39 protein-coding genes (2 of these 39 only partly in view) are annotated in these 57,671 nt (G+C 74.9%); 15 read left to right on the top strand and 24 right to left on the bottom strand.

All coding sequences use genetic code 11. The features are described 5' to 3' along the window. The 11 genes from AC2TEW_RS06370 to eccD form a co-directional block, all read right to left on the bottom strand. On the bottom strand, positions 1-9,786 hold the 5' portion of the coding sequence (locus AC2TEW_RS06370) for a toxin glutamine deamidase domain-containing protein (protein WP_484622326.1). Its footprint begins 7,395 nt before the window's first position; 9,786 of the gene's 17,181 nt are visible here — the first part of the coding sequence; its start codon is at positions 9,784-9,786; its stop codon lies off the left edge, out of view. Between the two features lie 117 nt (positions 9,787-9,903). Then, positions 9,904-12,594, bottom strand: a complete 2,691-nt coding sequence (locus AC2TEW_RS06365) for a hypothetical protein (protein WP_484622325.1) — start codon at positions 12,592-12,594, stop codon at positions 9,904-9,906. Positions 12,595-12,677: 83 nt separating this feature from the next. Further along, positions 12,678-15,668 carry a hypothetical protein gene (locus tag AC2TEW_RS06360; protein WP_484622324.1) on the bottom strand — a complete coding sequence of 997 codons (2,991 nt, stop codon included), beginning with the start codon at positions 15,666-15,668 and terminating at the stop codon, positions 12,678-12,680. Next, positions 15,668-15,982 (bottom strand): hypothetical protein, encoded by a 315-nt coding sequence (locus AC2TEW_RS06355; protein WP_484622323.1) that lies wholly within the window; start codon positions 15,980-15,982, stop codon positions 15,668-15,670. The genes AC2TEW_RS06360 and AC2TEW_RS06355 overlap by 1 nt, the downstream gene beginning before the upstream one ends. Beyond that, complete coding sequence (locus tag AC2TEW_RS06350; RefSeq protein WP_484622322.1) at positions 15,975-16,415, bottom strand: YbaB/EbfC family nucleoid-associated protein; 441 nt, start codon at positions 16,413-16,415, stop codon at positions 15,975-15,977. The genes AC2TEW_RS06355 and AC2TEW_RS06350 overlap by 8 nt, the downstream gene beginning before the upstream one ends. A gap of 65 nt (positions 16,416-16,480) precedes the next feature. After that, entirely contained in the window at positions 16,481-18,550 is a 2,070-nt protein-coding gene (locus AC2TEW_RS06345) for a hypothetical protein (protein WP_484622321.1), read from the bottom strand. 96 nt (positions 18,551-18,646) lie between these two features. Next, a complete protein-coding gene (locus tag AC2TEW_RS06340) occupies positions 18,647-19,075 on the bottom strand; it encodes a hypothetical protein (RefSeq protein WP_484622320.1) in 429 nt (142 codons plus the stop codon). Between the two features lie 15 nt (positions 19,076-19,090). Then, a complete protein-coding gene (locus tag AC2TEW_RS06335) occupies positions 19,091-19,393 on the bottom strand; it encodes a hypothetical protein (RefSeq protein WP_484622319.1) in 303 nt (100 codons plus the stop codon). A gap of 75 nt (positions 19,394-19,468) precedes the next feature. Beyond that, the gene (locus AC2TEW_RS06330) at positions 19,469-19,807 is read right to left on the bottom strand and encodes a BAR domain-containing protein (RefSeq protein ID WP_484622318.1); all 339 of its coding nucleotides are present in this window, start codon (positions 19,805-19,807) and stop codon (positions 19,469-19,471) included. Between the two features lie 106 nt (positions 19,808-19,913). Continuing rightward, the gene (eccB, locus tag AC2TEW_RS06325) at positions 19,914-21,359 is read right to left on the bottom strand and encodes a type VII secretion protein EccB (protein WP_484622317.1); all 1,446 of its coding nucleotides are present in this window, start codon (positions 21,357-21,359) and stop codon (positions 19,914-19,916) included. A gap of 80 nt (positions 21,360-21,439) precedes the next feature. Further along, positions 21,440-22,807, bottom strand: coding sequence for a type VII secretion integral membrane protein EccD (eccD, locus tag AC2TEW_RS06320; RefSeq protein ID WP_484622316.1), 1,368 nt, complete (start codon positions 22,805-22,807; stop codon positions 21,440-21,442). Positions 22,808-22,978: 171 nt separating this feature from the next. Here eccD and eccCa point away from each other — a divergent pair, with 171 nt between their 5' ends. Together eccCa and AC2TEW_RS06310 are read left to right on the top strand one after the other, a co-directional pair. Continuing rightward, positions 22,979-26,968 (top strand): type VII secretion protein EccCa, encoded by a 3,990-nt coding sequence (gene eccCa, locus AC2TEW_RS06315; RefSeq protein WP_484622315.1) that lies wholly within the window; start codon positions 22,979-22,981, stop codon positions 26,966-26,968. Between the two features lie 151 nt (positions 26,969-27,119). Next, positions 27,120-30,074, top strand: a complete 2,955-nt coding sequence (locus AC2TEW_RS06310) for a hypothetical protein (RefSeq protein WP_484622314.1) — start codon at positions 27,120-27,122, stop codon at positions 30,072-30,074. Between the two features lie 130 nt (positions 30,075-30,204). Here the strand turns inward: AC2TEW_RS06310 and AC2TEW_RS06305 are convergent, their stop codons facing one another. Further along, on the bottom strand, positions 30,205-30,726 hold the full coding sequence (locus AC2TEW_RS06305) for a WhiB family transcriptional regulator (RefSeq protein WP_484622313.1): 522 nt from the start codon (positions 30,724-30,726) through the stop codon (positions 30,205-30,207). Between the two features lie 178 nt (positions 30,727-30,904). On the opposite strand from AC2TEW_RS06305, the gene AC2TEW_RS06300 reads away from it, so the two are divergent. The 4 genes from AC2TEW_RS06300 to AC2TEW_RS06285 all read left to right on the top strand — a co-directional run bounded on the left by AC2TEW_RS06300 (position 30,905) and on the right by AC2TEW_RS06285 (position 34,115). Then, complete coding sequence (locus tag AC2TEW_RS06300) at positions 30,905-31,624, top strand: ArsR/SmtB family transcription factor (protein WP_484622312.1); 720 nt, start codon at positions 30,905-30,907, stop codon at positions 31,622-31,624. Next, positions 31,621-32,355 (top strand): SRPBCC family protein, encoded by a 735-nt coding sequence (locus AC2TEW_RS06295; protein ID WP_484622311.1) that lies wholly within the window; start codon positions 31,621-31,623, stop codon positions 32,353-32,355. Before AC2TEW_RS06300 ends, AC2TEW_RS06295 begins: the two co-directional genes overlap by 4 nt. A 62-nt stretch (positions 32,356-32,417) precedes the next feature. Next, complete coding sequence (locus tag AC2TEW_RS06290) at positions 32,418-32,990, top strand: dihydrofolate reductase family protein (RefSeq protein ID WP_484622310.1); 573 nt, start codon at positions 32,418-32,420, stop codon at positions 32,988-32,990. 249 nt (positions 32,991-33,239) lie between these two features. After that, positions 33,240-34,115, top strand: a complete 876-nt coding sequence (locus tag AC2TEW_RS06285; RefSeq protein WP_484622309.1) for a chitosanase — start codon at positions 33,240-33,242, stop codon at positions 34,113-34,115. Between the two features lie 70 nt (positions 34,116-34,185). Here the strand turns inward: AC2TEW_RS06285 and AC2TEW_RS06280 are convergent, their stop codons facing one another. Both AC2TEW_RS06280 and AC2TEW_RS06275 read right to left on the bottom strand, forming a co-directional pair. Next, positions 34,186-34,710, bottom strand: a complete 525-nt coding sequence (locus tag AC2TEW_RS06280; RefSeq protein WP_484622308.1) for a hypothetical protein — start codon at positions 34,708-34,710, stop codon at positions 34,186-34,188. 109 nt (positions 34,711-34,819) lie between these two features. After that, positions 34,820-35,491 carry a TetR/AcrR family transcriptional regulator gene (locus AC2TEW_RS06275; protein ID WP_484622307.1) on the bottom strand — a complete coding sequence of 224 codons (672 nt, stop codon included), beginning with the start codon at positions 35,489-35,491 and terminating at the stop codon, positions 34,820-34,822. Between the two features lie 172 nt (positions 35,492-35,663). Between AC2TEW_RS06275 and AC2TEW_RS06270 the strand changes: the two genes are divergently transcribed. Further along, positions 35,664-36,698, top strand: a complete 1,035-nt coding sequence (locus AC2TEW_RS06270; RefSeq protein WP_484622306.1) for a medium chain dehydrogenase/reductase family protein — start codon at positions 35,664-35,666, stop codon at positions 36,696-36,698. Between the two features lie 75 nt (positions 36,699-36,773). Here the strand turns inward: AC2TEW_RS06270 and AC2TEW_RS06265 are convergent, their stop codons facing one another. The 4 genes from AC2TEW_RS06265 to AC2TEW_RS06250 form a co-directional block, all read right to left on the bottom strand. Then, positions 36,774-37,730 carry a hypothetical protein gene (locus AC2TEW_RS06265; RefSeq protein WP_484622305.1) on the bottom strand — a complete coding sequence of 319 codons (957 nt, stop codon included), beginning with the start codon at positions 37,728-37,730 and terminating at the stop codon, positions 36,774-36,776. Between the two features lie 132 nt (positions 37,731-37,862). Then, positions 37,863-39,353, bottom strand: a complete 1,491-nt coding sequence (locus AC2TEW_RS06260) for an APC family permease (protein ID WP_484622304.1) — start codon at positions 39,351-39,353, stop codon at positions 37,863-37,865. Positions 39,354-39,934: 581 nt separating this feature from the next. Beyond that, on the bottom strand, positions 39,935-41,695 hold the full coding sequence (locus AC2TEW_RS06255; protein ID WP_484622303.1) for a cation:proton antiporter: 1,761 nt from the start codon (positions 41,693-41,695) through the stop codon (positions 39,935-39,937). Then, positions 41,692-42,618 carry an aldose 1-epimerase family protein gene (locus tag AC2TEW_RS06250; RefSeq protein WP_484622302.1) on the bottom strand — a complete coding sequence of 309 codons (927 nt, stop codon included), beginning with the start codon at positions 42,616-42,618 and terminating at the stop codon, positions 41,692-41,694. Before AC2TEW_RS06250 ends, AC2TEW_RS06255 begins: the two co-directional genes overlap by 4 nt. Positions 42,619-42,981: 363 nt before the next feature. Between AC2TEW_RS06250 and AC2TEW_RS06245 the strand changes: the two genes are divergently transcribed. The 5 genes from AC2TEW_RS06245 to AC2TEW_RS06225 all read left to right on the top strand — a co-directional run bounded on the left by AC2TEW_RS06245 (position 42,982) and on the right by AC2TEW_RS06225 (position 48,242). Then, positions 42,982-43,419, top strand: coding sequence for a DUF6325 family protein (locus AC2TEW_RS06245; RefSeq protein ID WP_484622402.1), 438 nt, complete (start codon positions 42,982-42,984; stop codon positions 43,417-43,419). Between the two features lie 79 nt (positions 43,420-43,498). Then, a complete protein-coding gene (locus AC2TEW_RS06240) occupies positions 43,499-43,792 on the top strand; it encodes an SHOCT domain-containing protein (RefSeq protein ID WP_484622301.1) in 294 nt (97 codons plus the stop codon). Between the two features lie 112 nt (positions 43,793-43,904). After that, positions 43,905-45,722: a glycoside hydrolase family 15 protein gene (locus AC2TEW_RS06235; protein ID WP_484622300.1), complete on the top strand. Its 1,818-nt coding sequence runs from the start codon at positions 43,905-43,907 to the stop codon at positions 45,720-45,722. Then, positions 45,719-46,639, top strand: a complete 921-nt coding sequence (locus tag AC2TEW_RS06230; protein ID WP_484622401.1) for a cyclase family protein — start codon at positions 45,719-45,721, stop codon at positions 46,637-46,639. The genes AC2TEW_RS06235 and AC2TEW_RS06230 overlap by 4 nt, the downstream gene beginning before the upstream one ends. 22 nt (positions 46,640-46,661) lie before the next feature. Then, on the top strand, positions 46,662-48,242 hold the full coding sequence (locus tag AC2TEW_RS06225) for a GMC oxidoreductase (protein ID WP_484622299.1): 1,581 nt from the start codon (positions 46,662-46,664) through the stop codon (positions 48,240-48,242). A gap of 21 nt (positions 48,243-48,263) precedes the next feature. On the opposite strand, the gene AC2TEW_RS06220 is transcribed toward AC2TEW_RS06225, so the two are convergent. The 3 genes from AC2TEW_RS06220 to AC2TEW_RS06210 all read right to left on the bottom strand — a co-directional run bounded on the left by AC2TEW_RS06220 (position 48,264) and on the right by AC2TEW_RS06210 (position 51,706). After that, complete coding sequence (locus AC2TEW_RS06220; RefSeq protein WP_484622298.1) at positions 48,264-49,310, bottom strand: cytochrome d ubiquinol oxidase subunit II; 1,047 nt, start codon at positions 49,308-49,310, stop codon at positions 48,264-48,266. Beyond that, positions 49,310-50,782 (bottom strand): cytochrome ubiquinol oxidase subunit I, encoded by a 1,473-nt coding sequence (locus tag AC2TEW_RS06215; RefSeq protein WP_484622297.1) that lies wholly within the window; start codon positions 50,780-50,782, stop codon positions 49,310-49,312. The genes AC2TEW_RS06220 and AC2TEW_RS06215 overlap by 1 nt, the downstream gene beginning before the upstream one ends. 84 nt (positions 50,783-50,866) lie before the next feature. After that, entirely contained in the window at positions 50,867-51,706 is an 840-nt protein-coding gene (locus AC2TEW_RS06210; RefSeq protein WP_484622296.1) for an SDR family oxidoreductase, read from the bottom strand. 267 nt (positions 51,707-51,973) lie between these two features. On the opposite strand from AC2TEW_RS06210, the gene AC2TEW_RS06205 reads away from it, so the two are divergent. Continuing rightward, positions 51,974-52,927: a DUF389 domain-containing protein gene (locus tag AC2TEW_RS06205; RefSeq protein ID WP_484622295.1), complete on the top strand. Its 954-nt coding sequence runs from the start codon at positions 51,974-51,976 to the stop codon at positions 52,925-52,927. Positions 52,928-52,947: 20 nt separating this feature from the next. Here the strand turns inward: AC2TEW_RS06205 and AC2TEW_RS06200 are convergent, their stop codons facing one another. Then, positions 52,948-53,892 (bottom strand): 2-hydroxyacid dehydrogenase, encoded by a 945-nt coding sequence (locus AC2TEW_RS06200; protein WP_484622294.1) that lies wholly within the window; start codon positions 53,890-53,892, stop codon positions 52,948-52,950. Further along, positions 53,889-54,446 (bottom strand): gluconokinase, encoded by a 558-nt coding sequence (locus AC2TEW_RS06195; protein WP_484622293.1) that lies wholly within the window; start codon positions 54,444-54,446, stop codon positions 53,889-53,891. Before AC2TEW_RS06195 ends, AC2TEW_RS06200 begins: the two co-directional genes overlap by 4 nt. Before the next feature lie 271 nt (positions 54,447-54,717). Here AC2TEW_RS06195 and AC2TEW_RS06190 point away from each other — a divergent pair, with 271 nt between their 5' ends. After that, positions 54,718-56,061, top strand: coding sequence for a chloride channel protein (locus tag AC2TEW_RS06190; RefSeq protein ID WP_484622292.1), 1,344 nt, complete (start codon positions 54,718-54,720; stop codon positions 56,059-56,061). 253 nt (positions 56,062-56,314) lie between these two features. Further along, positions 56,315-57,181, top strand: coding sequence for a M8 family metallopeptidase (locus AC2TEW_RS06185; RefSeq protein WP_484622291.1), 867 nt, complete (start codon positions 56,315-56,317; stop codon positions 57,179-57,181). Between the two features lie 53 nt (positions 57,182-57,234). Here the strand turns inward: AC2TEW_RS06185 and AC2TEW_RS06180 are convergent, their stop codons facing one another. After that, on the bottom strand, positions 57,235-57,671 hold the 3' portion of the coding sequence (locus AC2TEW_RS06180) for an S-methyl-5'-thioadenosine phosphorylase (RefSeq protein WP_484622290.1). It continues 427 nt past the right edge of the window; the window shows 437 of its 864 coding nt (coding positions 428-864); the start codon falls outside the window, past its right edge; the stop codon is at positions 57,235-57,237.

Genomic DNA, 57,671 nt, shown 5'->3' with positions numbered 1-57,671 from the left:
TGGGGTCCGCTGCGGTCGGGGGTCGCGGGGCGGGGAGCCGGCGGCGGCGAAGAGGTCGTCGAAGTCGGTACCGTCGAAGGCCTCGCCGAGCGGGTCGGTGCGGGGGTTGCGCGCGATCGGTGTGCCGTCCGGGGCGTCGGCGCTGAAGGCGAGGTAGTGGTCGCTCATCACCGTGGCGTCGTGGGTCTCCCGCTCCGGGATGTCCACCGTGATCGGGATGATGCCCTTCTCGACCAGCCGCTCGTCGCCCTTGAACATCACCACCTCGACCTCGGCGAAGCCGTCGTACCGCGCCATCGGGGTACCGAACTTGGCGTGCGAGACGACCTGGCCGGCGTTGCCGAGCGACACTCCGTCGCGGCTGCGGTGCGCGCCGCCGGCGATGGCCTGGAAGGTGCCCTCGGCGGCACCGAGGTCCATCTTGACGCCGCCCTGGACCTGTCCCGCCCACATGCTCCAGTCCAGCCGGGTCTTGGTGGAGCTGGTCGAGGTGGCGTTGGAGGGGCTGAGCTCCACCTTGCTGTCGGTCCGGTCGTACTCCAGCTGGAGGACCTTGAGGTTGACCTCGACCCCGCCGTCGGAGACCAGCAGGCGGCGGCCCGGTGAGGGGGTGGCGATCTGCTCGCCGCGGGTGGCCGAGCCGAAGTGGCTGGCGAGCTGGGTGTGGTCGGTGGTGTTGCGGGCGACGGACTCCATCCGCTCCCAGGTGCGCCGGCCGAAGAACTCGGGGCCGTGCATCCGCAGGATGTCCTGGACCCCGGACGAGTCGCCGAGCCACCGCACCACGTCGACGTCCCGCAGTCCCTGGTCCCAGACCCGGGCGGGCGGCGCCTTGACGGTGGTCTCGGTCGGCGGGCCGGACGGCAGGTCGCGGCCGGGGGCGGTGCGGTGCTCGGGCGCCTCGAAGGGGGTGGGCTTCGGTCCGTGCGAGGCGCGGCCCTCCCCGGCTTCGACGGTGGTCTGGAAGCCGATCTTCGCGGTGCCGATCGAGTGCACGGTGGTGCCGAGCCGGCGGACCGCCCGCCAGGCGTCCCCGGTGGCGGCCTTGGCCTGGTCGAGGGTGCCGGTGGGCGGCGGCGGCCGGTGCGGCTCGGGCACGACCCGGTTGCGGTCGCCGAGGGTGATCAGCGGGCGGCGTTCCATCCGGAAGATCAGGGTGGCTTCACCGGTGTAGCCGCTGCCGGGGAGTTTCGCCTTGGTCGCGGCGCCGGTGGAGGTGCGCTGGGCCTGGACGTCGAGCCGGTCGTGGCCCCAGGAGTGGGTGACCTGGCCGCCCGCGGTGACGGCGGGGCCGAGCGGCAGCGGGTTGCTGGTGCCCTGGACGGAGACGGTGACCGCGTTGCCGCGCCCGGCGCCGAAGCTGGTGACGCCGTCCGAGCCGGCGAACGACTTCTGCACCTGGGTACCGGTGTTGAACTCGGTCTGCGCACTCTCGCCGGTGTGCTCCAGCCGCGCGACCGCCGCGGTGATCCGTACGGTGGAGCGCCCGTGCTTCACCACGATCTCGTGGCCGGACATCATCGACTTGAGCTGCGGCTGGAGCTTGTCGAGGTCGAGCGCGTCGGCGATCTTCGCCTTCATGCCGGTCCAGTCGGAGCCGAGGGCGCGGCCCGCGGTCCCGTCGATGCTGTGGACGGCGGACTCGCCGACCGAGCGGTGCGGGTCCGCGCCGGGGCCGGGCGGCGCGGCCGGTCCCGGGCCCGGGCCGCCGCCGCGCGGGGGCAGCGGGTACACGTCGGTGACCACGTCCGAGGAGCCGAGCCGCTGGGTCTGCTCGATCCGGCGCGGCGGGTCGAGCGGCTTCTTGATGGCGGCCTCGCCGGTGGTGCCGTGCAGCGGCGCGTCGCGCAGCGGGGTGGCGATGGTCGCCTCCACCGGGACCCGGACGTCGGGGGCGGTGTGCGCCGGCTCCATGGCGGTCTTGAACTCGAACGAGACGGTGAAGCCCGCGGTACCGGTGAACAGGCCGGCCGGTTCGACCGTCTTCGCCTTGGAGACGGTCGCGCCGGTGCTGTCCACGGTGGAGCCGCTCACGTGGTCGTACCGGCGGGCGTAGCCGAGGCCGAGGTCGACGTGGGGCAGCTTCAGCCGGGCGGGCACCGAGAAGATGTTGCGGATCCGCCGGTCCTTGGCGACGCCGGTGGACACCCGGGTCTGGGTGCCGAGCTCGAACTCGAACTTCTCGACCGTGTCGGTGTGCCGGAAGTCCCGGTCGAGGTGCGCCTTGACGGTGACGGTGGCGTCCCAGCCGTTGACGGTGACGGTCTCCTTGACGTGCCCGCCGCGGGTGAGCCGGGACAGCTGCGGCTTGAGGGCGAACGGGTCGAAGCGCGCCCTGAGCTTCATCAGGGCGTCGTCCGGCAGGGCGCCGAACTTCTGCCGGAGCGTGCGTTCGATGGAGTGCTGGACCAGCGCGTCCCCGTGGCCGAGGCTGTGCACCACGTCGGAGGCGCTCATCGCGCCGCGTTCGGTGATCCGGCGCGGCGGGTCGTGCAGTTCGGCGGGCGGGTCGTGCCGTACCGGGGTGCCCTGGCCCGGACCGGTGAAGACGCCGAGGCCGTCGGCGCCGACGGTGTAGGTGCCGGTCTCCTTGCGGTCGAGGCTGAGTTCGGCCCGGATCGGGACGGTGACGGTGTGCTCGGCGCCGTCGACGGTCAGCTTGACGTCGATCTCCAGGGCGGCGTCGTAGATCTCCTGCGGCCGGGCGTACTTCCCGTTGGCGTACACCTTGTTGGAGTTGCCGTCCCGCCAGCCGGAGCGGTCCCGGACCTGGCGGCCGTAGCCGGCGCTGACGTCGAAGGTGTTCTTGCCGGGCAGGGCGGCGGTGCCGCCGCCGCTGCCCTGGACGGACTTGGTGTCGGAGATCAGCCGGCGGCCCGCGCTGAACGCGGTGGTCTCGTCGACGGGGTTGAGTTCGGCCTTGGCCTCGGGGCGCTTGTACGTCATCTCGGTGACGCGGGCGGTCGCGGTGACCTTGACCCCGTGCTTGAGCAGGTTGGCGGCGGTCTGCTCGGGCGCGGCGAGCGGCAGGTCCCGGGTCATCGCGGTGAGCCGGGAGGCCACCATCGGGTGGCTGAAGAGCTGGTGGATGTCCTCCTTGACGCTGTCCCAGCTGCCCTTGAGGACCTCCTTGCCGAGCGTGGCGACCTGCTCGTGCAGCGGGGCGACGGTCGGCAGGTCGCGGACGGTGACGGTGTCGGAGAGGCCGCCGGTGCCGTCGGGCCGGTGCCAGACGCCGTCCGGGGGGCTGGGGATGACGGTCCCGGGCTCCCAGGTCTTCGGCCGGTGGGGTGGGGGTGCGTCGGTCGCGAGGAAGAGGGTCGGGTCGGTGCCGCCGGTACCGGCCGTGACCTTGACGGCCTCGCTCTGCTCGATCAGGGCCCGGAACTCGACGCCGGTGGTCGCGGTGCCGTGCTCCTCCCCCAGCAGGTTGGTCCGCTCGAAGTTCAGCCGGAGTTCGGCGCGGCCGTCGAAGATCACGCCGGGGCCCTTGGTCTTCGTGGTGACCTGGGCCTCCTGGCTGGTCCCGGTGAGGTGGACCTGGTCCCGGATGAACTGGAGCCCGCCGCCGCCGGAGCCGATCGAGGAGCCGGCGCCGCTGCCGGACACCTGGGTGGGCAGCGGGAGCTGCAGTCCGTCGCTCTCGGTCTCCTGGTGGGTGCGGACCCGCTGCACCCCGGTGCCCACGTTGAACTCGGTCTGCGGGGTGGTACCTGTCTGCCACATCGCCTTGACCGAGGCGGTCAGCTCGACCGCGGCGGTGCCCTGGCCGTGGTCGCCGGTGACCTCGATCCGGGTGCGCTCGCCGGACATCATGCTCTTCAGGTCCTGGTGCAGCCTGGCCAGGTCCAGCTCCGCGACCATCTTCTCGCGCAGCTTCGGCCACAGCCCGCCGGTCACCTCCTTGGCGGTCTCCTCGACGCCGTCGAGCACCTCCTCCATCGGGCGGTCCGCGTCGGGGCGGCCGTGCCGGTGGGTGGAGACGTCGAGCACGATGTCGGAGTTGCCGAGCCGCTGCTCCTGCTGGACCCGCAGCGGCGGCGCGAACAGCCGCTCCGGGTCGAGCGGTTCGGGCCGGCCGAGCGAGTCGAGGGTGTCGCGCCGCGGGATGCTGATGGTGGCCCCGATGTCCAGCCGCTCGACCCGGGAGCCGGGTGACAGCTCCACCGGCTGCCCGTGGTGGCTGAGTTCGGTGAAGTCGAGGGCGAGCCGCAGCTTCCCGGCGAACAGCACGCCGGGCTCCACGGTCTTGCCTCGGGCGATGGTCCGGCCGACGTCGAGCGAGGTGTCGCCGCTGAGGCTGTCGTGGTGGTAGCCGAAGGTCTCGTTGAAGTCGGTCTTCCCCGCCTTGAACCGGGCCTGGACACCGGCGTTGAAGCGGGTCAGCTCGTCGCCCTGCAGTCCGATCGAGGCATAGCGGTCGGAGCCGTTCTCGTACTCCACGGACGGGGCGATGTCCTGGTGGTGCAGGTCCTCCACGTCGACCCGGACGGAGACCTTGCCGCTCCAGCCGTTGCCCTCGAACGGGGCCTCCCAGATGTCGCCGCGGGACAGCGCGGTGAGTTTCGGGCGCAGCGTGGCCGGGTCGAAGAAGTCCTGGGCGACGGTACGGGCGGCCGGCAGGTCGTTGTCGAACCGGGCCTTGAACAGGTCGGTGATCCGGTTGGCCACCACGGTGTCGCCGTCGTGCAGGCCGACCACCAGGTCGGAGGCGGACAGCCGCTTGTGGTTGGACACCCGGGCCGGGGGGAGCCGCAGTTCGGCCGGGTCGACGGGCTTGACGGGGGTGAAGGCGGGGTCGCTGTGGTGGTCGACGCTGTCGTGCGAGAACAGCGACATCCCCATCATCGACGCCTGCGGGGACGGCGGCTCGGACGCCTTCGGCACCTGGTGGTCGGGCGGCGTGACCACGATGGAGGGCGGCCCGGGGTGGGGCTGCGGCTGGGGCTGGGGCTGCGGCTGCGGGGGCCGTCCGGGCTGGACGGGCGGCTGCTGGGCGGGGGCCTGGTGGGTGGTCGTCTGGTGGGTGGTCGTCTGGCCGCCGGTCGCGACCGTGGGGACGGCGTGCGGTACCGGCGGGGTGGGCGGGGTCGGCGGCATGGGCGGGGCGGTCGTCGGGCGGGCGCTGGCGTCGTAGTGGTTGGTCCCGTTGTAGTGGACCGTCACCTGGTGGCCGTCGAGCGGGCCGTACCGCACGTACTCGGTGGAGCCGCCGTGGCCGTCCGGGCCGAGGATCCGCAGCCGCAGCCCGAGCGCGTGGGCGAGCAGCGGCGGGAACGTCTCGCCGTACCCCTGCCACCAGGACGCCTCCCAGGTCCGCACGGCGTGCTGGAGTCCGGCGAACTCGGTGGCGGACAGCGGGGTGTCGCCGAGGACGAGGTGCCGCACGCTCAGGTCGACCAGGGCCTGGTCGGAGAGGTCGTGCAGGCCGATCTCCTGTGGCTTGCCGAGCAGGAAGTGGAACTGCTCCTGGGGACCGACCGAGCCGTCCCCCAGGTTCCAGCCGACCTCCTCCTCGACCAGGTCGCGGTCCTCGCCGCGGGCGACCCGCGCGTCGATGTACTGCCGGCGCAGGTCGTGGACGTCGGCGGCGGGCTGCTCGCCGATGCCCCGCAGGTACGCCTCGGCCCTGGCCTGTTCGGCCGGGTCCTTGAACTTCCACGGCACGGTCCGCTCGGCCTGGGCGCGGGCCACGGCCCGGTCCCCGCCCGGGCCGGCCAACTCGTCGGTGAGGGCGGCCACGTAGCGCTCGCGCAGCAGCCGGGCCGGGATCACCTCGTGCGTACCGACCCCGCCGGCGCCGCCGGGTCCGGTCAGGCCGGTGAGCAGGTCGGCCCGGCTCAGCCCGGCGTACCTGGCACGCAGCTCCGGTGCGGCGATCTGCCGGTAGCCGCGGGTGACCTGCGGGGGCAGCAGGTCCGGTGTGGTGTTGGCCAGGTGCCGGGTGACGGCGTCGCGCATCGCCTCGGGGAGGGTGCGGCCGCCGAGGTCGTGGCCGAGCTGTCCGAGCAGGTGGCGGACCAGGCCGGGGTCGGTGGTGGCGACCGAGTTGAGCAGGCACAGGCCGTTGCCGGCCACCGGGACGCGGACACCCGCCGGTGGGAACGCGGGCTCGGTCGGCGCGGCGACGTGCGGAGCAGGAACGTGCGGCGCGGGGACGTGCGGCGCGGAGGTACCGGTGCCGGTGCTGGTGCCCGCGCCGGTGCTGCTGCCCGGGGCCGGGGTGTCGTGGCCGGTGAAGGCGTCGGCGACGGTGGGCCGGGCGTGCTGCTCGGCCGGGTGTGCGGCCGCGGCGTTGAACCCGCCGGTGGTGGGGATCGGCCGGTTGTCCCGGTCCAGCATGATCGCCCAGACCCGGGTGACCGACTCGGGCAGCGGCCGGTCGCCGGGAGAGTGCAGGCCCTGCTGGGCATCGGCCCAGACCAGGCCGTGTCCGGGGACGTTCACCAGGTTCCAGGCGTGGCCCTGGCCGTTCTCCCGCCAGGCGAAGACCATGGCGCCGGAGCCCGGCCCGCCCTCGGTGATCCGGCGGGTGACCTCGGCGAGGCCCTCACCGCCGAGGCCGACGTACTCCGCCGGGTGCCCGGTCCACTCCTGGGCGTCGGTGTGGGCGCCCAGCGGACGCTTCGACGGCAGCTGGGCCACCTGCGGGTCACCGTGGAAAGTGGCGTGGAAGGCCATCGCCGCCACCCCGCAGTTGACGTCGCTGAGCGGGCTGCCGTTCCCGTCACGCGGGTTGATCTTCTCGACCCAGGCGGCCGGGTGGGCGAAGCGGTCGGGCAGGCCGGGCGTGTCCAGCGCCTGTTCCAGGGCCTGCCGGGCCTCGGTGAGCGGGCCGGTGTGCTGCTCGGGGAGGTACTCGTCGCCGGAGAAGGCGTGCAGGAAGGTGTCGAGCGGGACCAGCGGCTCGGGCGTGCCGTCGCCGTTCCCGTCGAACGCCTCGCGGGGCCCGCGCGGTCCGCCCGGGGACGGGTCGGGGCCGGGGCGGGGGCGCTTCGCCGGGGGCTCCGGCGTGTCCTGCCGGTCGGCGTGGTCGGCGCCGTCGTCCGCCGAGTCGTCGCGGCTGCGGCGGCCCAGGGTGGACGGCGGCTGCGGCGCGTCCTGCGGCGCCGGTCCGTCCGTGGTCCGGGAGTCGGGCGCCGGGGTGTCCGTCGGCCGGGACTCCGGCTGCGGGCTGCCGGCCGAATGCGGCTGCGGCTCGGGCATCGGGTGCGCGTCGGGCTTGGGAGCCGGCTCGGCCTTCGGAGCCGGCTCCGGGTGCGGGTCCTGCTCCGGGTGCGGGTCCTGCTCCGGGTGCGGGTCCGGCTTCGGGTCGGCGGAGCCGGCGTAGTGGATCTGCTGGATCCGGCCGTCCTCGACCCCGACCACCAGCTTCAGACCGCCGGCCTCGCCCTCGTGCAGCATCAGCGCCCCGCTCGGGCGCTCCGGGTCCGGGTAGCTGTGGTCCGGCCGTTGGACGATCCGGTACGCGGCGGCCGTCAGGTCCTCGTCGGTCCAGTGCGCGAGGACGTGCTCGGGGAACCCGTCCTTGACCCACCAGGGTGCGAGCGCCTGCTCGACCGCGGCGGGGTCCGGCCGGTGCGGCTCCGGCCCGCTCGCGCCGCCGGTGTCCCCGGGGCTGCCGGTGCTGACCGTGGTGGTGGTGCGGACGGGGGTGGCGGGTGCCGGGTGGTCACCGCCCGACGAGGTGCCGTTGGAGGTGGCCGAGGAGGTGGCCGTGGTGTGGGCGGGCTCCGGCGTGCCGCTGCCCGGCGCCTCACCGCCGGTCCGCACCGGCCTGGCGGCGGGGATGCCGGTGGTGCCGGGCGCGTCCTGGGAGCCGGTCCGGACGGGGGTGGGACGGTCGGGCGCTGCGCCGTGCGGCGCGTCGGACGGTGTCCCGGAGTCGGTCCGTACCGGGGTGGGCCGGCCGGCCGCCGTACCGCCGCCGCCGGTCGTGGTGACGGTGACGGCGGGCTTGGGCGTCGGCACGTCGGCGAAGACCGACTCCAGGTCGGCGTGGGCGTAGGCCTGTGCGAACAGGTTGGCGTACTCGTGGTCGGGCGGCCCGTCCAGGCCGCGCGAGTAGCCGATCACGTGGCCCGCCGTCACGTCCTCCCCGGTGGGGCCCATCCGCGGCACGGGGAACGGCGCGGGGTGCCCGGCCAGGTTGGAGGCCAGCGACAGCAGGGTGAGCGGGTGCCAGGCCGGGAAGTACGTGCCCTTGCCCTCGCCGATCTGCTCGAACTGCCAGGCCTGGATGCGCTCGGCGTAGCGCTGGCCGATGCCGGTCGCCGCGAAGCCGTGGTGCAGGCCGCGGCCGAGCAGCCCCATCGCCATGCCGGACCCGAAGGTGGCCGCGGTCGAGGAGAACTCGTGGGAGTCGGAGAAGATCAGGTTGTAGAAGCCCTCCGAGAGGTTGCCCTGCACGCCCTCCATCAGCTGCTCGCCGATCGAGAAGCCGATCTTGAACATCTTGTTGCCCTCGGGCATGTGCGCCGCCATGCCCGGCAGGTGGTCGGCCAGCGCGGACACCCCGTGTTCGGCGAGGTTGTGCTCGCCGCGCTCCAGCACCGCGCGCAGCGACGCCCCCAGCGCCTCGTGGCCGACCCCGCCCTTCGTCCAGCCGGCGACGAACGCCTGCGCGTACTCCTTGCCCAGGGTGTGCGCCGCCTGCTCCCCCAGCTCCTTGCCGAGGTGCTTCTCGAACACGCCGGCCAGGTGCTCCACGAAGGTGTCGGCGACCGTCCCGGCGCCGCCCTTGCCGAAGCCCTCGGCCAGCCAGCCCTTCGTCGAGTCCATCAGCTTCCCGATGTCCTTCGCGAAGGCCAGCGAGGCGTCCTTGGTCAGCCACTTCCCGGCCGCGGAGCCGGCCGCGTCCTTCGCTCCGCCCGCCCCCGCCTTGGCGACCGCCTGCGCACCGGCACCGGCCCCCAGTTCTTTCGCGCCCGTCTTGACGGCCGCCCCGACCCCCGCCCCGGCGGCGTCCTTGGCCGCGTTCTTGGTGGCCGCCGCCAGCGCGGCCTTGAGCGCCTCCCGCTCGCCGCCCTGCATGACGTGGGCCAGTTCGTGCGCCAGCACCGAGCCGCCCGACTTGCCCACCAGCGAGCCGAGCAGCTTGCCCAGGCCCATGCCGAGCAGGTTCAGCGGTCCGGCGATCACGCCGCCGAGCGCGCCGAACAGCACGGTCTGCTTGGTGGAGTCGGTGTCCCACTTGTGCCGGTCGCCGTGGGAGAACTGGATGCCCTGGATGATCGCGTCCATCAGCAGGCCGGTCGCGATGCCCGAGAAGGTGTGCAGCAGGATCGTCTTGATCAGGTACTTCACCAGCAGCGACAGCACCTGGCGGGTGAACCAGTACTTCAGCGCCAGCAGTTCGAGGTCGAGACCGAACGAGAACGGGGCCCACAGCATCGCCATCGTGGTCTCGAAGATCAGCTGGACCAGCTGGGCGATGGCCATCCACTTGGTGTACTCGACCGAGTTCGCGACGTCGCCCGCGCAGTCCGCCAGCGCCTGCGCGGTCTCCGCCGCGGCGCTCACGTAGTCGGAGCCGCCGCCCTTGCCGATGAAGTCGTTCATCATCGCCGAGAACGCCTGCGCGGCCTGCCCCTCGAACTGCTGCCTGGCCTTCACCGCCACCAGGGCGATCAGGTCCCGCAGTTGCGGCAGGTCCTTGGCCAGGATCTCGTACTGGTCCCGGATGTCCCGCAGTTCGCCCTCCTTCACCTCGGGCCACGGCATGCCCGAGACCACCGAGAAGAGCTTGGCCACACCGTCCGGAGGATCGATCGACGGGTACGACACGGAGCGGGACCTCCAGGGTGGGAGCCGGCCGGCGCGAGGCGCCCGGCCGGGGGTGGGGCAGGCTTTACAGGTGGGGCAGGCTTGACGGGTGGGGCAGGGCCTACGGGTGGGGCGGGCCTACGGAAGGACCGGGAACGGCCGGAAGGTGACCGTCGGGACCAGCGGCGGATCCGGCGGTCCGGGCGCGGGCCCGGACAGGTCCCCGGCGCCGACCGGCAGCACCGCCACGCCGAGCAGGTGCTCCAGGCGGCGGGCGAACGGCCGGAGTTCCGCCGCTCCGCCGGCCGGGACGGCCAGCTCCACCACCCGCCCCGCCAAGGCGAGTTGAGCGACCAGGCGGGCCACCGTCTCGGGCCGGACGCCGAGTTCACGGAAGGCGCCGGGACCGGGTGCGCCGCCCAGCCACAGCCGCAGCCGGCCCGGCGCCACCTCGGCGAAGCGGTCCTCCCGCCGCCACGGGCCGGCCGACCGCTCCGGCCTGATCCACAGCCCGAGCACCCGGCCCAGCGGGTCGAGGGCGACCTCGGTCAGCGCGGCCGCGGCCCGGACCGGCCCGGACAGCGGGTCGGACAGCAGTCCTGCCGGTGACGCGGCGGACGGGTCGCGCAGCGCGGCGGGCGCGACACACTCGTCCAGCAGCCAGACCGGCTCGCCGTGCCGGGAGCGCGGGGCGCCCAGCCAGCGGCCCGGCCGGGCCGTGCGGTCGAGCAGCGCCTCGGCCTCGGGCGGCAGGTCGACCCGTTCCAGGGCTCCGTCCCCGTCCCGGCGGCGCACCTCGGTCACCGACGTCACCGCGGCCGCCGACGTCACCGGCGGGGATCCGGCGGCCGGGGCCGCGAGGACCGTCAGCAGCGCCGGCCACCCCGCGTCGGGGTCGGGCAGCGAGCGGACCACCGGGTCCACGGCGGCGAGGTAGAGGTCCCCCTCCCGGGCGGTCAACTGCCAGCCCAGGAAGGTCGCGCAGCGGGCCAGCACCCCCGGCACCTCCGCCTCGGGGACCGGCCGCCGGGCCGTCCCGCCACCGGCGACCGGCCGGGCCCAGGCGACCTCGTGGCCGTCCGTCAGCGCGTGCTTGGTGGGCGGCAGCTGTCCGCCGGTCAGGCCGAGCAGCCGCAGCACCTCGTGGTGGATCCGGCCGGAGCGGTGCGGTGCCACGTACCGCTGGTCCTGCCGGGTGCGGCCCGCGTACGGCAGCAGCATTGCGTCGAGCCCGCCGAAGATCTCCGGCTGGGTGCGGCCGTAGTTGAGCCGGGCGCACTCGGACCAGAGCGCGACGGCGGGGTGCCGGGCCGGGGCGATCAGGACGTCGTTGCCGACGCCGAGACCGGGATTCATGGTGAAGCCGGGTTCGGAGCCGGCCACCCGGTCGAGCAGGGCGGGCAGGCTCTCGGTGGGGGCGAGGGCGCCCTCGAAGTGCATGTCCCCGTCGATGTAGGCGCCGCCGAACCGGTGGACGATGTCCACCCGCAGGTGGTCGGCGGCCGAACCGTACCCCCGGGGCAGCTGCTTGGCCGTCTCCAGGACGAACGGCAGGTGCAGCCTCATCGGCGCCCCGGCGTGGAACACCTCGGCGAGGTTCACCAGGTGGATGCCGCTGCGCCGGGCCCAGTCCAGCATCGAGCGGACCTCGGCGAGCGGGTCGTCCGCGCCCGGCGGCGGCGCCGGGGCCGCCGCGGCGGCGACCAGGCCGCGGGGCAGATCGGTCCAGAGCACGAAGTCCAGCTCGCCCCGGTGGGCCGCGGCCGCGGCCCCGAAGCCGCGGCGGAACTGGCCCGCCTCGGGCAGCGGTCCGCCGAGCCAGATGGCGTGCACCACGCGGGGGATCCGGGTGTGCTCCGGCAGCAGCGGAACGGGCCCCGGCGGGCGTCCCCAGCGGCGCAGCTCCGGGTCGCGGTGGGCGTCGCAGGTGCGGCCGGGTTCCCGGCCGAGGGCCTGCGGGGTGAGGTCGGCGGCGGTGGGGGCCGGGCGGGTCAGGCAGAGGCGGCGCAGCAGCGGCGCGACCTGCTCGGGTGCCACGGCGTCGAGGTCGACCCCGGCCAGGAAGGCGGGCGGGGGCGGCAGTTCGCGCAGCCCGTACGGGTCGGTGCCGTGCCAGGCCCGCAGCCCGGTCTCGAACTCCGCGGTGTACAGCGGTGCGCCGGTCCGCTCGCGGAGCCAGCCGAGCAGCAGCGGGTCGGTGGGCGCGGCGGTGGCCGGTTCGGGTCCGGCCGCCCGGACGGCCAGGGCGCGGACCTGCCCGGCCAGCCGCTCGGCGCGCTCGCGGCGCAGCCGGGCGGCCGCGTCCAGGCGCTGCCGGACGCCGTCCGCCGCGGCGGGGACGGCGGTCGGCCCGGCCCCGGCCAGCAGCCGGGCGGTCAGCCGTTCGGCGGCACGGGCCAGTTCCGGCTCGTGGTGGTCGAGGACGGCGGCCGCGGCGCGGGCCAGCGCCGCGGTCCGTCCGTGGCCGTCCGGACGAACGGCGGTGTCGAGGCCGTGTACCAGGGCGCGCAGGCGGGCGACGGCGCCGGCCGCGTCCTCGGCGCGGTGTGCCAGCTCGGGGCAGAGCGTTCCGGTGGGCAGCGCGGCGACGGCCTGCCGGACGCGTCGGGCCGCGTGGTCGGCGGCCTCCGCCGGGGTGACGGCGGGGGTCCCGGTGCCGGGCCGGCGGGCGGGCCCGGGAGCGGCGGGGGGCCGTTCGGCGGCCCGGCGGCTCTCCGCGCGCAGGCGGGGCAGCGCGTGGGCGAGGGCCACGGCTCGGGCCACGTCCTGGACGCCGGGCGCCTGGGTGGCTGCGGGGCCGGCCGGCACGGTGGAGGTCTCGGCGGGCACCGTCGCAGGCACCCCGGCGGGCGTCGCGTCCGCTGCCGGCGCGGCTGCCGCCGTGGAGGGCCCGGGACGGATCCCGGCGGGCGTCACCGGTGGCCGCCGGGCGGGCGGGCGGGCGTCGGGCCGGACAGCGGCCGGTGGACCAGGGCCGGGACGGCGGGCGGTTCGGCGGGCGGCCGGCCGAGGGTGCGCAGCACGTCCTCGGAGCAGTGGACCGGGACGTCCAGCAGGTTCCGCAGCCGGGCGGCGAAGGCCCGGTCGCGGGCGGGCTCCACGCCCGGGGTGATCAGTTGGACGGGCCGGCCGGTGGCGCCGAGGCCGAGGACCAGCAGGGCGATGTCCTCCGGTCGCACGGCCAGGTCGAGGATCCAGTCCTGGTGCGGGGAACTGCCGAGCGCGACGCCGAGGTGGCCGTCCGGGACCTGCCCGAACCGGCCGCCGTGGCGCCAGAAGCCGGCGTCGCGGGGCGACCTGAGCCAGAGCCCGACGGGCCGGCCGAGCAGATCGCAGGCGACCTCGGTGTACGGGGCGAGGGCGGCCGCCCGGTCGGCGCCGGGCCGGTCCGTGCGCAGGCGGGCGGGTTCCACCTGTTCGTCGAGGAGCCAGACCGGTCGGCCGGTCGGCGCCAGCGGGGCGCCGATCCAGGCGGCGGGTGGTGGGGTGCGGTCGATCAGGGCCTCGGCCTCGGGCGGGAGACAGGACCGCTCCAGGCGGCCGTCGTCGGTGCGGCGCAGGTCGGTCACCGAGGTGACGGACGCGGAGCCGGTGCCGTCGAGCAGCGGCAGTACCCGCAGCAGGGCGGTCCACGCCGCATCGGGGTCGGGCAGGGTGCGGATCACCGGGTGGGCGGCGGCGAGGTAGAGGTCACCCTGCCGGGCGATCTGCTGCCAGCGCAGGAAGGTGGCGGTCCCGGCCAGGACGGCCAGCACCTCGTCCTCGGTGCGGGCGGCCGGTTCGGCGGGCTCCCCGGCCGGTGGCGGGGTCCAGCTCAGCTCATGGCCGATCCGCAGCGCCGGGCCGGTGCCCGGGAGGTCGAGGAACGGGATCCCGAGCAGGGCCACCACCTGGTACTGGACGCAGCCGGTGCGGGCGGGGGCGATGTAGCGGGCGGTCTCGCCGGTCCAGCGGCCGGCCATGTGCTGCAGGGAGCCGAAGATCTGCGGCTGGGTACGGCAGTACGTCAGCCGGGCACGTTCGGACCACAGCCGGATCGCCGGGTGGCCGGCGGGCGCGACGATGGCGTCGTTGTCGACCCCGCCGGGGCGGGGGTTGACGGTGAATCCGTGGGTGGAGCGGGCGATCCGGTCGAAGAACGCGGGCAACTCCTCGTACCCGCCGCCGGGCCCGCCGCCGTCCGATCCGCCGCCGTCCGATCCGTCGCCGGACGGTTCACCGGTGGCGGCCGGGGTGGGGTCGGTGTCCGGCCCGGCGAAGGCGATGTCGCCGTCGACGTAGGCGCCGCCGAACCGTTCGAGCAGCTCGACCCGGAGCAGGTCGCCGAAGCTCGCGTAGCCGCGCGGGAGTTGCTTGGCCAGCTCCAGGGCCGCCTGCCGGTGCAGCCGCATCGGCGCCTGCGCGTGGAAGACCTCGTGGACGGCGGCCAGCCGGATGCCGTTCTCCTCGGCCCAGGCCAGCAGCCGGCGTTCGTAGGCGAGCGGGTCGCGGCTGCCGGGCGGCGGGGGCGGCGTGGCACGGACCTGTTCGATGCGGGCCCGGGGTACGTCGGTCCACAGCACGAAGTCGACCCGGCCGGTGTAACGGCGGGCCGCCTCCCCGTAGTTGCGCCAGAACACGCTGGTGGCGGGCAGCGGGCGGCCGACCCAGATGCCGTGCACCAGGTGCGGGATCCGGGTCACCGCGGGCAGCAGGGGGGCGCCCGGCGGCTGCCCCCAGCGGCGGAGCCCGGCCGGGCGCGGCCGGGTGCTCACCGCGCCGCGGTCGGCGTCGAGGGCCTCGCGGGTCAGGTCGGCGGGCGCCGGGGGGCGGCGGGTGAGGCTGATCCGCCGCAGGAAGGGGGCGATGTGCTCGGGCGCGAGCGTACCGGGGTCCACGCCCGCCAGGAACGGCGGCGGCGGGGGCAGGGCACGCAGGCCGAACGGGTCGGGGCCGAGCCATTCGGCGATCTCGTGCTCGGTCGCGGGCGTGTAGAGGCCCTGGGTGGTGTAGCCGCGCAGCCAGTCGAGCAGCACCGGGTCGGCCGGTGCGGGTGGCGGGCCGACGGGACCGTACGGGACGTCCTGCGGGCACCGGGCGAGGAGTTCGAGCAGCCGTTCGGTGAGGTGGTCGGCTGCCCGTTCGCGGCGGCGTCGGGCCACGGCGAGACGGCGGCGCAGCCGGGCGCGGGCGGTGGGGTCCTCACGGTGCGGGGTGCCGCCGGTGCGCAGCCGGGCGGCCAGGTCCTCGGTGGCGGCCTCCAACTCCGGCCGGTGCGCTTCGAGTTCGGCGAGGGCGGCGCGGGCGAGGGCGGCGGTCCTGGCCCGGTCGGCCGCGCCGGCGGGTGCGGCCGCCTGCTCCGGTACGGCCTGCGGGGCAGGCCCCGGTGGGCACTGCGGCGCGGGCTCGGGTACGGGCTGCGGCGCGGGCGGCCCAGCCGGTCCGGGTGACGGGGCGTCGGCGGGGGCGGCTCCGGGGAGGCCGGCGGTCAGGCAGCGCAGCCGGGCGACGGCGCCGGCGGCCGCGACGGCGTGGTCGGCGGCCTCCGCGCTGAGCATCCCGGCGGGCAGTGCCTCGACGGCCCGGCGGGCCAGCCGTTCGGCCTCGCGCTGGGCCTCGGCGGGTGCGCCGGTGCCCAGCAGCCGGGTGATCGCGCGGGCGTCCGCGAGCAGCGCGGCGTGCACGCCGGCGGGCAGCTCGGCGCCGCCGTCGGCGGCCGCGGCGAGCAGGTCGTCCACCTGCTCGGCGGCCTGCCGGCCGCGCTGCTTCAGCCGGGGCAGCAGCCGGGCCAGTGCGACGGCTCGGGCGGTGTCCCGGGCCGGGTCGGTCCCGGGCGCGGCGGCGGGCGCGGGCTCGGCGGCGGGCGCAGACGCCGGGCCGGCCGGGTCGGCCGCCGGGGTGAGGAGGTCGGTGGGGTGGTCCATCACAGGTGGTTGGCGATGTCGGTCGCCGCGTCCTTGGCGTAGTCGAACTCGGCGACCAGGTTGATGCCGTTCTCGCCGGCCTTCTCGACCACCTCGCCGATCTTCTTGATCAGCTCGGCGAGGTCCTTGGTGGCCTGGTCGACCTGCTCGTGGTACTGCTTGCCGATCTCGTCGTTGCCGCCGACCTTGAGGTTGAGGTCGTTGATCGCCCGGACGTCGTCCTCCACCTTCTGGATCTGCTTCTTCAGCTGGCCGAACTCCGCGAACCGCTTCTTGAGGTCCTCGGTGATCAGCAGGAGGTCGGTCTCAGCCACCGAACTCCTCCTGCTTCCCGGCCCGGCGGCGGGCGGCGTCCGCGTCGTGGCCCGGCATCATCGCCCGCAGCGGCTCGAGCAGTTCGTCGAGCTCGCCGCCGCCGCTGAGCGAGACGCGGAGCATGTCGCCGATGCCGTCGAAGCCCTTCATCGCCTCGACGACCTTGCCGCCCATCCGGGCCCGGGCCTCGTTGAGCAGGTCGGTGAGCAGGGTGGCGAGCTGGGCGGGTGCCATCTCCCGGTAGCCGGTGGTGTGGAAGGTCATCGACAGCACCTGCCCCTGCGGGCCGACCTTCACCGTGACCAGGCGGTCCTTGGAGGTGACCGAGACGGAGCTGTTGGCCAGCTCGTCGGCGGCCTCCTTGGCCCGGGCGTGCTCGGCCCGGACGGCCGCCATGGCCTGCTCGATCTGTTCGTTGAACGATCCGCTCATGCTGCTCCTGTCGTCGGGGCCCGGGGCCGCCTGCGTGGCCGCCGGACCGGGTGGGTGGCCGCCGGTCAGCGGCCGATGACCCCGCTGACGGCGGTGGTCTCGGTCCCCCAGACCTCCTCCTCCTCGGCCAGCCAGGTGGTGCGCTGCTTGTCCTTCTCGTTGGGATTCCCGGCGCCCGCGCCGGCTCCCATCGGCGGCATCATCGGGCTGCCGCCGGTGGTGTTGACCTTGCTGCCGGTCAGCGCCTCGCGTTCGGCGGCGGCGACCCGGGCGGCCTCCTGCTCCGCGGCGGCGCGTTCGGCCGCGGCCTTGGCCGCCGCCGAGGGCTCGCCGCCGTTGGCGAGCGCCTTGGCGCTCATGCCGTTGCCGCCGCCGGACACCCCGCTGCCGTACGGGCCGCCGCCGAACGAGGAGCCGTCCGGGCCGCCGGACAGCCCGAGGCCCCCGGTACCGGGGAACAGGCCGGCGGAGCCGTCGCCGAACAGCTTGTCGCGGGTGGCGTCGTAGGCGTGGCGCTGGTCGGCGAGCAGCTGGGTGCTCTCCGAGACGGGGTTGCCGTGCTCGTCGCGGATGGTGCCGTCGGGGCCGAGCGTGTAGCCGCTGTCGACCACGATCGGGTTGCCGTTGCGGTCCAGCACGTCCTTGCCGTCCGGACCGATCACATGGCCGTTGTCGCCGATGTGCGAGCCGGGCGGGACCTGGAGGTAGCGGCCCGGGGTGTCGGTGCTCGCGCCGTCGGGGACGGTGATCGGGTTGCCGTTGCGGTCGAGGAGCGGCTTGCCGTCGGCACCGATGACCTGGTGGGTGACCGGGTCGATGTGGCCGCCCGGCGGCACCACGACCGGGTTCCCGTCGGAGTCGAAGACCGGCTTGCCGTTCTTGTCGTACACCGAGTTGCCGAGGCCGCCGGTACCCAGGCCACCGGTACCGAGGCCGCCGGTGCCGAGGCCGCCCGGGCCGGTCAGGTTGTTGCCCAGGCCGGACAGCGAGTTGCCGATGTTCTGGAAGCCGCTGCCGAGCCCGGAGCCGAGCGAGCTGAAGTTGTTGCCCAGCGAGCTGAAGCTGTCCTTGAGCCCGTCGCCCATCCCCTTGAACGCGTCGTTCATGTTGTTGCTGAGGCTGCTGAAGCCGTCGCCGAGGCCGTTGCCGCTGGAGTTGTTGCTGAGGTCCTTGTCGGACGGCGGTCCCGGGCGCAGCGTCACCGGCGCGAGGTTCTTCAGGGTGGACAGCGCGTCGCCGTAGGCCGCGTCCAGGATCCGCAGGGCCTCGGTCGCGCCGGGGTCCAGGATCTTCTGGACGTTCTGCGTCCAGAGGTCCTTGGCGTTGATCTCGACGTGCTGCCAGAACCCGTCGGTGGCGGGGTCGCCCCACGGGGTGCTGACCTTGAAGGTCGGGATCCCGTCGGCGTCGGCGACGGCGCTGGCGGTGGCGCCCTCGAAGGAGGCGAGCATGGCGTCGTGGAGCGCGTTGATCGGCCAGATCAGCCGGGAGTTCCAGTAGTCCTGCTGGGTGTTGACCATCTTGATGACCGAGCCGCCGAGGACGGTCCTGGCGATGTCGAGGTCTTCCTTGGCCTTTCGGCCGCGCAGGTCGTCCTCGAACATCTGCAGTTCGGTGCCGAGCGAGTTCAGCAGCGACCTGAACTGGCCGGCCGCGCTGCCCTGCCAGTCGGAGTCCGGCGCATTCACGGCCTGCGCCCACTCCCTGGTCTTCGGCACCCAGAACTGCAGCAGCGCCTCGATGCCCTTCAGCATGGACACCGCGGCGTCGAAGCTCCAGATGCTGGTCCGGTCGTTCTCGTAGTGGCCCCAGGCCAGCGGGTTCATCACGGTGCTGCCCTGGCGGACGAACTTGCCGAGGTCGGTCGTCTCGGCGGTGAACTGGGGCCAGTTCAGGGTGGCGCCGTAGACCTGGGCGTAGTCACCGGCGGTGCCGCCGCCGGAGTAGTTGAACGAGAACCAGACGTCGAACTTCTTGTCCATCTCGCCGGAGTTGACCGTCGACAGGCTGTACACGGCCGAGCCGTGGCCGCCGATCCAGCTCTGCTTGTCGTAGTTGGCGACGGCGCTGCGCGGGGTGAAGCTGGTCTGCGACGAGCTGGCGAACACCGTCAGCGCGTCTTCCCAAGTCGCCAATTCCGTGTCTCCTCGGTCTCTCTCCGGTTCGGTTCGGTCCTGCGGGCCGGGCCCTGTCGCGGCGGCCCGGCCCGCGGTGCCGGACGGCGGCGGCCGTCAGTGCGAGGCCACCGGCCCGCCGCCGAGCACATCGTTGATCAGCCACATCAGCTGGGAGGCCTTGAGCGCCTCGTCCTCGCCGTTCTGGAGCAGCACCTGGGCGTGCTCCAGGTCGGCGATCAGCTTGTTCAGCTGCCCTTCGATGGTGGTGAACTGCGTCTCGATGGAGCCGCTGTAGGCGGTGAACGCCTTCTGCAGCGCGGCGACGTTGCTGAGCACCGAGCCGCTGCCGGTCAGCAGCAGCGAGTACTCGCCCGGGCCGTGCACGGCGTTCGGCGACGCCTGCTGGAACCGCTGCAGCGCCTTTCGGGCCGGGTCGCTGCGCAGCGCCTCCAGGAAGGGCTGCAGCTTGTCGTGCGCGAAGTCGCGGAGGAATCCGTCCGTCACCTTGAGGGTGCTGGAGTCATCCTGGGGGGTGTCCGACACCGACGCTCACCCCGTCTACTGGTTGGCCATCCCGCGGCCGGTGCTGACGTCGGCGTCCCGCAGGAGACCGTGCATCAGCTCCAGGGCCGCGGCGGCCCGGTCGATGTCGCCCTTCATCGCCTTGTCGGCGTTGTCCAGTTCGGTGGCGAAGGAGAGCGCGCCGTCGGCGAGCGTGCCCTTGAGCTCGTGGCCGAGCCCCTGCAGGAGGAAGGCGCTGGTCTGCTCCATCGCCTCCTCCATCCGGTGGCCCATGTCCTTCAGCATCGCCGTCGCTTCGTCGATCCGGCCGTGGTGGAGCTCAAGGCCTTCGGTAGCCATGGTTCGGTGCCTTCCTTGTGGTGAGCGGGTGTTCGGCCCCCGGGGGCCCGCCGGCGCCGTGCGCCGGGCGCGCGGTCACTGCAGACCGTGGTAGATCCGGTCGCTGTGGTCGCCGACCAGCGAGTTGGCGACGACCACCGCGTCCTCGCCGGTGCGGTCCATCGTGTTCTGGGCGTCGAGCAGCGCCTGGTGGAAGACGCCGTACCGCTCCTGGACCTGGCGGTAGCGGGACTCCCAGTCCTCCATGTTCCGCTGGAAGGCCTCGCTGGACGCCGCCCGGAAGTGGATGGAGACCTCTTCCACGATGGCGTGGACCTGGTTGCGGGTCTCCACCATGTTCTGTTCCTGCTGCTCGACGACGGTCAGTACCTGCCTGACCACCGCCGGATCGTTGAGGATCGTGTCGCCGGCCATCAGCCGTCCCTCCTGAGTGGGGCGGCGGCACCAGCCGCCGCCGCCTTCGTCCCCGGCCGGGAGCCCCCGGCCCGCCATGGGGAACGGCCGCGGCCCGGCGGGTGGTTCAGCCCGTGCAGGGGTCGGCGGCGGCCGGTTCGGTGACCACTCCGCCGGCGGCGAGCAGCGCCGGGTCCAGGCTCGGGCCGGTGGGCAGCAGCGCCAGCAGGGTCCCGGGAACCGCCTGCGGGCCGGCCTTCTCGTAGCCGAGCTGTTTGGCGGCCGCCGCGGAGGGCAGCGGGTACTTCACGCCCGCGTCGGTGACCAGGTAGAGCGTGCTGCCGAAGCCGCTGCCGGTGACGGCGCGGACCAGTGCGCCGCCGCCGGGCCGCACCGCGATCCGGTCGGCGCCGGCGCAGGGCCGGGCGATCCCGGGCTGGGCGGCCGGGGGCTGTCCGGTGACCGCGGCGGCGTCCGTCAGCACCAGCGCGACGGCGGGGGTGCCGTCCGCCGGGCGGAGTTCGGCGCAGACCGCCTGGCCCGGCGCGGCCGGTACCGGCTGCGGTGGTGACGCGGGCAGGCCGGCCGGGGACCAGGGGGCGGCGGCCGCGGCGGGGGCGGCGTGGTCGGCGAGGTCGGCGGGGCCGACCTGGCCGAGTGCGACCGCCGCGCCGCCGTAGGCGTCCTGCTGGGTCCGCGGGTCGCCCTGGACCAGCGCCAGCAGGGTGGCGCCGAGCGGCGCCAGCCCGTCCTCGGTGAGCACGTAGCGGTCCTCGCCCGATCCGGCGAACAGCTGTCCGATCCGGGTCGGTTTCCCGGCCAGCACCGGACCGGTGGCGCCGCGTCGGCGGATCTCGGGCGCCGCCAGGTCGGGCCCGGCCGGGAAGCCGTTCAGGAAGCCGGTGGTGACGGGGTACGGCGTGGCGGCCGCGTACCCGAGGGCGCGCAGCGCGCCGCTGCCGCCGTCGACCCGCAGCCGCCGGCCGCGCCACAGCAGGTACGGCGTGCCGTCGGGGGCGGCGACCAGCTGGCCCTGGGCGTCGGTGGGCCGGCGGCCCGGGGTGTGCAGGCCGATCGACAGCGACAGCTGCGGCGGCCCGCCGGGCGCGGCGGGCACCACGCAGGACAGCCAGTCCGCGGTGCGCAGGTCCTCGGCGGCGGGCAGGCCGTCGGGGGCGCCGACGATGCCGACCGCGGCGCCGCGCTGCGCGCCGTCCAGCGACTTCACGCTGACCTGCTGGAGGGTCAGCTGGTCGCCCGCCAGCAGCTTGGCGCTGGACTGGTTGAGCACCGGGTGCAGCGCGCCGCCCGCGTACAGGTAGCGGGCGCCGGTCTCCTTGACCACCACCAGCGTGCCGGGTTTCTGCCAGCCGGTCGCGCCGCCCGGCACGATCAGGCCGTACACCCCGACCACCAGGCCGATCAGCATGGCGAGGGCGAGGCCGATCACCGCGCCGCGGGTGGTGCGGGCGATCGGGGAGTCGGGGGCGTCCGGTTCGCCGCGCAGCATCCCGGACGAGACCCGGCCCATCACGAACAGATGGGCCTGTACCTGGTCGCGCCTGGACTGCATCGGTGGTTCTCCTTCGACGACATGGGCGAGGACGTGCGCGGCGCCGCGGGCCGGGGGCCGGTCCCGGCCCCCGGCCCGGGTCAGCCGGCCACGGCCCGCAGCACCTGGTAGAAGCCGAGCACCTGGAGGGCGAGCGGCAGCAGCGCGAGCGCGGCCAGCGAGTGCAGCAGGTCGGCGGCGCGTCCCCAGTACGGCAGCAGGCGGCGGCCCGGTACGGTCCAGGCGACGACCGCCAGCAGCGCCGCGACGCCGAGCAGGGCACCGGTCAGCACCAGGCGGCCCTCCCAGCTGCCGTGCAGGCCGAGCCCGCCGGTCAGCAGCACCAGCCCGTACAGGCCGGGCAGCATCACGCCCAGGCGCTGCCAGAGGCTGCCGATCTCGCGGGCGTGCAGCAGGAGCAGCACCGACAGGTCGGCGGCCATCGCGGGCAGGCCCCAGCCGGCGCCGCCGGCGATCAGGGTCAGGCAGGCCGAGCAGGCCAGGCCGATCGCGATCAGGAAGGCGGTCAGGTAGCCGTCGGCGACGGCGCTGCGGGCCAGCACGTCCTCGGCCGGGAACGGCTCGATGTCCTCCTGCAGTTCCTCCGCGTTGCGCGGCAGGGCCGGCAGTCTCAGCCCGGCCAGCTTGAACGAGATGCCGGGGACGAACGCGCCGAACAGCACCGCGACGGCGGCCAGGACCGCCGCCGAGTGCTGCGGCTGCACGTCGAACAGCGCCATCGCGCCGGCGCCGCCGGCGAGCACCGCCAGCGCCAGCAGCGCCAGGAAGAACGGCATCGAGCGGCCTACCACCGCGAGCGCCAGCACCACCGCGCCGGCCGCGGCCGAGCCGCCGGCCAGCAGCCGGGCGGCGCCGGTGATCCCGGGCAGCAGGACGGCGGCGGCGACCGCGTACCCGGCGCCGGCCGCGCCGAACGCCGTCCCGGCGGCGGCGTCGCCGACCGAGCGGGCGGCGCCCCCGGCGGCGAACAGCAGCAGGACGGCGGCGACCGCGGCCGCGGCGCAGCGCATCTGGGCGGGTCCGGGCAGCGCCAGCAGCACGATCCCGCCGGCCAGTGCCACCAGGGCCATCGCCAGGGCGAGGTGGTGGGTCATCACCGGGCGCCAGGAGTCGCCGCGGGCCAGCATGCCGCTGCGGACGCCGTCGACCAGGTCGTCGAAGTGCACCGGCGGCAGGGCGGCGACCCGGGGGCGCAGGAAGAGTTCCTCGCCGTCGCGCAGGCCGAGCGCCTCCAGGGTGCGTTCCTCGTCGAGGGGGTCCCCGCCGAGGCGTTGCAGCACCCAGCCGGCGTGTTCGATGCCGGACTCCTCGACCTCGGCGCCGGCGTGGCCGAGCACGCCGGGCAGCAGGTCTGCCAGCACCACGTCACTGGGCACCGCCAGTTCGAAGGCCGCGCCGGGCGCCCGGAATCTCAGCCTGCACAGGCCGGCCACGGCTCCACTGCTCACGCCTGTTCCACCCTCCGTCCGGCCCGGGTCGCGGGGCCCTCCGACCGGAGCTACGTCCGGTGGTGCGGTGGCGGTTCAGCTGCGGGGTGAACCGCCCGGGGCCGGCGGGCCGTGCCCTGGGTGGGGCGGCCCCGGGCCGCCGGTGAGCGCGTCGAGTCGAGGAGTGGTCCGTTGAGCGTGGTCGTGGTCGACCGTCCGCCCCGGCGCCCGGGACCGGAGATGCCCGACGGGGACATCCAGCTCCAGGAGCCGCCCGGTCTGCCGGAGTCGCAGAGCGGGCTGTCCAACATGCTGATGATGGCGCCGATGGCGCTCAGCTCGTTCTCGATGCTGTTCATCTTCATCCACCCGCAGGGCGGCGGCGGTGGCCCGCTGACGTACGTGGCGATGGGCATGATGGGCCTGTCCGCGGTCGGCATGCTGGTGGTGCAGCTGATCCGTGGCGCCAGTGACCGCAAGCGGCAGCTGCGCGCCGAGCGGCGGGACTACCTGCGCTACCTGTCGCAGATGCGCCGCCAGGTCCGGCGGCACACCGTCAAGCAGCAGGAGGCGCTGGCCTGGCGGCACCCGGAGCCGGGCGCGCTCGGCTCGCTGGTGCGCACCTCCCGGCTGTGGGAGCGCCGGGCCTCGCACCCCGACTTCGGCGACGTCCGGATCGCGGTCGGGGCGCAGCGCCTCGCGGTGAAGCTGGCGCCGCTGGCGACCAAGCCGGTCGAGGACCTGGAGCCGCTGTGCGCGCACGCGCTGCGGCGGTTCATCCACGCGTACGGCACGCTGCCCGGGCAGCCGATCGCGGTGCACGTGCGCGGCTACGCCCACGTGCTGCTGCACAGCGGTGAGGACGACGGCCCGGCGCGGGCGCTGGCCCGGGCGATGGTGGCGCAGCTGGCGTTCTTCCACGCGCCGGACGAGCTGCGGATCGGCGTGGTGGCGAGCCCGGAGCGGCAGGCTGAGTGGGAGTGGCTGAAGTGGCTGCCGCACGCCCTGCACCCGGACGACACCGACGGCGCGGGCCCGCTGCGGCTGGTGGCGGGGTCCGTGGTCGAGCTGGAGCAGTTGCTCGGCCAGGAGTTCGCCGCCCGGCCGCCGTGGGAGCCGGAGGCGCAGCCGGGCCGGGACGAGCCGTACACGGTGGTGGTGGTGGACGGGGTGCAGCTGCCCGCCACCGGCCGTACCGCGCTGGCGGGCTACCGCAACGCGACCGTGCTGGACGTCGGTGACGCGCTGGAGTGGAAGCAGTCCAAGTACCGGCTGCGGCTGCGGATCTCGGACGGCGCGCTGGAGCTGGTCGGCTCGGACCGCAACCGCCGTGACAGCGTCACCGCGCTCGGCCGCCCGGACGCACTGGGGCGGCCCGCGGCACGGCGCTTCGCGACGCTGATGTCGCCGTACCGGCTCGGGGACTCGGTGGACGCGGCGGAGCCGCTGGCGGGCGACTTCGACCTGACCGCGCTGCTCGGCATCAAGGACCTGTACCGGCACGACGTGCGGCAGGCCTGGGCCGAGCGCCCCCGTGAGCAGCGCCTGCGGGTGCCGCTGGGCCTGGGCGCGGACGGGCTGCCGGTGGACCTGGACATCAAGGAGTCGGCGCAGGGCGGGATGGGTCCGCACGGGATGCTGATCGGCGCGACCGGCTCCGGCAAGTCGGAGCTGCTGCGCACCCTGGTGCTGGCGATGGCGCTCACCCACTCATCCGAGACGCTGAACTTCGTGCTGGTCGACTTCAAGGGCGGTGCGACCTTCCTCGGCCTCGACCAGCTGCCGCACACCTCGGCGGTGATCACCAACCTGGCCGACGAGGCCTCGCTGGTGGACCGGATGCGGGACGCGCTGCACGGCGAGATGATGCGCCGCCAGGAGCTGCTGCGTTCGGCGGGCAACTACACCTCGCTGCTGGACTACGAGAGCGCCCGGGCCGCCGGCACCCAGCTGGACCCGATGCCGACGCTCTTCGTGGTGGTCGACGAGTTCTCCGAACTGCTCGCCGCGCACCGCGACTTCATGGAGCTGTTCATCATGATCGGCCGGCTCGGCCGGTCGCTGGGCGTCCATCTGCTGCTCGCCTCGCAGCGCCTCGACGAGGGCCGGATGCACGCCCTGGAGTCCCATCTGTCGTACCGGATCGGCCTGCGGACCTTCTCCGCGATGGAGAGCCGCGGCGTGCTGGGCGTCCCGGACGCCTACCAGCTGCCCTCGCAGCCCGGCAACGGCATCCTGCGCAGCGACATCGCCACCCTGACCCGGTTCAAGGCCGCGTACGTGTCCGGCCCCTACCGCCACAAGCGGTCCTCCCCCGCCGAACAGGCGGTGGTGGCGGGGCAGATCGTGCCGTACGGCACCGGGTACGTGGCGCCCCGGCAGCCCCCGGTGGTGGTCCAGGAGGAGGAGCCCGAGGAGGAGCCCACCCACACGCTGCTGGACCTGGCGGCCGAGCGGATGCTCGACGCGGGCCCGCCGGCCTACCGGGTGTGGCTGCCGCCGCTGGACGTGCCGCCCACCCTGGACGAGCTGCTGCCGCCGCTGGCCCCGCACCCGGCGTACGGGCTGACCACCGACGGGTGGGCCGGGCGGGGCGGGCTGTCGGTTCCGGTCGGGGTGATCGACCGGCCGTTCCAGCAGATGCGCGACCTGCTGACGGCGGACCTGTCCGGCGCGGGCGGGCACATCGGCATCGCGGGCGGGCCGCAGAGCGGCAAGTCCAACCTGGTGCGCACGCTCATCTGCGGGCTCGCGCTCACCCACAGCCCGCGCGAGGTGCAGTTCTACTGCCTGGACTTCGGCGGCGGCACGCTGTCGGCGCTGCGCGACCTGCCGCACCTGGGCGGGGTGACCGGCCGGCACGACCCGGAGCGGGTGGGCCGCACCCTGGCGGAGATCAACGGCATCATCGCCCGCCGGGAGCAGAGCTTCGCCCGGCTGGGCATCGACTCGGCCGCCTCGTTCCGTCAGCGCAGGGCGGCGGGCGACCAGGCGCTCGCCGACGAGCAGCACGGTGACGTCTTCCTGGTCGTCGACGGCTGGAACACCCTGCGCCAGGAGTTCGCCGACCTCGTCCCGGTGATCAGCCTGATCGCCGGACGCGGCCTCAACTACGGCGTCCACCTGGTGGTGACGGCCGCCCGCTGGGGCGAGATCACCGGCGCGCTGCGGGACCAGCTCGGCACCCGCTTCGAGCTGCGGCTCGGCGACCCGGTGGACTCCACCGTCAACATGCGGGCCGCCGCCACCGTGCCGCGCACCCCCGGCCGCGGCATCACCGACGAGCAGCTGCACTTCCTCACCGCCCTGCCGCGGATGGACGGCTGCGGCGGCAGCGACGACCTCGCCGAGGGCGTCGCCGACCTGGTCGACGCGGTCGGCGACCACTGGACCGGCCCCCGGGCGCCCGCCGTCCGGATGCTGCCGCTGGAACTCCCGGCCGCCTCGCTGCCCGCACCGCACGGCAGGCTGCGGGTCGCCCTCGGTCTGGAGGACCGGGAGATCTCGCCGCTGTGGCACGACTTCGAGGAGTCCCCGCACCTGCTGGTGGTCGGCGACAGCGAGTCCGGCAAGACCAACCTGCTGCGGCTGCTGGTCTCCGGGATCACCTCGGCGTACGCGCCCAACGAGGCCCGGATCATGCTGGTCGACTTCCGCCGCGGCCTGTACGAGCTGGTGCCGGAGGAGTACCGGCTCGGCTACGCGGTGGCGGTGGACGTGCTCAAGCAGATCGTCCAGGGCGCGGCGCGCGCGATGGAGGGGCGGGTGCCCAGCGAGGAGATCTCCCCGGCCCGGCTCAAGCTGCGCGACTGGTGGACCGGCCCGGAGCTGTTCGTGATCGTCGACGACTACGACCTGATCTCCGCACCGCCCGGCGCCCACCCGTTCGCCCCGCTGCTCGACCACCTCGCCCAGGGGGCCGAGCTCGGCCTGCACCTGATCGTGGCGCGCAGCGCCAACGGCATCGGCCGGGCCATGACCGATCCGCTGCTGCGCCGGCTGGTGGACGTCAACACCCCGGCGGTGCTGCTGTCCTGCCCGCCCAGCGAGGGCACCCTGTTCGGCAGCGTCAAGCCGCGTCAGCTGCCGCCGGGCCGCGCCCTGCACATCACCCGGCGACGTACGGTGCAGCTGCAGACCGGCCTGGTCGCGGCGCCCGCCGAGGACGGCCCCGGCGGGTGAACCGTGCGCGGCACCGGCCGCGTATACCTGGGCAGGGCCGCGCCGCGAGTGCGGGCCCTGACCGGCGAGCAGGGGAGACGTACCGCATGGCCGACCAGGAGCCGCGACGGACCGGCGGGCAGGCGGCCCGCCGGGTGATCCGGGGCGCCCGGTGAGCAGGCCGGCCGCGCTGCCGGCGGCCGGTTCCGCGGACGGCCCGGCGGCGGACGGCCCGGCGCCGCGGTGGCGGTTCGGCCGCCGGCCGGCCGGCCCGGAGCCGGTCCCGGCCGTCACCCGGCCGGTGCCCCCGGCACCCCGCTCGGGGCTGCGCCCGCTCGGCCCGCACTTCGTGATCGCCCCCGACTCGGTCGGCGACGACGAACTGGCCGTCGCGGTCGGCAGCCTGCAGCCCGTCCCGGACTCGGTCATCGTGGTGGCCGCCGCACCGGACGCCGCGCCCGTGCTGCGCGACCGGATGGGCGAGCTCGGCGACATCGCCCGGGCCCGCGGCGCCTCCACGCTGATCCTCGCGGCGTCCGGGCTGGCCGCGGCGGCCCCTTCCGGCCGGCGGCCGTCCGAACTGGTCGCCGCGAAGGCCGGGGTGTCGGTGATCGCACCCGACGGCCTGGTCGCCATCCAGCCGGACGGCACGCTGAAGGTGTCGGCGCCGCCCGGTCTGACCCAGCCCGCGTCCTGGTGGATCTGCCGGCCGGGCGGCAAGCCGCACCGGCTGCGCGAGACGGTCACCGGGACCACCCCGGGCGAGGCCCGGGAGAACCTGCCCGCACCGGCCTCCGCCCGGCCGCTGCTCCCGGCGGCGGTCACGGTGACCCGGCTCGCCGCCGGGTACTGGCTGAACCACGTGACCGCTCCCCCGCCGGGGCCGCTGCCGGCCGTCGGGGAGATCTGCGCGCCGCCGGGCACGGTGGTCCTGCTGGTCGGCACCCCGCAGCAGCCGGCCTTCGACCCGGGCGACTTCGCCGACGCCGTCCTCGCCCTCCCGCTCGGCGGCGCCCAGCTGCTGGTCAGCGCACCGTGGGCGGATCCCGAGACGCTCACCGTGCTGGCCGGTACGGCGGCCGAGCGGCTCGGCCGGCCGGTGCACGCCGCGATCGGCCTGCCGGTGGCCGGCCGGGTCGGCTACACCACCCGGGTGCTCGACCGCGGCGGCGCCGCCACCTGGGAGCCGTACCTGATCCGGCTGACCTCCACCGACCGGCACCGCATCGTCACCTCGGCCTGGCGCGACGGCGGCGCCCGCTGGACCCCGGCCGGGCCGGGGATGTTCCAGGCCTTCCCGTACTGGGCGCTGGAGGCCGTCCCGGCCGGGCTCTGGCTGCGGCCCGACCCGCCGTACGCCTGGGCGCCGCGCTTCCTGCGGCCTGACCCGGGACGGCCGCTGCTGATCGTCGGCGAGCAGTCGCGGCTGATCACCCAGGACGTCTGGGAGGAGCTCGGCAACCTGCTGGACCGCTGCCCGCCGCCGGGGCCGCGCGGCTTCGGCCTGCTGCTGCACGGGCTGGTCGACGCGGCGTCCGAGTCGGTCGGGCGGTTCGTGGCCCGGATGCACGACCTGGAGTGGCTCGGCCCGATCGGCTCGCCGGTCCCGCTCGCCCTCGCGCCGGGCCCCGCACCCGTCCCGGCGGTCGCCCCGGCGCCGGGGCCGTCCGCGGTCCCGTACCCCGCACCGCACCCGGCACTCGGCGGGGGCGCCGCGGACCGCCACGCCCTGGGCTCAGGCCCCGGCCCGTTCCCGGGTCCGGGCAGTCCGGCCCTCCCGCCACCCCGCCACCCGTCCACCGCCGCCGACCCGCTCGGGCTCGGCCCGGACCCGCTCGGCCCGGACCCGCTCGGCCCGGACCCGCTCGGGCCGGATCTGCTCTGGCCGGATCGGCTCGGCGCTGGGGCGAGCGCGTACCCGGTCACCGGGCCGGACGGCGTGGCCGCCACAGGTACCTCCAGCGGCGCCACCGCCGGCGCCTCCGTGGGTGCCGCCACCGGCCCGTTCCCGGGTCCGGGCGGTCCGGCCCTCCCGCCACCCCGGCACCCGTCGACCGCCACCGACCCGCTCGGGCTCGGCGGCGGGCCGGGCCCGTACCCGGTCACCGGGCCGCACCCGGTGACCACGACCACCGCCGCCGACCCGCTCGGTACCGGGCCCGCCGCGGCGGCCGCCGACCCGGCGCCGGCCCCCGCGCCCACCGCCGCACCCGAGCCCGAAGCCGGGGCCGAACCTGAGCCCGCGGCCGCACCCGAGCCCACGCCGCAGCCCGGACCGCAACCCGCACCGCAGCCCGCACCGGAACCCGCCGCCGGGCGGCTGTTCGGTCCGCAGGATCTCGGGGCGCTCAGTGCCGCCCACACCGCCACTCACACCGCCGCCGTCAGCAGCCCCGCAGAGCGGGACGCCGTCCGGCTGCTGCTCGGCGAGCACTACACGCGCTGCGCCGGGCGGGTCGAGCAGGCCGCGACCCGGCTGCCGGGGCTGCGGTCGAACAGCAGGGACGACATCAAGCCCGATCTGGTCGCCGTGCTGCTGCACCACCAGGCCGGGGACGTCCCGGCGAGCCGCGCCGAGCTGATCGGAGCGGCCCGCTGCGGGGTGCCCGGCCGGCTGGCCCCGTTCCTGGCCTGTCTGGGGTCGGGACTGCGCCGGCTGCCCAGCCACCACGGTGCGGTCCTGCTGGGCGCCGAACTGTCGCCGGAGGCGCTGGCCGCCTACCGGGTCGGCGTGCACCTGGTCGAACCCGCGCCGGCGGCCGGGCTGACGTCACCGTCGGCGGGGCTGGGCACCGCGGTGGAGTTCGCGGTGTGGTCGTCCACCGGGCGGCGGACGGCCGCGTTCGGGGCGGACGGGGAACCCGCCCAGGTGGTGTTCGCGCCGGGGAGCCGGTTCGTCGTCCTCGACGTGCTGCCGGGGGACGACGCCGGGCGGCCGTCCCGGGTCCTGCTGCGCGAGGCCGCGCAGACCGCCGCCGCGGACTCCGGCGACCGCGACCGCAGTGCGCTGGAGCGGCTGAACGGCTGGCTGGAACGCCGTGACAGGGTGGCGCCTGCCGACCGTACGGCGGTGGACCGCCCGGAGCGCTTCCGGCTGGCCCTGGGCATGGACCTCCCGGTGCCGTAGGTGTACTGACCACCGGCCCGGGCACAGCCCGCCCCTGCCGCCTCCGGCCGGTCGCAGACCTGCCGACCCACCGTCCCACCGTCCCGCAGACCTGCCGACCCGCCGTCCCGCAGACCGCCGGGGGCGGCGGTCAGCAGGTCCGGGACGGCAGGATGAACCGGGCCCAGGTCGGTGCGTCGAGCCCGGCCGACCGGCAGTGTCCGACGACCTGCTCGGCCGTGGCCAGGGCGTCCCGGACGGTCGCCGGCTCGATCCGCATCGCCGCCCCCATCTGCAGGTCGGTCCAGCCCCGGTCGGCGAGCAGCAGCACCACTCCGGGGCGGGCCCGGCGGTCGGTCCGGCCGAGCTCCATCAGCTCGAGGTCGCCCCAGCGGGCCAGCCCCTCCCCCAGGGCCAGCAGGTCGTGGATCTGCCCACTGAACCTGCGGCGCTCGGCGGGGGTGAGGCCGCCCCAGACTCCGTCGCTCTCCTCGTGCTCCATCGCCCGGGTCAGGCAGGGCTCCCGGACCAGGCAGCCGCCGCAGACCAGTTTGGCGGCGCGGGTGCGGGACGCGGCGTTCTCGGCGCGGACCCCGAAGAAGATCTCCGGGTCCACGTGGCGGCAGGCGGCCGCCTCCATCGACGGCCGTCGGGTGATCGACTGTACGGACATCAGCTGCCTCTCCCATCGGTGCTCACCCGGCGGGCCGCCGTTCGCACGGCGAGCGCCTGTGGCCGGGCGTCCTCAGGACAGGAGACGCATCGAGCGGACGCTTCGGTTCAGTCGGCACCGATCCGCCGACGGTTTTCCCTGTCTTGACAATTTTTCTTGTCGGTCGCACCCTGAAGAGGTGCTTGATGTCGCAGTGATCGAGGAACCCGCCGCGGCCGAGGCCTCCCTGGACCCGATACGGTCCCGGATCCTCGCCGCCCTGGCCGAGCCCGGCTCGGCCGCCATGCTGGCCGGCCGCCTGGGACTGCCCCGGCAGAAGGTCAACTACCACCTGAAGGAGCTGGAGCGGCACGGGCTGGTCGAGCTCGCCGAGGAGCGGCGCCGGGGCAACGTCACCGAACGGGTGTACCGCGCCACCGCCGCCTCGTACGTGATCTCGCCGGCCGCGCTGGGCGCGGTCAGCCCGGACCCGGCCCGCTCCCCCGACCAGCTGTCGGCCCGCTGGCTGCTGGCCCTGGGCGCCCGGCTGGTCCAGGAGGTCGGGGGGCTGCTGACCGGCGGCGCCCGGGCCGGCCGGCGGGTCGCCTCGTTCGGGATCGACGCCCAGGTGCGGTTCGCCTCCGCGGCCGACCGGGCGGCGTTCTCCGAGGAGCTGGCCCAGGCCGTGGCGGACCTGATCGGCCGCTACCACGACGAGTCCGCCCCCGGCGGCCGCCGCCACCGGGTGGTGGTCGGGCTGCACCAGGTCCCCACCGCCGCCGTCCCCGGCACCACCGTCCCCGGCACCACCGCGGCCGCCGGGGGGAGCCCGACCGGCCGGGCCCGGGACGACGGGCCCCCGCCGCCCACCCGTACCCCCGCCGCCCAGGACGGGCCGGAAGAGGAGAACCGAGGATGACCCACCCGTTCGAAATCGGGCTGGAGACGAGCCTGCCCGCGAGCCCCGAGCAGGTCTGGGAGGCCATCGCCACCGGGCCGGGGATCGACTCCTGGTTCATGGGTCGCAACCAGGTGGAGCCGCGCGAGGGCGGGACCGCCGCCATGGAGACCGGCGGCCGCCGGGCGGAGGCGCTGATCACCGCCTACGAACCGGCCAAGCGGTTCGCCACCCGCACGCCCACCGCCGAGGACGGCCGGTTCATGGCCTTCGAGTACCTCATCGAAGGGCGCGAGGGCGGCAGTACCGTCCTGCGCGTCGTCCACAGCGGCATGCTCGGCGACGACTGGCAGGACGAGTACGACGCGCTGCGCCGCGGCTGGCCGTTCCACCTGGGCACCCTGCACGCGTACCTGACGCACTTCCCCGGACGCACCGCCGTCCCGGTCTTCGCCGCCGCGCCGACCGCGCTGGCGCCGCAGGAGATCCGGGCGGCGCTCGCCCGCGGGCTGTCGATCCCCGTCCCGGTGGCCGTCGGGGCGCCGGCCCGGGGCGGTCCGGACGCGCCGGTGCCGCTGGACGGCGAGGTGGTCCGGGCGGACGACGAGCGCTTCGAGGTCCGCACCGCCGACGGGATCTACACCTTCCACCAGGGACCCGGCATCGCGCTGATGTTCCACCACCTGTTCGGCGCCGCCACCGAGGGCGCCGAGGACGCCTGGCAGCGGTGGCTGACCGCCCTGCTCACCTGAACCCCTCCCCCGGCCCGCCTCCGCCGTCCGACCCGCACCCACGAGACACCGAGGAACCACCGATGCGCACTCTCATCAGCACCGCCTTCATCTCCCTCGACGGCGTCGTCGAGGCGCCGGGCGGCGAGCCCGGCTACCGCAACGCCGGCTGGACCTTCAAGGAGGTCGAGTTCGTCCCCGAGGCCTTCGAGATCAAGGGGCGCGAGCAGGAGGAGTCCACCGCCCTCCTGCTCGGCCGGACCAGCTACGAGGCGTTCAGCCCCGTGTGGCCGGACATGCCGGAGTTCGCCCGCTACCGGACGCTGCCGAAGTACGTCGTCTCCACCACCCTGACCGACGACCGGCTGGCCGGGAACTGGGGCGAGACCACGATCCTGCGCTCGCTCGACGAGGTCGCCGAGCTCAAGCGGACCGAGGGCGGGCCGATCATCGTCCACGGCAGCGCCACCCTGAACCACGGCCTCTCCGACGCCGGCCTGATCGACCGCTACCACCTGCTGGTCTTCCCGTTGCTGCTCGGCGCCGGCAAGCGCCTGTTCAGCACCACCGACAAGGACACCCAGAAGCTGTCGCTGGTCGAGCACGAGGTCTACTCCAACGGCCTTCAGAAGCAGGTCCTCGACGTGGTCCGCTGACCCCGCTCCGGCCGCCGTCCTGGCCATCGCGCCTGCGTGAAGCACGAGTTGCCGGTCCGTCAGGTAAGCAGACCCCTCCGGCCGCCGGCCGCCGTGCCCGCCCCGCCCGTCCCCGGGGGGGCGGGCACGGCCGCGTCCGCCCCACGGCCGCGGGGGCTGAACCCGGCTCCGGCCGCCGCCCGTTCCCCGTAGCGGGGATGCCCACGGCATGCCCGAGGAAGCAGCGGCGATGACAACCATGGAGCCACTATGCGGTCGAAGCACGCCCGTTCAACCCGGCCTGCCACCTTGCGGGTGGCCCTCGCCGTGGTCCTGATCAGCACCATCCCCGCCGCCGCGGCCATCGCGAAGCCCCACCGGACGACCCAGCCCGGCGCCACGACCGGCGCCACGGACGGTTCGGGCGCGCCGGGCAGCGGCCTGAACGACCCGCGGCTGAAGGAGATCGCCCAGGAGCTGGTGTCCAGCGCCGAGAACTCCTCGCTGAACTGGAAGGCCCAGGTGCCGTACCTGGAGGACATCAAGGACGGCCGCGGCTACACCGGCGGCATCATCGGCTTCTGCTCCGGCACCGGCGACATGTACGACATGATCAAGCACTACCAGCAGCTCAACCCGGGCAACGCCCTCGCCAAATACCTTCCCGCGCTGAGCAAGCTGGACGGCTCGTCGTCGCACTCCGGCCTCGACCCCGACTTCGCCGGCGACTGGAAGAAGGCGTCCGGCGACCCGCTCTTCCAGAAGGCCCAGGAGGACGAGCGCGACCGGGTGTACTTCGGGCCCGCCGTGATGCAGGCGCAGAGCGACGGGCTGCGCGCCCTGGGGCAGTTCATCTACTACGACGCCATCGTGATGCACGGTCCGGGCAACGAGCCGGTCAGCTTCGGCGGGATCCGCGCAACCGCGATGAAGAAGGCGAAGACGCCCGCCCAGGGCGGCGACGAGAAGGCCTACCTGTCGGCCTTCCTGGACGCACGCCGGGCTGCCATGAAGACCGAGGCGGCGCACGACGACACCGGCCGGGTCGACACCGAGCAGCTGGTCTTCCTCAAGGCGGGCAACCTCGACCTCCAGCCGCCGCTGGTGTGGAAGGTCTACGGCGAGAGCTACCGCATCGACAAGTGAACCCCGCCGGCGGGACCTCCGGCACCCGGGCCCGTCCGCCCGGGCGCCGGGCCCGGCCCGCGCGGCGGGCCTACGGCCGGGCGCCCCAGGACGACTGCGCGGCCGGGCCGGGTGCGGGCCGCGCCGCCGGGCGGGCCGTGGCGGCCGCCGTCCGGACGGCGGGCGCGGCAGCGCGGCCGAGGTCCGGGTCCGAGCTGGTGCGGGCGGTGGGGGTGGCGGCCGGGACCGGGGCCGGTCCGGCCGCGCGCCGGGGCGCCTCGGCGCCCAGCGCGTCGAGGCGGATCACCAGGTTGCGCAGGCTGTCGTCGTGCGGATGCTGCGGCCAGTGGCGGTCCTTGGCCCGGACGAGCCGGCTGCGCCCGGCGCCCCGGCCGGTCGGCGGGTCCGGCACCACCCTGACGTCGGGCCGCCAGCCGATCCCCGGGTGGAGGTGCTCCAGGCCCAGCTCCCAGGCGTCCTCCCGGACGTCGAGGGACTCACCGGCGCGGCCCGGCAGGACCACCGTGCCGTACGGGGTCCGCACCACCACCCGCTGCTCGTAGTCCGCGTCCTTGCTGACGACGGTGATCCGCCACGGGCCGTCCATCCGAAGCATCGGTGTCCTCCTGAGGTCCCCGCGGTCCGCCGGACCGGGTGCGGGGCAGGCCCCCGCGTCCAGGAGTACGGGCCGCCGGGCCGCGGTGGTTCGCCACGGCCCGGCGGCGTCACCGGTCCAGGGGGGCGGCGAGTCCGGCCAGCTCGGCCAGCTCGGCCTCGAACAGCACTTCGGGGTCGAACCCCATCCCGGTGAACTGGCCGGCGAGTTCGAGCGACAGCACCCCGTGGAGCCGGGTCCAGGCGAGCAGGGCCAGTCGCAGCACCGCAGGTTCGGCGGGGTGGTCGCCGGCCCAGTCCCGGTGCCGGGCGAGGTGCGGGTCGAGCGGGGACGCGGTGCCGGGTCCGGGCCGGGCGGGCTGCCGGGCGCAGGTGTCGAGCAGCACCGACATGATCTCCGCCGCAATGGCCGTGGTGTCCGGCGGGGCCTGGTAGCCGGGCACAGGGGTGCCGTAGATCAGGAAGTAGCGCTGGGGGTCGTCCAGGGCCCAGCTCCGCAGGGTGCGGGCCAGCCGGGGCAGGTCGGCGCCGTCCGCCGCGGCGGCCCGGAAGGCGTCGGCGAGGCTGCGGTAGGCGTCCGAGATCAGCTCGGTGATCAGCTCGTCGCGGCCGGCGAAGTACCGGTACAGCGCGGGGCCGCTCATGCCCATCTGCTTGGCGATGGCGTTGAGCGAGAGCGCGGAGGCGCCCGCGGTGGCGATCTGCTCGCGGGCCAGCGCCTTGACCTCGGTCCGGATCTGGTCCCGGTAGCGCTCGCGAGGGGTTCGTGCGGCCTGGGCCATGGGGTCCGCTCCTTCCGCTCGGGCGGCGAGCCGCCTACTGGTTAGACCCTATCACTATCGGCAGACCCACTTGACGGCCCCGGATCGATGGAGTTATACCTTCTAACGTAAGCAAGAGTCAGTCACCCGAACCAGTCATCAGAGTCAGTCATCAGCAGCGAGGTGGAACGAGATGCCGGTCACCGAGGAACTCGTCGAGGTGGTCCTGCCGGGCACGGTGGAGCCGGAGGGCCTGGAACTGCACCGCCGGGCCGTCCCGCGGCCGGGGCCGGGCCAGGTGCTGGTCGCGATGGAGGCCACCGGGGTCTCCTTCGCCGAGCAGCAGATGCGCCGGGGGCGGTACTACGACCAGCCGCCGTTCCCGTTCGTGCCCGGCTACGACCTGGTGGGCACGGTCCGGGCCGCCGCCGAGGACGTCCCGCCCGGCCTGGTCGGCCGCCGGGTGGCCGCGCTGACCAAGACCGGCGGCTGGGCCAGCCACGTCCTGCTGGACGCGGCCGACCTGGTGGAGGTGCCGGACGGGGTCGGCGCGGCCGAGGCCGAGACGGCCGTCGTGAACGGGATCACGGCCTGGCAGATGCTGCACCGCAAGGCGCGGGTGCGGGCCGGGCACACCGTGCTCGTCCACGGCGCCAACGGCGGGGTCGGCTCGGTGCTGGTCCAGCTGGCCCTCGCCGCCGGCGCCCGGGTGATCGGGACGGCGTCCGCGCGCCACCACGACGCCCTGCGCGGGCTCGGCGTGGAGCCGGTCGACTACCGCGCCGGGAACGTCCCGGCCCGGGTCCGGGAGCTGGCCCCCGGCGGGGTGGACGCCGTCTTCGACCACGTCGGCGGCCGCAGCGTGACCGACTCCTGGCACCTGCTCGCCCCCGGCGGCACGCTGGTCTCGTACGGCAGCGCGGCCACCCGGGACGACTCCGGCTCCAAGCAGTGGCCGGTGCTGCGGATCCTCGGCCGGGTGTGGGTGTGGAACGCGCTGCCCAACGGCCGCCGGGCGTACTTCTACAACGTGTGGGCCGGCCGGGCGCTGGGCCGCGACCGGTTCCGGGCCCGCCTGCGGGCCGACCTGTCCGCGGTGTTCGCGGCCCTGCAGCGCGGCGAACTGACCGCCCGGATCGCGGCCGAACTCCCGCTGCACCGGGTGGCGGAGGCCGTCCGGCTGGCCGAGTCGGGCACCGTCAGCGGCAAGGTCGTGCTGACCCCGTAACCGCTCGGCACCCCGGCACCGGACGGCCCCGCGTCACCGGCCCCCCGTCACCGCCCCCGCGTCACCGGTCCCGTCTCACCGGGACAGCCGCTCGTACCAGCGGCGGAACAGCTCCTCCGGGTCGTCCGAGTACGACCACGGGATCCGGGTCGGGCGGTTGCCCAGCAGTGTGAACACCTCGCGGGCGCGGTCGGTGGCACCCGCCATCACCAGGCCGTGCGCGAGGAAGTTGAGGTCCGCGACGTCCTGGGCCAGTTCGAAGGTGCGGTGCCCGAGCCAGTGCTCGCAGGTCTGGCCGAGGTCGCGCAGCGCCGCGTCGCTCTTCCAGTGGTGCGACAGCGCGAGGTCGGTGGCGCCCCCGGTGGTGACCAGGTGGCGGTAGTGCTCGGCCCGGGCGGCCTGGGTGAGCGCCAGCAGCGGCGAGCCGGACGGCGCGAACGAGGCCGTCTCCCAGGCGAAGTCGTACATCTTGGAGTGCGAGCCGTGCCAGCGTGCCGAGAGGTGGCGCAGCACCTGGTGGTGGCCCTCGCGGGTGTCCCGGTCGCGGGCCTGGAGTTCGCGCCACCACTGGCCGGACTGCGGGTGGCCGCCCGCGTACAGCCGGGCGACGGTCATCAGCGACACCCAGGGCACCGGGTCGTCGGGGTAGCCGTGGGCGGCCTGGAGGCAGATCCGCACCACCCGGTCGAGGCGGTCGCGGTCCAGCGCGTCCCGGTCGGGGGCGGGAGCGGGTCCGGTGGCGACGGCGTTGAACAGCCGCATCACGTCGGTCTCGGCGCGCAGCACCATCGCGTCGGGGTTGGCCGGTTCGGCGGCCTGCCAGGTCTCGACGGTGCGGTTGCCGGCGGCGGCGTCGGCGAGCAGGCGCATCCGGTGGGTGCGCCGGTCCCAGTCGCGGCCGGTGGCCCGGAGCAGGTCGCGGGCGCCCTGCCAGCGGCCCACCAGGATGTCCTGGCGGGCTTCGGCGAGCGGCCGGTCGCCGAGGGTCGGGTCGAAGGCGGATGCCTGCGGGCGGCTGCGCGATCGGGCCATGGGTGGGTGCTCCTCGGGTGTCGGGTCGGGGACGGGTGGAGTCGGCGGCACGGGGCCGGGGGCGGGGCAGGGAGCCGGGGGAGCCGGAAAACGCGAGGTGGGCCGGCCGCGGGGGCCGGCCCACCGGGTGGGTCACAGATCGGTGGCGAGGCCGTCCTGGCCGGTGCCGGACAGAGCCAGTTCGCTGTCCCCGTACCGGGCCTCGATGTCGTCGGCGTCGGCGGCGTCGAGCCTGGCGGGGCGGTAGTAGGAGCTGCCCTTCGTCCAGTACCAGGCCATCGGGATCAGCCCGAGCGCCAGGGTGCCGAGGCCGAGGCCCAGCTGCAGCGCGGTGAAGTCGAACAGCGCCTGTACGAAGACGAAGGCCATGAACAGCGCGCCGGCCAGCGGCCACAGGCCGATGAACACCGCGTTGGAGAGCGACTTGAGCAGCAGCCGGCGGTAGGCGACGACCACCGCGAGGCCGGCCAGCGCGTAGTAGAACGCGATCTGCAGGCCGATCGCGTTGACCGCGGCGGTGAGGATGGTGTTCACCGAGCCGAGCGCGTTGGAGCCGACGAACAGCAGCAGCGACACCACCGAGACGGCGGCCAGCGCCACCCACGGGGTCTGCCAGCGCAGGTGGGACTTGCCGAACACGGCGGGCACGGTGCGGTCGCGGCCCATCGCGAACAGCGAGCGGGAGACCTGGATCAGGGTGGTCTCCAGGGTGGCGATGGTGGACAGCACCACGGCCACCACCAGCACCTTGCCGCCCCAGCCGGGCCAGACCGCCTCGCCGAGGTCGGAGAGCAGCGTGCCGCTGTTGGCCTGGATGTCGTCCTGGGTGATGATCAGGTTGACCGAGATGGTGATGATCTCGAAGATCGCGAACGCGGTGACCACGCCGAGCAGGCCGCCCAGACCGGCGTTGCGGCGGCTGTTGGTGGTCTCCTCGCTGAGGTTGGCGGTGACGTCCCAGCCCCAGAAGTAGAACGCGGCGATCAGCGCGGAGGCGGCGAAGCCGCTCACCCCGCCGAAGTTGCCGAAGCCCCAGATCCAGGACCAGTCGAAGACCGCCGCCGTGCCGCCGTGGACCAGCGCCGCGACGCCGAAGACGATCAGGATCAGCACCTCGATCCCGGTCATGATCCACTGTGCGTGGGCGGTGATCCGGGCGCCCATCAGCACCAGCGCCGCCATCACCAGGAACCAGCCGGCGCCGACGGTGGTGGCCAGCGCGGTGTTCTCGGCCAGGTCGGGCGAGAACAGCGACAGCGTGTACGAGCCGGCCGGCAGCGAGCCCGCCACCATGAACAGCGTGGCGGAGACCACCAGCGCCCAGCCGCTCATGAAGCCCAGCGACGGGTGCAGCGCCCGGCCGACCCAGGAGTAGCTGGCGCCGGCGTTGACGTCGATCCGGCCGAGGTAGTTGAACGCCCAGGCGATGCCCAGCATCGGTATCGCGCACCACAGCAGGGCGGCGGGCGAGTACAGCCCGGCGGCCCCGGCGAGGGTGGCGGTGGTGGCGGCGAGCGAGTAGGCCGGAGCGCTGCCGGCCACCGCCATCACGATCGTGTCGAAGGTCCCGAGGACGTTCGACCGCAGGCCTGACCTTCCTTGGGAGGTGTGCCCAGAGCTCATCGGTGGCGCCTTTCCTGCCATGCCGCAGGGCACGCCGGCGTCGGCGCGCCCGTGAAGGGGGGGTGTCGGTCGCCCGGGTCGCCGGGCGTACGCGGCTCGCCGCCGGTGGGGCGGTCCGCGGTGCTGCGGGAGTGGTCCGTACCGCGGTGGGACGGCTGCGGCGGCCCGGGTGGGGAAGCGGGGAAGCGGTGGGAGCAATGCAGTCCCGCCCGCCGTCGGCCGGCGACTCTGCCGCCTGCGGGCCTCACTGCTCCCGGCGGGGACACCGACCGGGAATGGCCAGGAGTATTTCCACTGGCCAAATCGCTGTCAAGGCAACCAGGTTGATAAGCGGTTAATTGTGCCGGGACAGCCTGCGCGCGGCCCGCTCCGATCGGACACGACGGATCCACCCGCCACCCGGAATCGCCCGATCGATCCGGTGCGTACGGCCTGCCCCGCTCCTGCCCGACACCCTCCGGCGGCCGCGACGGCCCCCGGGCCGGGTCCCGCGGGCCGGTGCCCGGCGTCCGCCCACCGGACACCGCGGCCGGACCCCGCCCTGTCCGCATGCCGGACACCGCAGCACGGCTGACGGCCGGTCAGGTCGAGCGGGCCGGCACCAGCACCACCACCGAGTCGCCCGGCCCGGGCAGCGGCCGGCTGGCGTCGGTCACCGGGTCGAGCCGCCCGTCGCCGCGCACCAGGAACAGCAGGTCTCCCCCGGGCGGGAGCGCCGCGTCCGCACTCCGCGCGACGATGCCGGCGCCGCCCGCGTACCGGCCGGCCAGCTCGGGCCCGGTCAGCTCCGGCCCGAACAGCACCTCACCGCCGAGGAACGGCGCCACCACCCCGAGGCTGTCGCGCGGCGCGGCCAGCCGGTGCACCGTGCCCTCCACGGTGCCGCGCAGCACGGTCGCGGCGAGCGCGTTGAAGTCGTCCTCCTCGGTGAGGAAGTAGACCGCCGTGATGCCCTCCAGCTGCGCGCCCTCGCCGGTCGCGGCGGCCAGCAGCTCGCCGGGGGCCAGTTCGATCCCGGCCTGCCCGATGTGCTCCCGCTGGCGTTCCTGGCCGGCCCACATCAGCACGTCGAGACCGGCCGCCTTCAGGGCCTTGCCCAGCCCGATCACCCACGGCTCGCCGCCGACCAGCAGCGGACGCGACCGGGCCGGCCGGATCACCCGCAGGCGCCGGGCCACCGGCAGCGCGGTCAGGCCGTAGAGCGTCACGGTGGCGACGATGACCACGAAGGTGGCGGGCAGGATCTTGGCCGCGCCGCCGATGCCCTGCTTCACCAGACCGGCCGAGAAGGTCGACGCGGTGGCCGCCGCGACGATGCCGCGCGGCGCCATCCAGCCGACGAAGGCCCGCTCGCCCCGGGACAGGTCGGTGCCGCGGCAGGACAGCACCGCCACCAGCGGCCGCACCGCGAACACCAGCACCCCGGCCAGCGCCAGCGCGGGGAGCAGCACGTGGTTCAGCGAGTCGGGGGTGACCGTCGCCGAGATCGACACGAACAGCACGCCGATGATCAGGGTCACCAGGGTCTCGAAGAACGGCCGCCGGGCCGGCACGTCGAAGCCCCGCAGGTTGGCCACCGCCAGGCCCATCACCACCGCGGAGATCAGCCCGGTGTCGTCGCGCAGCACGTCGCACAGGGCGGCCGTGCCGATCACCGCGGCCAGCTGCGCCGCGGTGCCGAGCACCTCGCCGAGGTGCAGCAGGCGGAACAGCACCCACAGGACGGCGGCGCCCAGCAGGCCGCCCGCCACGCCGACGCCGACGCTGCCGAGGAAGGCGAAGACCCCGGCGCCGAGGTGGCGGCTGTCCCCGGAGACCACCAGGTGGAAGACGAGCGCGCCGAGGATGCCGCCGACCGGGTCGATCAGCGAGCCCTCCCAGACCAGGATGTGCTGCAGCCGGTCGTTGGGCCGCACGAACGCGAGCAGCGGTCCGACCACGGTCGGGCCCGAGACCACCAGGATGGTGCCGAGCATCAGGCCCGCCCCCTTGGCCAGGCCGAGCAGCGGGATGGCGACGGCCGCGGCGGCCAGCGCGGTGACCACCACACCGATCCAGATCAGCCGGACCACCACCCGCCGGACGTGGCCGGTCAGTTTGGCCAGTTCCAGGCCGAGTCCGGCGTCGTAGAGGATGACCGCGACCGCCAGCGACACCAGCGGGGAGAACGCCGGTCCGAGCAGCTGCTGCGGGTCGAGGTCGTCGACGAGGGCCCCGGCGGTGAAGCCGACCGGCAGCAGGACGATCAGCGCGGGGATCCGCAGCCGTCCCGCCAGGATCTGCGAGCCGACCGCCAGGACCACGGTCAGGCCGACCCCGGTGAGGATCTGATCGGTCGTCACACTCCGCGCCGCCACGGGGTGATCCCCCAGCGGACGGTGTGCTGCTCGCCCGGGCCGAGGGTGACCAGTCCGGTGCCGCTGCGGAAGGCGTCCGGCGGGCAGGTCATCGGCTCGACGGCGACCGCCCGGCGGCGCTCGCCCGGCGGGAGGGTGTCGCCGGTGTAGAGCTGGACCCAGTCCACGCCCTCGCCGAGCCACAGGTCCACGCCGCGGCTGCCGTCCGGGTGGGCGAGCCGGACGACGGCGCGCCCGTCCGCGCCCCGGTCGAGATCGCCGAAGGCGGTGTCCAGCGCCAGGTCGCCGATGGCGCGCGCGGTGCGGAAGTCGTACGGGGTGCCGGCCACCGGCTGCTGTCCGGTGGGCAGGCCGCGTCCGTCGGTGGTGATCCGGGTCCGGGCGGGCAGGGTCAGCACGCTCAGGTCGACCGGCGCGGTGCCGGCCGTCAGGTACGGGTGCTGGCCGACGCCGTACGGGGCCGGGTCCCCGCCCAGGTTGCGGGCGGTGACCGCGGTCTCCAGCCCGGCCGGGCCGAGCGTGTACGCGGCGCGGACCCGCAGGTGGAACGGGTAGCCGGGCTGCGGCCACAGGGTGGTCTCCAGGACGGCCGCGGCGGGGCCGGACTCGACGGTGTGCCAGGCGGTCCAGCGCAGCAGTCCGTGGATGGCGTTGCCGGCCGGTGCCTCGGAGAGCGGGAGCTGGAGATCGGTGTGCTGCCACCGGTAGCGGCCGTCGCCGACCCGGTTGGGCCAGGGCACCAGCAGCTGGCCGCGGCCGCCGGTGATCAGGTCGTCGGCGCCGAACCCGTCCAGGACCGGGGTGCCGGCCAGCTCCAGCGACCGCAGCGCGGCGCCGAGTTCGACCACGACGGCGCTCAGCTCGCCGTGCCGCAGGCCCAGCTGGGCTCCGGTCGGGGTCTCGGGCACGCGGGGCCTCCTGTGGTCTGCGGCGCGCCCGGCGGCCGGGGTCCGGCGGGCCGGGCGGCGGATCGTACTCCGGGAGCGTGCGGGCCGCCCGCCGCCGAGTCAAGGGGCCGCCCGGCGAGCCGTCGAATGCCCCGCCGGATTTCGCCCGGCGGGGCCATTCCCGGCGCCTTCCCGGGGCGGGACCGGCCCGTCCGCGGGCCCCCGGCGAGGGCTTTCCCGGGGTGCACCCGACCGGGGACGGTGGTTCTATGAACGGGGGTGTCGTGACGGACGCGCACACGTGTGAGCATTCTCCCCCACCTCGTCGAATCGCCCCGAGCCGAACCATCCGAGGGAGCCGACGTGAGCGACGAAATTGCCGAAATGGGTCCGGTCGACTATCTGATCGTCGAATTCCCCGGGAACCACATGACCGGGGAGGGGCTCCCGCTCCTGGTCGACCTGGTGGACCGGGGCATCATCCGGCTCATCGACCTGGTCTTCGTCCGCAAGGACACCGACGGCTCGGTGACCGTCATGGAACTGACCGACCTGGACGGCGACGGCGAGCTCGACCTCGCGATCTTCGAGGGGGCGTCCTCCGGGGTCCTCGACGAGGAGGACATCGAGGAGGCCGCGCACGCCGTCGAGCCGGGCAACTCGGCCGGCATCGTCATCTACGAGAACCTCTGGGCCGCCCCGCTCGCCGCCGCCCTTCGCCGCGGCGGTGCCCAGGTGGTCGACAGCGGACGGATCCCGGTCCAGCAGCTGGTCGACACCCTGGAGGCGCTGGAGGCCGCCGAGACCGGCGCCGGCATGTGAGCCGCCGCACGGCGGCACCGCACCCGACGTCACGGTGCCCGCCGTCAGCGTTCCCGACATCCCCACAAGGAGTACGAACATGCCTGGTCTACTTCGCGGCGTCGCCCGCACCGCGGTGGTCGCCGGCACGGCGACGGCCGTCTCCAACCGGGTGTCCCGGCGCCAGGCCGGCCGCTGGGCCCAGCAGGAGCAGCAGCAGGCCCCCGCCCCGGCCCCCGCACCCGCGCCGGCCGCCGCACCGCCGCCGGCCGCGCCCGCCGACAGCATGGGCGACAAGATCTCCCAGCTCAAGGAACTCGCCGAGCTCAAGTCCCAAGGGGTCCTGACCGACGCGGAGTTCGAGGCCCAGAAGAGCCGCCTGCTCAACTCCTGAGGCAGTCCCGGCCTCCTCCCGCGGCGGTCCCGAAGGAGCGCCGGCCGGGCCCGCGGGCCCGGCCCCGGGCGGGGCTGTGCCGGGGACCGCCGGAGAGAAGTCGGAGCCAGCCATGGACCGCTACCCTCCCATCGCCGAACACGGCCTGGTCGGCGACCTGCAGACCACCGCCCTGGTCTCCTCCCAGGGCGTGATCGACTGGTTCGCCGCCCCGCGGTTCGACTCGCCGAGCATCTTCGCCGCCCTGCTCGACCACGACCGCGGCGGCTACTTCCTGCTCGCCCCCGACCAGCCCGACGCCATCTGCAAGCAGCTCTACTACCCGGACACCGCCGTGCTGGTGACCCGCTTCATGTCACCGGACGGGGTGGGCGAGGTGGTCGACTACATGCCGCCGCTGACCGGCCCGGCGACCGACCGGCACACCCTGGTCCGGCTGGTGCGCACGGTACGCGGCACGGTGACCTTCACCCTGGAGTGCCGGCCCCGGTTCGACTACGGCCGCGCCGAGCACGAGACCGGGCTCACCGACGCCGGGGCGGTGTTCCGCGCTCCCGGGATCGCCGCGCACCTGCAGAGCACCTTCCCGCTGGAGCGCGACGGCCAGGACATCCGCGGCACCGTCACCCTGTCCGCCGGCGAGGTCGGCGGCGCCGTGCTGACCGTCTGCGACCCGGACCGCGAGCCGCCCGCGCCGCTGAACCGCAAGCGGGTCGAGGAACAGACCTGGGCTGCCGCCCAGTACTGGCAGCGCTGGCTGCGCACCTCCCGCTACCGGGGCCGCTGGCCCGAGCTGGTGCACCGCTCCGCGATCACCCTCAAGCTGCTCACCTACCACCCCACCGGCGCGCTGATCGCCGCCGCCACCATGGGCCTGCCCGAGCAGGTCGGCGGGGAGCGCAACTGGGACTACCGCTACACCTGGGTGCGCGACGGCTCGCTGTCCGTGCGGGCGCTGGTCGACCTCGGCTTCGTCGACGAGGCCACGGCCTTCGTGCACTGGCTGGTCGCCCGGCTGCACGAACGCGCGGGCACCGAGGGCGAGCGGCTGAAGACCATGTACCGGGTGGACGGCGACCCGGACCTGCCGGAGATCAACCTGGAGCACTTCGAGGGCTACCGGGGCTCCTTCCCGGTCCGGGCCGGCAACGGCGCCGCCGACCAACTCCAGCTCGACATCTACGGCGAGGCGATGTACGCGCTCTCCCAGAGCAAGGCCATCGTCCAGCAGGCCACCTACAAGGGCTGGCAGGCACTGTCCTCGACGCTGGACTGGCTGGCCGAGACCTGGGACCGGCCCGACGAGGGCATCTGGGAGACCCGCGGCGGACGCAAGGACTTCACCTACAGCCGGCTGATGTGCTGGGTCGCGCTCGACCACGGCCTGCAGCTCGCCGACGCGTTCCGGCGGCCCGCCCACACCGCCAAGTGGGCCGCCGCCCGGGACGCCGTCCTGGAGCAGATCATGGCCCGCGGCTGGAGCGAGACCGAGCAGGCCTTCGTCCAGCAGTACGGCGCGGACGTGCTGGACGCCTCGCTGCTGCTGATGCCGCGGGTCAAGTTCCTGGCCCCGCGCGACCCGGTCTGGCTGTCCACCCTGGACGCGATGGACCGCAAGCTGGTCTCCGACAGCCTGGTCTACCGCTACGACCCGGCCGCCTCCCCCGACGGCCTGCGCGGCTCGGAGGGCACCTTCAGCCTCTGCACCTTCCTGTACGTGGACGCGCTGGCCCGCGCCGGGCGGGTGCCGCTGGCCCGGTACACCTTCGAGAAGATGCTGACCTACGCCAACCACGTCGGCCTGTTCGCCGAGGAGATCGGCCCCAGCGGCGAGCAACTGGGCAACTTCCCGCAGGCGTTCACCCACCTGTCGCTGATCATGGCGGCCACCACGCTGGACGAGGCGCTCGACGAGCTGGAGGGACGCTGAGCACCGGCCGGCAGCCGGCCCCCGGGGCGCTCGGCGCCCGGGAGTTCGCCGCGCTCTACGCCCGGGTCCGGCGACCGGGCGGGCCCGCCGCGGCCACCCCCGAGCAGGTGGTGGCCGCCGCGGCCGAGGTCCGCTCCGGGCGGTCGGTGAGCCTGGCCGCGCCGGTGGAGACCCGGGCCGGCCCGGACGACCCGGAGCCCGCCCGGCACGAGATGACCGGCGCCGTCCGCGGCGCGGTCGACCCGGACGGCCTGGACTTCGCCCGCGACCGGTTCGCCATGAACGTGCACGGCGACGCCGACAGCCACCTCGACGCGCTCTGCCACGTCGTCTACCACGGCACGCTGCACGGCGGCGTCCCGGCCGACACCCTCGCCCCGGACGGCGCGCGGGCGCTGGACGTCGAGGCGGCCCGGGACGGCATCGTCGGCCGGGGGGTGCTGCTCGACCTCCCCCGGCTGCGCGGCGTGCCGTGGCTGGAGCCCGGCGAACAGGTCGGCGCCGCCGAACTGGCCGCCGCCGAACGGGCCCAGGGCGTCCGGGTGGGCGCGGGCGACCTGCTCCTGGTCCGGGTCGGGCACCGGCGGCGGCGCACCGAACTCGGCCCGTGGGACGCCTCCGCCTCCCGCGCCGGGCTGCACCCCGGCGCCATGGAGTTCCTCGCCGAACGCGGCGTCGCGGCGCTCGGCGGCGACGGCAACAACGACGCGGCGCCCAGCACCACCGAGGGCGTCGGGTACCCGGTGCACGTGCTCGCCGTCCACGCGATGGGCCTGCACCTCCTGGACTACCTGCAGTTCGAGGAGCTGGCACCGGCCTGCGCGGCCGCCGGCCGGTGGTCGTTCCTGTGCGTGGTGGCCCCCCTGCGACTGCCCGGCGCCACCGGCTCGCCGGTCAACCCCATCGCGATCATGTGAGCACGGCACGAAAGGCAGGACCGTGACCGAGAACCAGCACTACGACGTGATCATCATCGGCACCGGCGCGGGCGGCGGCACGCTCGCCCACCGCCTCGCCCCCTCCGGCAAGCGGATCCTGCTGCTGGAACGCGGCGGCTACCTACCCCGCGAGCTGGACAACTGGGACTCCACCGCGGTCTTCGTCCAGGGCAGGTACCTCGCCCCGGAGACCTGGTACGACCGGCACGGCAAGGAGTTCACCCCGGAGGTCAACTACTACGTCGGCGGCAACACCAAGTTCTACGGCGCCGCGCTGTTCCGGCTGCGCCCCGAGGACTTCGGCGAACTCCACCACCACGACGGCATCTCCCCGGCCTGGCCGATCCGGTACGAGGACCTGGAGCCGTACTACACCGAGGCCGAGCACCTCTACCTGGTGCACGGCCGGCACGGCGAGGACCCCACCGAGGGCCCGGCCGGCGCCGACTACGCCTACCCGCCGGTCGCCCACGAGCCGCGGATCCAGCAGCTCAGCGACGACCTGGAGAAGCAGGGCCTGCACCCGTTCCACCTGCCGATCGGGGTCAATCTCACCCAGGACGCCGACGGCCGGGCGACCCACACCAGCGCCTGCATCCGCTGCAGCCGGGTGGACGGCTTCCCCTGCCTGGTCAACGCCAAGTCGGACAGCCAGGTGATCTGCGTCGACCCCGCCCTGCGGCACCCGGGCCTCACCCTGCTGACCGGGGCCGACGTCCGCCGGCTGGAGACCGGCCCGGACGGCCGGACCGTCACCGCGGTGGTCACCGAACTCGCCGACGGCACCACCGAACGGTTCTCCGCCGACCTGGTGGTGGTCGCCTGCGGCGCGGTCAACTCGGCCGCCCTGCTGCTGCGTTCGGCCAACGACCGGCACCCGCGCGGGCTGGCCAACAGCTCGGACGTGGTCGGCCGGCACTACATGCGGCACAACAACCTCGCCCTGATGGCCGTCTCCCGCGAGCCCAACCCCACCGTGTTCCAGAAGACCCTCGCCCTCAACGACTGGTACCTGGGCGCGGACGACTTCGAGTACCCGCTCGGCGGCATCCAGATGCTCGGCAAGTCCGACGCCGAGCAGATCCGCGGGGAGGCGCCGCGCTGGGCGGGCAAGGCCTCGCCGCGGATGCCGTTCGAGGTGCTGGCGCACCACGCCGTCGACTTCTGGCTGTGCGGGGAGGACCTGCCGCTGCCCGACAGCCGGGTCACCCTGGACGGCGAGGGCCGCATCCACCTGTCCATCGACGAGCAGAACAACACCACCGGGCTGGAACGCCTCCAGCACCGGCTGCGCGGCATGCTCGACAGCCTCGGCATGCACCCCCGCCGGATGTTCGACCACAGCATCTACCTGCACAAGGGGATGCCGATCGGCGCCACCGCCCACCAGGCCGGCACCGTGCGCTTCGGCACCGACCCCGCCTCGTCCGCGCTCGACGTCGACTGCCGGGCCCACGACCTGGACAACCTGTACGTCGTCGACACCAGCTTCTTCCCGAGCATCGGCGCGGTGAACCCGTCCCTGACCGCCATCGCCAACGCCCTGCGGGTCGGCGACCACCTCCTGGCCCGCCTGAACTGACCGGCCCCGCCGGCGGCCCGCTCAGGGTAGGTCGTCGCCCTTGGCGTGGCCGGTGGTACCGGTGTCGGCGTCAGTCAGCGGCTCCAGCTCACCGTGGGTGTCCAGCCAGAACAGCAGGACCAGCGCGGGCCCGACCAGCACCACCGCGACCAGGGTGACGATGAGCAGCCAGGTCAGGGTGTCCCCGTCGCCGGCGGCGTCGGCCACGGTCAGGGTGGTGGGCAGCAGGTAGGGGCGCTGGGCGAAACCCCAGGCGACGACGGTCAGGGCGACGGCGGCGGAGGCCGTCCAGCGGCTCCAGCGGTGCGCCCGGCGCACCAGCAGCACGGCAGTGGCGGCGCCGGCCGCCGCGGCCAGCAGGATCAGCGCCAGCCCGGCGCCGCCGGTCAGGCCGTCCCAGACGTAGCGGGCGTCGTCGTGGGTGACCGGCAGCCCGATCAGGGCGAGTACCACGACGGCGCCCAGCGCGCACAGGGCGCGCAGCCGGAAGTAGCCGACCAGGTCCTCGGCGCCGAAGCGCCGGGCGTCGGAGCACAGGAACACCGCGCCGAGGAAGGCGGTGGCGGCGATGGCCAGCAGCCCCGCCAGGACCGAGGTGGGGTTGGCCCAGGCGTCGGCGGTGGCGGGGGTGCCGACGGCGACCCGGCCGGAGGCGATGCCGCCGAGGACGGCGCCCAGGAAGAAGGGGGTCACCAGGGAGGCGACGGCGAACGCCGCGCCGTAGATCCGCCGCCGGGCGAGGCGCCGGGTGGGCTTGCGCAGCGCGAACCCGGCGCCGCGCAGCACCAGGCCGACCGTGGCGAGCGCCAGCGGCAGCCACATCGCGGTGAACACCGCCTGGAACATGGTGGGGAAGCCGGTCCACATCACGACCAGCACGAAGACCAGCCAGACGTTGTTGACCTCCCAGACGGGGGCCATCGCGTGGTCGATCAGCCAGCGCGGCCGCTCGCCGCGCCGCGCGCCGCCGGCCAGCAGGTCCCAGAACCCGGCGCCGTAGTCGGTGCCGCCCGCGCAGGCGTACGCGGCGACGGCGAGCACCAGCACCCAGGCGATCACCTCGGCCATCAGGCGCCACCTCCGGGGGTGCGGTCGTGGCCGCCGTCGACGGTGGCGGGCAGCCTCCGGCCGCGGGGCCCGTACGGGGTGTCGGCCTCGGGCGGGGCGGCGCCGGCCGGGCCCGCGGTGTCGAGGTCGGTGGCGCGCCAGCGGGTGCGCATCTTGAGCAGCACGGTGAGGAATCCGGCGATCACCGCCGCGTAGACCACGATGACGATGCCGAGCATCGCCCACAGCGAGCCGGCCCGGGTGCCGGTGACGGCGTCGGCGACCCGCATGTTGTTGTAGACGATCCACGGCTGGCGGCCGACCTCGGTGCTGATCCAGCCGCACTCCACGGTGAGCAGGCAGGCGGCCCCGGCGACGGCGGCGCAGCGCAGGAACCAGCGCGAGCGGGGCAGGTCGAGGTGGCGCAGCCGGATCCAGCCGTACCAGAGGGCGAGCAGGATCAGCAGGCTGCCGATGACGGCCATGGTGTCGAAGGCCCAGTGCGCGATGGTGGCCTGAAGGGCGGTCGGGCGGTCGTCGGCGGCGACCGAGCTGAGGCCGGTGACCTGGGTGCTGGGTTTGAACCCGGCCAGGACGGAGTCGAGTTGGGGGATCTTCAGGCCGCCGGAGATGGTGCCGTCCTCGTTCAGCCGGCCGTAGATGTACTCGGGGACGTGGGTGTCGGTGTTCCAGACCAGTTCGAGGGCGGCGAACTTGATCGGCTGTTTGTGGAAGACCGAGCGGGCGATGGAGTCGCCGAGCACGAACTGGATCGGGGTGAGGATCGCGGCGACGGTGAACGGGACGGTGAAGCCGAGCAGGTGGTAGCGGTCGTGGCGGCCGCGCAGCAGGCCGACCGCGTACACGCCGGCGGTGACGTAGGCGGCGGTGAGGAACATCGCGGCCGCGAAGTGCCAGTACTCGGGGCCGAACATGGGGGTGAACACGGCCTGCCGGACGCTGACGCCGACCGGGTTGCCCTCGGCGTCCAGGGTGAAGCCCTGCGGGGTGTTCATCCAGGAGTTGGCGGCGATGATGCCGAACGCGCCCATCAGCGCGGTCAGCGGGAGCGGGACGCCGAGCCAGAAGTGCGTCCACGGTTTGAGCCGCCGCCAGCCGTACAGGTAGATCGCGATCAGGACGGCCTCCAGGAAGAACGCCCAGGCCTCGACGCCGAACCCGAGGCCGAACACGTCGCCCCAGCGGCCCAGCATGCCGGGCCAGAGCAGGCCGAACTCGAGGGAGAGCACGGTGCCGGTGACCACGCCGATGGCGAACTGCACGGCCATCACCGCCGACCACCGCCGGGCCAGCAGCAGCGCCGTCGGGTCCTGGCGGCGCAGGCCGCGCAGGTGCATCAGCAGGGTGATGAACGGCAGTGCGACGCCGAACGGGACCAGCAGGATGTGGGTGGCCAGCGAGAAGGCCATCAGCTCCCGCGCGGGCAGGAGCTGGGGCGGGGTGCCGGCGAGGAGGGCGGCGGTGCCGTGCATGGGTGCCTCTGTCTCGTACCGGGGGGCCTGCCGGGGCCCGGACCGGGCGCGGGCGGGTGGCGGCCGGGGATGGCCTGGGGAGGGTCAGCCGCCGGTGGCGAAGCCCGGGAAGAGGGTCATCCCGCCGTCGACGTACAGCGTGGTGCCGACCACGTAGTCGAGCAGGTCGGAGGCGACGGCGACGACGGCGTTGGCGATGTCGTCCGGGTCGCCGACCCGGCGGTACGGGATGAGCTTGAGCAGTTCGGCCTCGGCCTCGGGGGTGGACCAGGCGTCGGTGTTGATCGGGGTGCGGATGGCGCCGGGGGCGACCGCGTTGACCCGGATCCGCTGCGGGGCGAGCTCCTGGGCGAGGGTCTGCATCAGCATGCCGACGCCGCCCTTGGAGGAGGCGTAGTTGACGTGGCCGGCCCACGGGATGATCTGGTGCACCGAGCTCATGCAGATGATCTTCCCGGCCGACCGGGAGACCTCCGGCACCACGCCCCGGCGGACGAACTCCTTGGCGGCCTCGCGGGCGCACAGGAACTGGCCGGTCAGGTTGACGTCGATGACCTTCTGCCACTGGGCGAGGGTCATCGCGGTGGAGGGCGCGTCCCGTTGCAGCCCGGCGTTGGCGACCATGATGTCGATGGTGGAGAACTCCTCGACCATCCGGGCGACCATCGCCACCACCTGGTCCTCGTCGGAGACGTCCGCCTCGTGGGCGTAGGCCCGTACCCCGAACCCCTGGAGGGTGGCGACCACCTCGGCGGCGGCGTCGGCGCCGGCCACGTAGTTGACCACCACGTCGGCGCCGGCCCGGCCGAGCGCGATCGCGGTCGCCTTGCCGATGCCCGAGTTGGCGCCGGTCACCAGCGCCTTCTGGCCCTTCAGGAGTTGCGCGGAGACCGCCGTGCGCCCCGCGCCGTCGCCTGCTGCCACCGGTTCTCTCCTCCTGCCGTCGGGCCGGCCCCGCGGGCCGGTGAGGACTGCGGGTCCTCCCGAGGACCAAACCACCGTGCCGGTGCCCACCGGCCGACCGGCACGCGGGCCGCGCCGATCCGGGGGCCGTACGTCACACCACCGGCCTACCGTGCCGCCGGGGCGCCGGGCTGCGGGTCGCCCGGGCGGCCCAGCGGGCGTCGCTCGTTGGTGGCGCGGCGCCGCGCTCGGGGCGGGCCGGCCGGGCGGCTGGCCCAGGATGGCCGGATGGACATGCTCCACGTCCGGCTCGTGGTGCCGCCGGACCTCTCCGCCGCGACGCTCCGCACGCTGGCCGACGACCGCTACGTGTTCAACCTGGTGGTGCTGCCCGCCGCGGCCCGGCACCCGGCGGGCGACGCCGTCGAGTGCGACGTGCTGGCCGGGGCGGCCAACGGCCTGCTGCGGCGGCTGCGCGCGCTGGAGGTGGAGCGGCGCGGATCGATCGTGGTGGAGCCGGTGGAGATGGCGCTGTCCGGCCCGGCGGCGGAGGCGGAGTCGGGCCGGCTGGGGCCGCTGGCGCACGCACCGGTGTGGGAGGAGGTGGAGGCCCGGATCCGCGCCGAGGGCACCTACCTGCCGAGCTTCTACCTGTACCTGACGGTGGCGGGGATCATCGGCGCGGTGGGGATCATCACCAACTCGCAGATCCTGATCGTGGCGGCGATGGTGGTCGGCCCCGAGTACGGGGCGATCACCAGCGTGGCGCTCGGGCTGGAGCACCGCAACGGGCACCGGGTCCGGCAGGGCCTGCTGGCGCTGCTGATCGGCTTCGGTTCGGCGGTGCTGGCGACCTTCCTGTTCGCGTTGCTGGTCCGGGGCTTCGGGCTGCAGCCGGAGGCGTTCGCGCTGGGCGTCCGGCCGGTGTCCGACCTGATCGACACCCCGAACTTCTACTCGGTGGTGGTGGCCGTGTTGGCCGGTGTGGTCGGGATCGTCTCGCTGACCCAGGCCAGGACCAGCGCGCTGCTCGGGGTGTTCATCTCGGTCACCACCATCCCGGCGGCGGCCGACGTCGGGGTCTCCTGCGCGTTCTCCAGCTTCACGGAGGCGCGCGGGGCGCTGGCGCAGCTGCTGCTCAACATCGTGGTGCTGATCGTGGTCGGGCTGCTCACGCTGAAGGGCCAGCACCGGATCTGGCGGCTGATCGAGAGCCGGGGCCGGCGCTCGCCCGGGGCCTGACCCGGTCGGGTCGGCACGGGTCAGGCCCCGGGCGCCGGGCCGACCCGGTTCAGCGGCGGCTCGCCGCGCAGGTGGCGCTGGAGCTGGGTCCGGATCAGCCGCAGCGCCCGCGGGCGGAACGCGCTGCTGTTGCCGCCGACGTGCGGGCTGATCAGCACGCCGGGGGCGTGCCAGAGCGGGTGGCCGGGCGGCAGCGGCTCCGGGTCGGTGGTGTCCAGGGCCGCGGTGAGCCGGCCGGTGGCGAGTTCGGCGAGCAGCGCGGTGGTGTCCACCACCGCGCCGCGGGCGACGTTCACCAGCAGCGCGCCGTCGCGCAGCCGGGCCAGGAAGTCCCGGCCGGCCAGGCCCCGGGTGGCGGCGGTCAGCGGCACGGTGAGGATCACCACGTCGGCCCGGGGCAGCAGGGCGTCGAGGTCGGCCAGGCCGTGCACCTCGCCGCGGGCACCCGGCCGGGCGATCCGGGCCACCCGCAGCACGGTGCACTCGAACGGGGCGAGCCGGGCCTCCACCGCCTGGCCGATGGCGCCGTACCCGACCAGCAGCACGGTGCGGTCGGCGAGCGCGGGGTGGCAGCCGCCCTCCCAGCGGCCCTCCTGCTGGGCCCGGACGAAGCCGGGGACGCCGCGCAGCGCGGCCAGCGTCAGGGTGAGCGCCAGCTCGGCGGTGCTGGCGTCGTGCACCCCGCGCGCGTTGCACAGCAGGACGCCGCGCGGGATGTGCGGGACCAGCTCCTCGACGCCGGCGCTCAGGCTCTGCACCACCCGCAGCCGCGGCATCAGGTCGAGCAGCGGCAGCGCGCGGTGGGTGCGGGTGTAGGGGATGACGAAGAACTCGATACCGGCCAGCGCGGCCGCGCCCGGCGGCTCGGCCGCGCCGTCCCACACCAGCGTCTCGGGGGGACCGGGCAGGGGGGCGCCCAGGTCGGCGAGCGGGTACGGGAGCAGGATCCGCGCGGGGCCGGTCACCGCGCGTCCGGGCGCTCGGCGGCGAGCAGCGCGAGCGCGGTGTCCGCCGTCCGCGCGGCGCTGTCGTCGGGACCGGCGCCGACCGGGACCACCACGACGTCCTCCGAGGGGCCGGGCTCCTCGAGTTCGGCGAACTGGCTGTCCATCAGCCGGGCCGGGAAGAAGTGCCCGTGGCGCTCGGTCAGGCGCTCGGCGACCAGTGCGCGGTCGGCCTTCAGGAACACCATGCGGACCTGCGGGCGGCCCTCGCGCAGCAGGTCGCGGTAGGAGCGCCGGAGCGCGGAGCAGGCCACCACGGCCGATTCGCCGGCCGCGATCCGCTCGTCCGCCCAGTGCGCGACGGCGAGCAGCCAGGGCCTGCGGTCCTCGTCGGTGAGGGGGTGGCCGGCCGCCATCTTGGCGCGGGCCTGCGGGGCGTGCAGGTCGTCGGCGTCCTCGAAGGCCCAGCCGAGCCGCTGGGCGAGCAGCGCGCCGACGGTGCTCTTGCCGGATCCGGCCACGCCGAGCACCACGAGGACGGTGGGTCCTGGTCCCGGGTCCGCCTCTGTCGCCACCGCCGCTCCCGGTCCCTCGGCCCGCCGGGCCGGTGCGGCCCGTGGCAGGAGCCAAGCACCCCGGTGTGCCGCGCCGCGCCGTGGTGCCCGTCGGGCCACCCGACCGGGCGGCCCGGATCACCTGTCCGGAGCAGCGCGCGGGCGCCGGGGCGCCGACCCGCCGTCAGGGCCGCGCGGGGACGAATGCGGATGAACCGCCCGTACTGCTGGCATCATCGACCCGGACCCTGGGCGCTGCGGCCCGCGGGACGGTGACGAGGAGGCCTGCTGGATGGCATCGGACCAGCCGCCGGGCGGCGCTGAGGCCGCACTGGCCGCCGACCCGTCGGCCGTGCTGCGCAGCCGGGGGTACCTGGCGCTGCTGGTGGTCGCGGCGGTGCTGGGTGTGGTGCTGTCGGCGGGCGCGTGGGGCTTCCTGCAGCTGGTGGCGAAGCTCCAGCGCGCCGTCTTCGACGACCTGCCGACCTCGCTCGGCTTCGACGGGGCGCCGCCGTGGTGGCCGCTGCCGCTGCTGGCGGTGTCCGGTGTGCTGGTCGCGCTGACCATCCGCTACCTGCCCGGCAGCGGCGGCCACGAGCCGGCCGAGGGCCTCAACACCAAGGGCGCGCCGTCGGCGGCCGAGCTGCCGGGGGTGCTGTTCGCGGCACTGGCCTCGCTCGGGCTCGGCGCGGTGGTCGGCCCCGAGGCGCCGCTGATCGCGCTCGGCGGCGGGATCGCGCTGTACGCCTTCCGGCTGCTGCGGCCGGACGCCGACGGCCGGGCGCAGGCCGTGGTGGCGGCCTCCGGCAGCTTCGCGGCGATCAGCGCCCTGCTGGGCTCGCCGCTGCTCGGGGCGTTCCTGCTGATGGAGGCGTCCGGGCTGGGCGGTCCCACGATGGGGGTGGTGCTGCTCCCCGGGCTGCTGGCCTCCGGCGTCGGTTCGCTGATCTTCAGCGGTCTCGGTTCCTGGACCGGGCTGGGCAATGTCACCCTGGTCATCCCGAGCCTGCCGCCGGTCGGCCGCGCCGACATCGCCCAGTTCGGCTGGGCGCTGGTGATCGGCGTCGTGGCCGCGTTCCTCGGCATCGGGGTGCAGCGTACGGCGCGGTGGTTCGAGCCCCGGGTGGGCCGGCGGCGGCTGTGGTGGACCCCGGTGATGGGCCTGGTCGTGGCGGGGGTCGCCATCGCGTACGCCGAGGGCACCGGGAAGGCCGACTCGGACGTGCTGTTCTCCGGGCAGGACGCGCTGCCGCAGGTCCTGCTGCACCAGGGCGACTACACGGCGGCGACCCTGGTGCTGCTGGTGGCCTGCAAGAGCATCGCGTACTGCGTGTCGCTGTCGGCGTTCCGCGGCGGTCCGATCTTCCCGGCGATGTTCCTGGGCGCGGCGGGGGGCCTCGCGATGTCGCACCTGCCGGGGCTGCCGTACGTGTCCGCGGCGGCGATGGGGATGGGGGCGATGTCGGTGGCGCTGCTGCGGCTGCCGATGACCTCGACCCTGCTGGCCACGCTGCTGCTGGGATCCGACGGCGTCACCGTGATGCCGCTGGTGATCGTCTCGGTCGTGGTCTGCCACGTGACCGCGTCCCGGCTGCTGCCGAAGCCCGCCGGAAAGCCGGTCGCCCCCGCGAAGTGACGGCCGCGACCGCGCGTAGCGGCCGACGGTCCGTCGGGTACGGCGGGTAGCCGCGGAACGCTGTCCCGGTACCCCGGGTGACCGTCAACCGCCTTGCGGGCACGGCCGGTAGCGGATCCCCGGAGCGCTCCGTGACCGGCCGGCCCGGGGGCCGGCGGCGGGTCCGGAAGCGGGCGCGCATTGTACCGGCGGTGCGCCTACGGTGGATTGAGGGAGGGATTCGGCACGGATCCACACCCTGACTGGAGGGGTCATGGGCAAGTACAGCACAGGCACGTTCAGAACCTACCGAGCGGTCGCCGACCTCACCCGCGCCCAGCAGATCGCCGCGACGACCTCGCCGTTCTCGATCGAGGTGAGGTTCCTCGGCGGGCTGACGGAGACTCAGGAGAAGGCTTTCGCCAAGGCCGCCGACCGCTGGGCGCAGGTCATCGTCGGCGACCTGGACACCGCGGTGGTCGGCTCCGACGTCATCGACGACCTGCTGGTGGAGGCCGAGGGCGTCGAGATCGACGGCACCGGCAACATCCTCGGCATGGCAGGCCCCACCGACTTCCGCGACGCGTCCGCCGTCTCCGGCGCGGGCCTCCCGGCGAAGGGGACCATGCGCTTCGACTCGGCCGACCTGGAGCAGATGGAGGCCGACGGCACCCTGGTCGACGTCATCACCCACGAGATGGGGCACGTCCTGGGGATCGGCACCACGTGGAACGCCTTCGGCCTGCTGGCCGGGGCCGGGACCACCAACCCGACCTTCACCGGGCGCAGCGCCGAGGCCGAGTTCGGCAAGCTGCTCGGCAAGGGCGGCGAGGCGGTCGCGGTGCCGGTGGCGAACGTCGGCGGCCCGGGCTCCCGGGACAGCCACTGGCGGGAGTCGGTGTTCAGCAACGAGCTGATGTCACCGTCGATCGCCGGCCCCGGCAACCCGCTCAGCCGGATCACCGTGGCCGGCCTCGAGGACATCGGCTACCAGGTCGACCTCGACGCCGCCGACCCGTACGACCTGCCGGACCTGCTCGGCATCGCCACCTCGGGTGCGGGCGTGGCCCGCAGCGGCCTGGTCAACGGCGGCGTGGTGCTGCCGGTGATCCCCACCGGGCGGCCCGCAGGGCGGCCCTGAGCGACCGCCACCCCGGCCCGGCCGGGCCCTGATCCGGCCGGGCCGGCGGTCGGTCAGTCCGCGGGCAGGCCGGTCTCCAGCCCGTCCAGCGCGTGCGAGCAGACGCAGCCCCGGTGCGCGGGCAGGCCCGCCAGCGCCGAGAACAGCACCGTCCGCAGCCGGTCGACGTTGCGCGCGAAGACCGCCAGCACCTCGGTGTGGGTGACGCCCTCGCCACTCTCCACCCCCGCGTCCAGATCGGTGACCAGCGCCAACGAGCTGTAGCAGAGCCCCAGTTCGCGGGCGAGCACGGCCTCGGGGTGGCCGGTCATCCCGACCACCGACCAGCCGTTCGCGGTGAACCAGCGCGACTCCGCCCGGGTGGAGAACCGCGGACCCTCCACCACCACCAGGGTGCCGCCGTCCACCGGCTCCCAGGCGTGCGCCCGGGCGGCGGCCAGCACCGCCGCCCGGCCGTCGGGGCAGTACGGGTCGGCCACCGAGACGTGCA

It is taken from the genome of Kitasatospora sp. NEAU-CNBT7 (assembly GCF_057220535.1).
This window is presented reverse-complemented; position numbering and strand designations above follow the sequence as displayed.

Coding starts and splice junctions, on each gene's coding strand:
- AC2TEW_RS06360 (WP_484622324.1), bottom strand. CDS start 15,668: ATGGACCACCCCACCGACCTCCTCACCCCGGCGGCCGACCCGGCCGGC.
- AC2TEW_RS06350 (WP_484622322.1), bottom strand. CDS start 16,415: ATGAGCGGATCGTTCAACGAACAGATCGAGCAGGCCATGGCGGCCGTC.
- AC2TEW_RS06335 (WP_484622319.1), bottom strand. CDS start 19,393: ATGGCTACCGAAGGCCTTGAGCTCCACCACGGCCGGATCGACGAAGCG.
- AC2TEW_RS06330 (WP_484622318.1), bottom strand. CDS start 19,807: ATGGCCGGCGACACGATCCTCAACGATCCGGCGGTGGTCAGGCAGGTA.
- eccB (WP_484622317.1), bottom strand. CDS start 21,359: ATGCAGTCCAGGCGCGACCAGGTACAGGCCCATCTGTTCGTGATGGGC.
- AC2TEW_RS06305 (WP_484622313.1), bottom strand. CDS start 30,726: ATGTCCGTACAGTCGATCACCCGACGGCCGTCGATGGAGGCGGCCGCC.
- AC2TEW_RS06295 (WP_484622311.1), top strand. CDS start 31,621: ATGACCCACCCGTTCGAAATCGGGCTGGAGACGAGCCTGCCCGCGAGC.
- AC2TEW_RS06290 (WP_484622310.1), top strand. CDS start 32,418: ATGCGCACTCTCATCAGCACCGCCTTCATCTCCCTCGACGGCGTCGTC.
- AC2TEW_RS06285 (WP_484622309.1), top strand. CDS start 33,240: ATGCGGTCGAAGCACGCCCGTTCAACCCGGCCTGCCACCTTGCGGGTG.
- AC2TEW_RS06280 (WP_484622308.1), bottom strand. CDS start 34,710: ATGCTTCGGATGGACGGCCCGTGGCGGATCACCGTCGTCAGCAAGGAC.
- AC2TEW_RS06275 (WP_484622307.1), bottom strand. CDS start 35,491: ATGGCCCAGGCCGCACGAACCCCTCGCGAGCGCTACCGGGACCAGATC.
- AC2TEW_RS06270 (WP_484622306.1), top strand. CDS start 35,664: ATGCCGGTCACCGAGGAACTCGTCGAGGTGGTCCTGCCGGGCACGGTG.
- AC2TEW_RS06265 (WP_484622305.1), bottom strand. CDS start 37,730: ATGGCCCGATCGCGCAGCCGCCCGCAGGCATCCGCCTTCGACCCGACC.
- AC2TEW_RS06260 (WP_484622304.1), bottom strand. CDS start 39,353: ATGAGCTCTGGGCACACCTCCCAAGGAAGGTCAGGCCTGCGGTCGAAC.
- AC2TEW_RS06245 (WP_484622402.1), top strand. CDS start 42,982: ATGGGTCCGGTCGACTATCTGATCGTCGAATTCCCCGGGAACCACATG.
- AC2TEW_RS06240 (WP_484622301.1), top strand. CDS start 43,499: ATGCCTGGTCTACTTCGCGGCGTCGCCCGCACCGCGGTGGTCGCCGGC.
- AC2TEW_RS06235 (WP_484622300.1), top strand. CDS start 43,905: ATGGACCGCTACCCTCCCATCGCCGAACACGGCCTGGTCGGCGACCTG.
- AC2TEW_RS06220 (WP_484622298.1), bottom strand. CDS start 49,310: ATGGCCGAGGTGATCGCCTGGGTGCTGGTGCTCGCCGTCGCCGCGTAC.
- AC2TEW_RS06215 (WP_484622297.1), bottom strand. CDS start 50,782: ATGCACGGCACCGCCGCCCTCCTCGCCGGCACCCCGCCCCAGCTCCTG.
- AC2TEW_RS06205 (WP_484622295.1), top strand. CDS start 51,974: ATGGACATGCTCCACGTCCGGCTCGTGGTGCCGCCGGACCTCTCCGCC.
- AC2TEW_RS06190 (WP_484622292.1), top strand. CDS start 54,718: ATGGCATCGGACCAGCCGCCGGGCGGCGCTGAGGCCGCACTGGCCGCC.
- AC2TEW_RS06185 (WP_484622291.1), top strand. CDS start 56,315: ATGGGCAAGTACAGCACAGGCACGTTCAGAACCTACCGAGCGGTCGCC.